Below are 51,828 nucleotides of genomic sequence, written 5' to 3' on the forward strand. Positions count from 1 at the left end.
TATACCGCCAAAAACGGCAAATCTAGTTTAGGAAATGGAAATGATTTCAAAAAAACTGGTTCCAAGCAATTTTCAATCGCTTGGAACCAGTTTTTTATTACTTTCTGGCTAGTTTTGTCCCAGCCTCCTTATAAACAAAATTATATTAATTAATCGCGATCGAAATTAACTTCTTCTCCAAAAACTCATCCATACCATGATGTCCACCTTCCTTACCACCACTACCAGATTGTTTAATACCACCAAATGGTGCTTCTGGTACAGAAGGGAAAACATCATTCACCCCAACCATTCCATAGTCTAGCTTTTCTGCAACACGTAATGTGCGGGCAGTATTCTCCGTGAAGATATAAGCGGCTAAACCGTAATCAGTATTATTGGCTTTCTTAATAACTTCATCTTCATCTGTAAAGGTTTGAATAGGGAATAATGGTCCAAATGTTTCTTCATTCATAACAACCATATCATCTGTTGCATTTTTTACAATTGTAGGTGGGCAGAAGTAACCTTTTAAATCGCCATCCCACTCATTTCCACTAGCAACAACCTCCGCACCTTTTTCAAGCGCATCAGCTAAATGAGCTTCTACTTTTTCTACTGCTTTTTCGCTAATAAGTGGTCCAAGTTCAACGCCTTCCTCAAGTCCGGAACCTATTTTCATCGCTTCTAATTTTTCTTTAAGTAGTGCAGTTAATTCATCTGCAATTGATTCATGTACATATAAACGGTTGGCACAAATACAAGTTTGACCATTATTACGGAATTTACTTGCAATTGCCAGACTGGCTGTTTTTTCTAAGTTAGCATCTTCAAATGCGATGATTGGAGCATGACCACCAAGCTCTAATGATACTTTCTTTACTTGGTCGGCAGCTTCACGCATTAAGTATTTACCGACAGCAGTTGAACCAGTAAACGTAATAAGCTTCACATCTTTATTCGTGAGCATTTCCTCACCAATTGCTTGTGCGTCACCAGTAATTAAATTAACAACACCTGGAGGCATACCGGCTTCTTCAAAAATCTTTACAATTTCAATTGCAGATAAAGGCGTCTCAGGTGAAGGCTTTAACACCACTGTACAACCCGCAGCTAGAGCTGGCCCTAATTTACGTGTAATCATGGAAGAAGGGAAGTTCCAAGGTGTAATTGCGCCAACTACTCCAATTGGTTTAGGTACGACTAACATACGCTTTGTTTTCACGGAAGAAGGAATCCACTCGCCATACCCACGAGATGCTTCTTCTGCATACCACAATAAAAATCCAGCTGCCCCTTTTACTTCACCAACAGCCTCTGGTAGTGGTTTCCCTTGTTCTTTCGTTAAAATTTCGCCAAGTCGCTTGGCATCTTTACGCATTAATTCTGCGGCTTTATAAAGAATTCGTGAACGCTGTCTTCCAGTCATTTCACTCCAAGCTGGAAAAGCGTTGGAAGCAGCATTGATTGCTTCTCTAGTTTCTTCTTTCCCACCGTAAGCGACATCTGTAATCGGCTCAAGTGTTGCTGGATTGTATATGGTTTGTGTTTTAGACTCATCTACTTCAAGCCACTCGCCATTAATATAAATACTTTTCGTTAATGTTGAGATCATATTCCATCCTCCCTTTATTTAAAACTACTATTCTATAAATAAGCATAGCGCACCTACAATATTCTATCAATTTGCAGGTGCGGTGCTCGATTATTAAACAAGTTCCTTATTTGGATTCCAAGCAGGAAGTGTCTTATTTAAAGGCTTATCTTTCCGGTAACCAAGTACATACTCTGCCTGCATAACGGTATGAATTTCACGAGTTCCTTCATAAATAACTGGTGCTTTAGAATTACGTAGGTAGCGCTCAACTGGATATTCATCTGAATAGCCATATGCCCCGTGGATTTGCATAGCATCATCCGCTGCTTGGTTGGCAAAATCACATGCTTGCCATTTCGCTAATGAAGTTTCGCGAGTATTTCTTTTCCCTTCATTTTTTAATTCACCAGCACGATAAACGAGAAGGCGGCTCATCTCAAGTCCTGCTTCCATTTTTGCAATCATTTGTTGAACTAATTGATGACGTCCAATTGGCTTTCCAAATGTTTCGCGCTCATGGCAGTATTTCACACTAGCTTCTAAACACGCCATAATTAGACCTACTGCACCAGCGGCAACGGTGAAACGACCATTATCTAGTGCTGACATTGCAATCTTAAATCCTTCTCCTTCTTCACCAAGTAAGTTCTCAGCAGGAACCTTTACATTATCAAAGAAAAGTTCACCAGTATTACCAGAACGAATTCCATGTTTACCTTTTATTGCTTTAGAGGAAAATCCGTCCCATGTTCTTTCCACAATAAATGCAGATATTCCGTGGTGTTTTTTTGATTTATCGGTATAAGCAAAAACTAAGAAATGATCGGCTACATCACATAAAGAGATCCATGTTTTCGAACCATTTAAAATATAATAATCGCCATCTTTAACCGCTGTAGATCGTAAAGCAGCGACATCGGATCCAGCTCCAGGTTCAGTTAAACCGAATGCGCCAATTTTTTCTCCTTTTGCTTGTGGTGTTAAATATTTCTGCTTTTGCTCTTCATTTCCCCATTGTAATAGAGTCATAGAATTAAGACCGGTATGAACAGATACTGCTGTACGAAATGCTGTATCTCCTCTTTCAAGTTCTTCACATACGATGGCTAAAGCATTGTAATCCATGCCACTTCCACCATACTCTTCAGGAATACAAACTCCCATTAATCCAAGGTCAGCAAGCCTTTTATATAAATTTTGATCAAATTGACCTTCTCGATCCCACTCTGCAATGTAAGGCATAATCTCCTTATCTACAAAACTTCTAACTGTTTCACGTAACATATTTTGTTCTTCCGTAAAATTAAAATCCATTTTTTCATCTCTCCTATTATTTCATTTTTGATTGTAAAATATCTTCATTATGTTCTCCTGCAATCGGAGGGTGGTGTCTTAAAGTGACTGGTGTTCGTGATAGTTTTAATGGACTTCCAATCATTTTAATTAGACCTGCTGTTGGATGGTCCATCTCAAGGAACATATCTCTTGCATGTAATTGGGGGTCCTCGGTAACTTGTTGGATATTTTGAATAGGCCCACAAGGAATATTATTTTCATGACACTTGTCTAACCAATAACTTGTCGGTTTTGTCAGTAGTACTTCTTGAATTAATGGAACAAGAATATTCCTATGTTCCACGCGAGCAGGATTTGATTGGAAACGAGAATCTTCACTAAACTCTTCTTTTCCAATTATTTTACAAAGAGCACGAAATTGCTTATCGTTTCCAACGGCAATAACCATTTCACCGTCCATCGTTTGGAACGTTTGGTACGGCACGATATTGGCATGATGATTTCCTAATCGTTCTGGGATTTTTCCTGACATTAAATAATTACTGCCAATATTAATTAGAGAGCTAACAGCAGCATCATATAAAGATAAATCTAATTTTTGTCCTCGGCCTGAATTCTGCCTTTCTAACAGAGCAGCTTGAATACCAATTGCTGCATATAACCCAGTCAAAATATCAGTAATAGCTACCCCTAGTTTCTGGGGACCAGATTTTTCATCTCCAGTAATGCTCATTAGCCCACTCATTCCTTGGATAATGAAATCATAACCAGGTAAATCTTTATATGGACCAGTTTCTCCAAAGCCGGTAATAGAACAATAAACAATACCAGGATTAATCTTTTCTAGCTCCTCATAGTTAATTCCAAAACGCTCCATTGTCCCAGTTTTGAAATTATGGATAATGACATCCGATTCCTTGACTAGATTTTTTATCGTATCAATACCATCCTCAGACTTCAGATCAATGGTGATACTCTTTTTATTTCGGTTAGCACAAAGATAATAAGCGCTAACTTCATTTTGAAAAGGTGGGCCCCATTTCCTTGTATCATCACTACCCCCAGGTGCTTCCACTTTAATTACCTCTGCACCGAGGTCTCCGAGAATCATTGTGCAATATGGACCAGCAAGTACTCTGGTCAGATCAAGAACTCTTATGTTCGCTAATGCTCCTGACACAACTACACTCCTTTCTATATAAAATTTCTAAATAAAAAAAGCCAGTTCAAATGAACACAGCAGTAGTGCTGAGTCATTATGAACTGGCTTTTGGCTTGTTGATACAGAACAGGATTTGAACTGTGAACAAGCTAGGCAGTAAGATGGAATATTTAAAAATTGTAAGGAAGGTTATGTGAATTATCACTTGTAAGCGCTTTAACATAACTCTTATTAATAGTTTAGTGGATAGGGTGAAATTTGTAAATAGGGAGTTGGTCTATCAAATGTAGATTTTAGTAAATTCTGGTTAGAGCAGCGTCTCATTTATTATTTCTAATGGAAACTAGGTTCAAAATGAAGAATGAACCCCCGCCAAACATCATTTCAAGATAAAACTAAACCCCAAATGATAAAAGCCCCTCCACTCAATCAACAAAAAAACGAGGGCTTATACCCTCGTTCTCACTATTTTGCTGCTTTTTCAAGCTTTGAAATCATTTTGATAGCTTTTCCAGTACCAATAGCTACAGACTCTAATGGATTTGGTGCAATATGAACTGGTACTTGTAATTCTTCTGCTAACCACTCTTGCATCCCTTTTAGTAGCGATCCACCACCAGTAATAACAATTCCATGGTCAACAATATCTCCACTCAATTCTGGTGGACAGTTTTCAAGTGTTACACGAATAGCTTGTAAAATCTGTTCAAGAGATTCCCTAATTGCTTTATAAACCTCTTTTGAAGAAATGGAAACCGTCTTCGGTAGACCAGTTACCATATCACGGCCTCGTACATCCATGAATTCTTCTTCATGGTTTTCATGTGCATAGCCAATTTCTATTTTTACATTTTCAGCAGTACGCTCACCAATTAATACGTTATATTTTTTACGGATAAATTGAATGATTTCATCGTCAAATTTGTCTCCACCAACTCGTACAGAGCTAGAAGATACAACTCCACCAAGGGAGATGATACCAATTTCAGCGGTACCTCCACCAATATCAACAATTACATTGGCGATTGGCTCATCAACGGGTAGATCAGCACCAATTGCAGCGGCAACTGGTTCTTCAATAAGATGAACATTTTTCGCTCCGTAGCTAGTTACAGCATTGTGAATTGCTCTTCTTTCAACTGTTGTGCTTCCAGTTGGTGTACAAACAACGACATTTGGTTTACGCATGGACATACCAAGTTGTTTGGCAACCTTTTTTAAGAATGCTTTTAACATTTGCGCTGTAATATCATAATCCGCAATTACACCATCACGTAATGGACGTATTGGTACAATATTTCGTGGTGTTTTACCAATCATCTCTTTCGCTTCTTGTCCAACAGCTACAACTTGTTTTGTATTAATGTCAATAGCAACAACAGATGGCTCATTTAAAATAATTCCTTTATTTTTTGAATATATAAGTATATTTGCAGTTCCTAAATCAATTCCTATTTCTGCATTTGAAAACATAGTTAGTTCCTCCAGTGGTGACAAATAGTTACAATATATGGTTCTAGTCTTGTTCAATATTTATGGGTGTCTAAGAGACAATATATTGGTTAGTATTTACAAATTAGTTAGCTTTATTAGTATGAATATCCTTAGCATCTTACTATTCTCTAGCTAAAAAAACTGTACTATATAAAAATAAGACACTTTTCATGGAAACTCAAGTTTCATTTGCTTTACAATTTTTGTCGAATGTAATATTTATGGAAAATATTATAAAATTTGTATTCTAAATATATAAGTAGTTTTAATTGAACAACTTTCATTTAGCAGTATAATATTAATGAAGGAATTAGGGGGAAACATAATGTTATTTTCAATTCGAATTTATGCTTATGCTGTTATTTTAGTAATTGGAAGTTTATTTACATTACAAAGAGCTAAACGGTTGTATGAAAAGCCAAGTACTGAAGAGACAAGAGAGAGTATATTTGCTACACCTCAAAATGTGTCAATGAAGGTTATTAAGGCAACAGGTACAGAAGTACATGTTACAGGAAGAGAGAAAATTCCTGATGGGGCTGTACTATATGTTGCAAATCATCAAGGATTGTTTGATATTCTAGCTTTTCTAGGGCATTTAGGTAAACCAGTTGGTTTCATTGCTAAACAAGAAATAAAAAAACTCCCAATCATTCGTACGTGGATGGGGTTATTAAATTGTGTATTTATAGACCGTTCCGATCGTAGACAATCAATGAAAGCAATTAATCAAGGAATAGAAAATTTAAAACAGGGTTCATCATTAGTAATTTTCCCTGAGGGGACAAGAGGAAAAGGAACAGAATTGAGTGAGTTTAAGCCTGGTAGTCTTCGCCTTGCTACTAAAGCGAATGTTCCAATTGTACCAGTAACATTAAATGGGACGTATCAAATGTTGGAAGCGGGAAATGGACGTGTTAAAGGTTCTACGATAACAATGACAATACATGACCCAATTTTTCCAAGTAAATATCAAGAGCTAAAAAGTGCAGAATTAGCGAAAGAGTTACAAGAGATCGTTCAAAGTGCACTGCCACATATTGCTACTACAAATGAAATTGATAAGGAACTAGTTACAAATACACAATAAAACAACATTGTCATATACAAACAGTGGGTAGAGAAACTAATCCTCACTGTTTTTTAACAGAAATTGTTAACTCTAGCTAACAGGGAAAATTAGTTATTTAAAGAGCATTCCATTTCCAATATCGATACATACTATTGTTAGTTAGTAATGACCATTTCAGAGAGGTGATCAAGTTGGTTCAGGGTACCGTTAATTGGAATACACAAGTTGATAGAGAGTGGCTGCAAGAATATGTTGATGATTGGGTTGCATTTTATCGAAAAGTAACAGTAGAAGGAAATGTCGCCTCTTATATTCCAGAGTTGGCTAAAGCAGACCCAAACCATCTTGGTATATCCATTCTTGGAAAAAATGGGACAGCTGTTCGTTCCGGAGATGTTGATCAAGCGTTTACGATACAAAGCATTTCAAAAGTATTAAGCTTTATTATAGCCTGTGTGGAAAAGGGTGTAGGCTATGTACTTGATCGTGTAGATGTGGAACCAACTGGGGAAGCATTTAATTCCATTATGCATCTAGAAATGAAAAGTTTAAATAAACCTTTTAATCCATTTGTAAATGCAGGTGCACTTACGGTGACGTCTATGCTTAATGGTAATACTCCAGAAGAAAAATTGGCGCCTATTTTAGAACTATTGGAAAAGATAATAGGTTACCGTCCAGTCATAAATGAACAAGTATTTCGCTCAGAATTTGAAACTTCTGCTAGAAATAGGGCAATTGGTTATTATTTACTTGAAACAGGATTCTTGGAATCGGACCTCGAATTAACATTAGACACCTATTTTAGACAATGTTCAATTGAAATTACGGTAGATGATTTAGCTAAGATAGGTTTAATTCTTGCAAATGATGGTGAAGATCCTAATAATGAGGAAGAGATTATCCCTCGCCAAGTTGCACGAATTACTAAGGCGCTAATGCTCACTTGTGGGATGTATGATGCTTCAGGGAAATTTGCTACTTATGTTGGTATTCCTGCTAAAAGTGGGGTATCAGGTGGTATTTTGGCACTTGCTCCACCAAGGGTCAGAAACACACAGTTTCCCTTTATTGAGGGATGTGGAATTGGTGTGTTTGGACCAGCATTAGAAGAAAGAGGAAATAGTATTGCAGGAATTAAGTTGTTAAAACATATTGCTTCTCAATGGGATTTAAGTATTTTCTAAAAATGAATGTATCGTTGGGGGAGAGGAAACGATGTGTGGTAGATATACGATGCTTGCAGATGAACTTGAGATACTTGATGAATTCGGAATCGAACGTGACATTCAAGACTTTCATAAAAGCTATAATGTAGCTCCTGGTCAAAATGTCCTTGCCATTATCCATGATGGGAAAGAGAAACGTGCTGGATATTTACGTTGGGGTCTTGTACCATCTTGGGCCAGAGACGAGAAAATCGGTTATAAAATGATCAATGCTAGAAGTGAGTCTGCACATGAAAAACCAAGCTTCAAAAATCTTCTGTCTAGAAAAAGATGTCTTATTGTTGCGGATAGTTTTTATGAGTGGAAAAAGAATGAAGATGGTACGAAACAACCAAAACGAATACATGTAGCTAATCGTAAACTGTTTGCGTTTGCTGGATTATGGGATAAATGGCGTCATGATGAGGGAGATTTATTCACTTGTACGATTTTAACTCGCGATGCGAATGATTTCATGCAAGATATTCATCATAGAGAACCAATAATTTTACCGAAAGAGCATGAAAATACATGGATTGCGCCAGAACGAATGGAACCTATAGAGGCACATGAATTTTTATTAAATGTTCAAATGGACCCACTTTCTGCTTATAATGTTTCGAGCTATGTGAATGCAGCAAAAAATAATGATGAAGCATGTATAAGGGCTTTGGCGGATTAAGTTTTTATTAAGCAAGGGAGTTCAAAGTTTTCTCCTTAACTTTGAACTCCCTCTTTTTAAGCTACTATCATATCGTTTTTTTCCCACTTCGATGATCCTTCATTAAGTTAAAAAACTCATTTGCTTTCTCAACAGGTGGCTTCGTTGCCAAGCTTACGCCAACGAATAAGATAGTTGAAATGAGTAGCCCCCAAACTCCAGAACCTAATCCACCTGGTTTAAACCCTGTAGCTTCAAGGATTAGTACAATTAGTGCAGAAACTGTTACACTCACGATTACGCCTAAAGCTGTACCACGTTTCCAGAAAAACGTTCCAAATATAGCAGGAACAGCGACTATTAAACCTGAGGATGCAGCAACGGATAGTACCGCAATTAAGTTTAGCTCTAGTTCAGCAAAAGCATAAGCAAGAATGGCAATTACAGGAATAACAATTTTCCCAACTTTTAACTGCTGTTTATCACTAGCCTTTTTACTAATATTTCCATAAACATCTCGTGCAAACATAGAAGATAAAGTTAACATAATCGAGTCAATTGTAGAGACTGCTGCTGCTAAAATACCAACCATAACGATAACTCCTAACACCGGTGGCACGAGGTCTGAAGAAAGCAGGTTTGGTGAAGCTAAGTCTGCATTTTCTAAATTTGGAAATAGCTGAACAGCAGATAATCCCCACATCACTGATACAAACGTATAAATAAGTCCAAACACTAAAAATCCTAATAACATTTGACGCAGGCCTTTAAATGAATTTGGCATAAACAATCGTTGACTAACTTGTGGATTCGATATACTAAAGAAGAACCACGGAATGGTCATACTTATAAACGTAAAAATACTAAAAAATCCATTCCCGGGAACTGTTAGTATCTCTGCATGATTCGTTTCTAAATTATTGAAAAATTGCCCAAAGCCACCAAGAGAATGAACAATAAATAGAACCACTGCTGTAGAAGTAATAATCATAAAAATTGCCTGTAATGAGTCTGTCCACACGACGGATCTAATCCCTGCCGCATAGGAGAAGAACAATGCTAATGCAATTGCAATTAATACCCCTGTTGAATAAGGGATGGCATTATCTGTCATACCTTGAAGTAGATAACCAATACCAGCTAATTGAACTGCACTGTACGGTATTAAAAATAAACAGCTCATTATTGTGATGACGATTGCTGCGGTTTTACTTTGATATCGGTCTCCGAGCATTTCAGATGGAGTTACATATCCATTTTTCTTACCGGCTAACCAAAATCGCGGTCCAAAAATCAAGATAAGTGAAACCCCAGTAAAGTAAACAATCTCAAATCCTAGTGCACCAATACCGCCTTTATATGTAAGTCCTGCTAGACCAACCATCATAAAGGCACTAAATGTTGTTGCGCTGTAACTTAATGCAGATAAGACACCATTCATTTTTCTATTTCCAATAAAGTAGCCTGACATGCCAGGCAAGTTACCTTTTCTGGACAGGATGGCAATGAAAGATGCAACGAGTGTATATATAATGATTCCCCAGATGATATAACTTGTGCTCAAATTATTCACTCCAGTCCTTAGTAAGTATAATATTTGCAATAATAATAATGATTCCTGTTATTCCCCAATATAAAAAGCTACCATACCAAGCTTGAACATCTGATAATACTGTGTATGGGACGATATAAGCTAATAAAATAGTAAGGATTATTACAGTACCCCAAAACTTTTTCATGACATTTATCTCCTTAATAGATTGATAGTATTCCGGTTTACTTTACATGTGTCTTTACACATATATACTCACACAAAATAATAAAAAAATCAACTATTAATTTTTTGGATAATAAATAAGTTAACAGCTTGATTATGTAAGTTGTGAACACATTAGTATATAATATATGTAGTTTGATAGAACTTAAACGGAGCGGAGGGAATCATGTTGAAAGGGGAAACGAAAAAGATTCTAGGCGAAAAAAGAAGGAAGTTAATTCTAAAGTGGCTAAAAGAAGAAGTTGAACCAATTACTGGAAAAGAACTTTCGGAACGGACAAACGTTAGTCGACAAGTAATTGTACAAGATATTTCCTTGCTAAAAGCCACAGGCGAGCCTATTATTGCTACTGCAAGAGGCTATGTCTATGTAAATAATAAAAATGAAAATCAGTACCATACGAGAGTAATTGTTGTAAAGCATACTAAAGAACAGACAAAAGATGAACTAAACATTTTAGTTGACCATGGTGTTAGGATCATTAATGTTATGGTTGAACATCCTATATATGGAGACATCACTGGATCATTAATGCTTAAAAATAGACGAGAAGTAGAGACATTTATGAATGAGCTTTCTAAAACTGGTGCTTCTTTACTTTCGAATTTGACAGAAGGCGTTCATTTACATACCATTGAAGCGGATGATGAAAGCGAGTTGGACGAGGCTTGTGAGGCGCTTAGAAAAGCAGGATACTTACTTGAAGATTAAGAAAAGGACAATTCCCTTAAAAAAGGCGAATTGTCCTTTTATAGTTGTTTAATTAGGAGGCTCGTTTGGCAAGCCTTTCTTGCTCTTTTTCTTGTTTGGCTACTTCCAGGAATTTCTTCGTTTCATAAACTACTACTCCCGATAGTCCGAGAAGCCCAATTAAGTTAGGGATAGCCATTAGTGCGTTCATTACGTCAGAAATACCCCATACAAGGCTTAGAGTTTGAACCGCACCGATAAATATGGCAAGAACAAATAATGCCCGGTAAATTGGTACAACTTTATCATTAAATAAGTAAGCGAAACATTTTTCACCATAATATGACCATCCAACAAGAGTTGAGAAGGCAAAGAATACAATTCCAAAGGTAACGATATGGGATCCCCAGTCACCAAGGAAATGAGCAAAGGAAGCTTGTGTTAAAGGTCCACCGTCTAGACCACTGCTGCTAGCTAAATCTGCCATTACTATTGTAATTCCAGTGATGGAACAGACAATAATTGTATCGATGAATACTTGAGTCATGGAAACGAGAGCTTGACGACCTGGATAGTCTGTCTTAGCCGCTGCGGCAGCAATCGGAGCAGAACCAAGTCCAGCCTCGTTAGAGAATACCCCACGAGCAACCCCATAACGAATAGCCGTACCAAGTAATCCACCAGCAACAGCACTTCCAGTAAATGCATCTGTTAAAATCAAGCTAATTGCTGCTGGTACAATATCCATATTCATCACAATAATGATAAGTCCACCTAAAACATAAAATAAAGCCATTATCGGAACGAAGAAAGCAGTTACTTTCCCAATCCATTTAATACCACCGAGAATAACTAATCCAGCTAATACTGTTAAGGTTAATCCTGTTACCCATGTAGGGATACTAAAGGAGCTATGTAAAGCATCTGAAACGGAGTTGGACTGTACCATATTTCCAATACCGAATGCCGCAACTGCTCCAAAAATGGCAAAAGTAATACCAAGCCATTTTGCATTTAATCCTTTTTCTAAGTAATACATCGGTCCACCAGACATCTCACCTTTGCTGTTTTCTACGCGATATTTTACTGCAAGAATAGCTTCAGCATACTTTGTTGCCATCCCAAATAATGCAGTAATCCACATCCAGAAAACAGCACCCGGTCCACCAAGTACAACAGCTGTTGCTACCCCAACAATATTCCCTGTACCAATGGTGGCGGCCATGGCTGTTGTTAAAGCCTGGTAATGACTGATGTCCCCTTTTGATTTACTGTCCTGTCTTTTTGGACTAAATGCGAGTCTTAATGCGTAAGGAAGTGAACGGAATTGCAGAAATCCAAGTCTTAGTGTTAAGTAAATTCCTGTACCAACAATTAAAATTAATGTTGGTGGTCCCCAGACAAAACTACTAATCTTATCAATAATCTCTTGCATAAATCTCCCTCCTTTTTGTCCTATTATAAACATAATATTTAGAAGATTCAATAATAATTACAGTAATATTTTACCTATGAGTGAATATTTTGCTAATTACTTAATTCTATTAGTAAGATTGCTTATAATAAGAGGTGAAAGGTGGCGTGACATGATAAAAGTGTTATTTGTTTGCTTAGGAAATATATGTAGATCTCCAATGGCTGAAGCAGTATTTCGTAATTTATTAGTTAAAGAAAATTTAGTAGATAAAATTATCGTGGACTCGGGAGGAACAGGAGACTGGCATATTGGTGATGTACCACATAAAGGAACTAGAGAACTATTAGATAAGTATCGTATCTCTTATGAAGGAATGACAGCAAGACAAGTAGTAAAACAAGACTGGGACAATTTTAATTATATTATTGCGATGGATGACCAAAATATAAAAGACTTACAAAAAATTAATTATAACCAACATGTTGTCATGAAGAAACTAATGGATTTTGTAGATGATGCAAAGGAAAAAGAAGTTCCAGATCCATATTACACGGGTGATTTTGATTATACTTATGAATTAGTATCAGAAGGTTGTATGAATTTACTTTCGTATATAAGGGAAAAACATAACATATAACAGAAAAGGAGAGGTTTTTCATGGGTAAAAGAAGATTAATGTCTAGTATCGCAATTGGAGCAGCAATCGGTGGTATTGCAGCATTATTTGATTGGGAGACAAGAAACTATACGAAACATAAGCTATCAGTAGCAAAAAATAAGTCCACTGAAATTATTAAAAATCCTGTGCTTTCCGTTCATAATGCGAGAGTAGCGATGGAAGAGTTTAGTGAAAGTCTTACTTATCAAACTGAAAATGCAGCAAATGCACTGCAACAAGTTGAAAATTCATTAGCAAGAATAACCTCAAAACCAAAACGAATAGAAGGCTAAAGGTATTAGGAGGTTTAGGTTTGAATCTTATTGTCACTTTTTTGAAAAAGCTAGTTGGGCGAATTTTAGAAGAAGAAGTATTTGGCTTATCCGCTCAATTAGCTTATTTTTTTCTACTATCCCTATTTCCTTTACTTGTAGTGCTCATTACACTAGTAGGTTATTTACCAGTTGATTCACAAATATTAATTACCATTCTTTCTTCTGTTGCTCCTGCAGATTCAATGAAAATGATTGAAGAGAACATTGAACAACTTGTTTCCCAACAGAATGGACAATTATTATCCATTGGTATTATTGGTACATTGTGGGCTGCATCTAATGGGATTAACGCAATCATGCGCGTGTTAAATAATGCGTATGAAGTAGAAGAAGATCGTTTTTTTCTTGTATCTCGATTAATTGCAATTGTTCTAACGATAGCAATGGTCGGAGTAGTTGTGCTTGCTATTCTACTACCTGTATTAGGAAAGATGATTGGTGTTTATTTATTCTCCTTCTTTGGATTATCCGATGATTTCATTACCATTTGGGAGATGTTACGCTGGGTATTAACATCAATTGTATTTTTTATTGTATTTTTATTTCTTTATAAGTTGGCACCGAACGTTAGGGTCCGTTTTCGAGAAGCATTTTGGGGAGCGTTATTTGCAACATTTAGTTGGCAGTTAACATCGTTAGCCTTCTCCTACTACGTATCTAACCTTGGTAATTATTCGGCAACCTATGGAAGTTTAGGTGCTGTCATTACATTAATGATTTGGTTTTATATTTCTGCTTTTATAGTTATTGTAGGTGGCATATTAAATGCAACATTAATAAAAATGAGGTAGGGGAGGTTCCCTGCCTCATTTTTTTGTAAAGAATGTAATTACTAAACGTTTAATCTATATCTTATGCATTGGTTTTTTGGAAAATGGGGATGCTAATAAAACACCATTTACATTGAAATGAAATATGAGTAGTTTGACCATGAAAAATTCAAATAAAATCATACTTGTGCTTCCCTGTATGATGATAAATATGTATAAAATCATTATTGCTCGAAAAAACTAATGCAAAAAGAGAGGAATGGACATATGAAGAATAAATTCATCATCGCATTAATTACATTTCTACTTGTGCTTCAAGCTCCAATGATGATGTCTGCTGATGAAAAGAAGGCGGAAAAAGAGAATAAATTTGATGTCCCTAGTCATGTTGTAGACATATCAAAAGAAAATACATTTCCAAATTCTACAGAAGATGAGGAAGTTATTGAACCAAGTGAGTTAACGAAGGAATTATTAGAAAGTACAGATGTTTCTATTAGTAATCCAAATCTAATTAAAATGTTAAATGAATCAACAATAGATCCCTCTCCTATTGGATTTGGATATCGTGGGATGGTCTTTTTAGGTCGTTGGCCATTACATTATCAATCTGATGATACGAATATTAATTGGGAGTATCAGAAGATAAATTTGAATGAACTAAATAATATCGGTGGTAATGAAGCCCAAAAGTTAAGTTATAATCAACAAGCACAAAAAGAAGTGAAAGGTGCATTGACAAATAAAATTACGAATCCAGATGATGTGAAACAAATGATAATAATGCAAGCAAAACAGGAAACAAAACTGCCCCTCTCTTATTCAACAACTATCGGTGCAGCAACGAAAAAAGAGAATTCATATAATGTTCCACCTAAAAAATATGGTTACTTACATTCCTATGCTCCAGCTGTAAATGAAAAAGGGAAAGTAACATTTGGGGAAGTATATATTCAACTAAAAGGAACGAAGAAATCCCTAGTAATTAAAAATGTAACGAAACAGGGGATTGGCGCCTGGATTCCGATCCAAGATCATGTTTCTTTTTCTGTCGAAATTAAGTAATAAAAAGCTCTCTTCCTTTTGCTAGGGAGAGAGCTTTTTGGGTAAATTGACTTCTATTTACCTCTTTTATGCATAAGTTTTATGGTAAATTTATTTTTTAAAAAATATCTATTGCAAAAATCGCTTTAACGCTTTATCATATTAAAGTAATAAAGTATTTTTTCAGGGGGAAGAGAAAATGGAATGGGTTGTAGTTGTTTCAGTTTTATTAATGACAATTTTAAGTTTGCTGCGGGTAAACGTTATCGTAGCAATTATTGTTTCCGCATTAACAGCGGGTCTTATGTCTGGATTGGATCTAGTAGAATCCGTCAAGATGCTAGTTGATGGAATGGGGGGGCAAGCAAATACTGCTTTAAGCTACGTTCTCTTAGGTGCCTTTGCTGTTGCCATTAGCTATACAGGTATTACAACAATTTTGGTGAACTTTTTAATTCGTATTTTAACTGGTAAAAAAACAATGCTTCTACTGGCAATAGCTGGTGTGGCTTCGTTATCACAAAATGTTGTCCCAGTACATATTGCATTCATACCAATTTTAATACCACCACTATTAAAATTATTTGATCAAATGCGAATGGATCGTCGTGGTGTTGCAGTAGCATTAACATTCGGGTTAAAAGCACCGTATGTAATGATTCCAGCAGGATTTGGACTTATATTCCATGGAATTATTTATGATGGAATGGTACAAAATGGTGCTGAAATTGCTAAGAATGATATTTGGATGGCTATGCTTATACCGGGACTTGGAATGGTAGTTGGTTTACTAATTGCGATTTTTATAACATATCGTAAAGATAAGGAGCCATTACAGGACATAGAGGGTAAAGCAGATTTTATTAAGCAACCAGATACCAATGTAACTTTTAATATGAAACATACACTAACGATAATTGCTATACTTGGTGCTTTAATTGCTCAAATTATTACTGGTGAGTTAGTAGTAGGGGCATTGACTGGTCTTATTCTTATGGTTATTTTCTTTGTTGTACCTTTTTCTAAAAGCGATAAAATCATTGCTGATGGTGTTAGCATGATGAGTACAATAGCTTTTGTTATGTTAGTGGCATCTGGATTCGGTACAATCCTAAAAGATACTGGTGCTGTTGATGCATTGGTAGCTTCTTCATCAGAATTTTTAGGTGATAATAAAGCGGTAATTGCATTTATTTTACTATTAGTTGGGCTAGTTATTACAATGGGAATCGGCTCATCCTTTGGTACAATTCCAATCATCGCGGCATTGTTTGTACCAATTTGTGTAGCAGCAGGCTTTTCGCCGTTAGCTACAGCAGCACTTATTGGAACAGCGGGTGCTTTAGGTGATGCAGGTTCACCAGCATCTGATAGTACGCTTGGACCGACATCTGGTTTAAATGCAGATGGTAAACACAATCATATTTGGGATACTTGTGTACCAACATTCATTCACTTTAATATACCGTTATTTATTTTTGGTTGGGCAGCATCTTTATTCTTATAAATCTATCCATAACCATGATTGAATAAAAAACGTGAAATAAGCAAAAGGTAAGAAAAAAATAGGTGGGGTTATATGAAAAAAATCACGTTTATAGTGATAACAACCTCCATATTTTTTCTTGCCTTTTTTAATTTATCGACTGAGGCTGGAGCATATGGATGGGGATATAAAAAGAATGTGAATCATGAAGCACCAGATGTCGGTAAGTATAGCGAGATATTAAAAGAAAATGGTGCTTATTATATTGATCATTCTGGTGAGAAGACAGTTTACTTAACTTTTGATAATGGATATGAACAAGGATTTACAAGTGAAATATTAGACGTATTAAAGAAAGAAAAAGTCCCTGCAACATTCTTTGTAACAGGACATTATGTTAACTCAGCGCCAGAACTAATAAATAGAATGGTTGATGAAGGACATATTATTGGTAATCACTCATACCATCATCCTGATTTTACGACAGTTAATCAAGCAGTAATGAAACGAGAACTGGAAACGTTAGAAAGAGCAGTTGCAAAAGTATCGAATCAAAAAGACATTAAATATGTGAGACCACCAAAAGGAACGTTTAATCAACAAACCTTAGAATGGGCTAATGAATTAGGCTATATTCACGTGTTTTGGTCTTTGGCAATTATTGATTGGAATACAAAAGCACAAAAGGGTTGGCAATATGCACATGAGCAAGTGATGAAGCAAATTCATCCTGGTGCGATTATTTTATTACACGCTGTATCTGAGGATAACGCCAAAGCGTTAGAAAAAATTATTCAAGACTTGAAAAAAGAAGGGTATACGTTTAAAAGCCTTGATGACCTTGTATTAAAAGACAAACTACAACTACCACTTGGTTTCTAACCTATGAGGGGGACTGTCCCCTTGTAGGTTTTTTAGGTTTTAAATTGAATTATATACGTCAATTTATCAATATGGGAGGGAAATTTGGATGAAATAAAGTATGGTAGTGCGCCTTACATCATATTGTAGCAAGACAGTCGTCAAAATGACGTATGACAGTGCGGCATACATCATTTTGAAACAAACAATAGTCAAAATGTAAAATGGGCACTTTTCAAACCTCATTTCGCACGTACACTAGGTATTAAATGAATATTAGAACCACCACCACTACACCATTAAGAACCTCAACCTCAAAAAAAATTAAACAAAACACTTGAAAGTCAAAAAAGGTCAGAGTATAATAAGGTTACAAGGTCAAAGATAGTCAAAGTCAAATTTGATTTTATATAGCAATAAAACTAATTAGGAGGAATGGATATATGAAATGTCAAAAATGTGGTGTTAACGAAGCGAATATAAATATGGCAATGCAAATGAATAGTCAAAAGATGCAGATGCACCTTTGCAATTCATGTTTCCGTGAAATCCAAGAGGAAATGATGAATGCTAATGGAATGTTCTCTAATAATCCATTCTTTAATGAAGAAAATGCATCATCAAACTTTTTCCAAAATAATGGTCAAATGAATGCCAATACAACAACGAAAACGAAACAAAAGCGATCAAAACGTAAAGGTTTATTAGATAAATTAGGTAACAATTTAACAGATGCCGCTCGTAATGGTGACATTGATCCGGTAATTGGTCGTGACAATGAAGTGAAGCGTGTTATTGAAACATTAAATAGAAGGTCAAAAAATAATCCTGTCCTAATAGGTGAACCAGGTGTTGGTAAAACAGCTATTGCAGAAGGACTAGCTTTAAAAATCGTTGAAGGTCAAGTTCCTACTAAATTAATCAATAAAGAAGTTTACATTCTTGATGTAGCCTCATTAGTAGCAAATACAGGTGTACGTGGCCAGTTTGAAGAACGAATGAAGCAATTGATTAAAGAATTACAACAACGTCCAGATATAATTCTTTTCATAGACGAAGTTCATTTATTAGTTGGTGCAGGTACTGCTGAAGGATCACAAATGGATGCAGGTAACATCCTAAAACCAGCACTTGCACGTGGTGAATTGCAAATTATTGGTGCTACTACACTAAAAGAATACCGTCAAATTGAAAAGGATGCAGCGCTTGAACGACGTTTCCAACCAATTATCGTTAAAGAGCCAACTATCGAGGAAGCAATTTTAATCCTGAATGGCATTAAAGATAAATATGAACAGTTTCATGAAGTTCGTTACTCTGATGAAGCAATCCGTGCATTTGTAAATTTATCAGACCGTTACATTCAAGATCGCTTCTTACCGGATAAAGCAATTGATTTAATGGATGAAGTCGGTTCAAGGCTAAATCTTGCTAACTCACAGCATGATTCTAATGGGATTCAACAACGTATTGATGAAATTGTGAAGGAAAAAGAAGCAGCTGCAGAGGAAGAAGATTATGAACGTGCAGCAAATTTACGTTATCAAGAAATTCAACTACAAAAACAATTAGAAAAAGCAAAAGGTGAAGAACAAGTAATTGATGTGGATATATCTGATATTCAACTTATTGTTGAAGAGAAAACAGGTATACCAGTAACCAAATTACAATCTGACGAACAAGAAAAGATGAAGAATCTTGGAGTAAATATACGTAAAAAAGTAATTGGCCAGGATGAGGCAGTAGACAAAGTTGCTAAAGCAATCCGTCGTAGCCGTGCCGGTTTAAAATCCAAATATCGTCCAATCGGTTCCTTCTTATTTGTAGGTCCAACAGGTGTTGGTAAAACAGAACTAACGAAAGCCCTTGCGGAAGAATTATTTGGAACCCGTGATGCAATGATTCGTTTAGATATGAGTGAGTACATGGAGAAACATTCTGTGTCTAAGTTAATTGGAGCACCTCCTGGATATATTGGTCATGATGAGGCAGGTCAATTAACTGAACGAGTTCGTAGAAACCCTTATTCCATTATCCTACTAGATGAAATTGAGAAAGCACATCCAGATGTGCAAAATATATTCCTTCAAATTATGGAAGATGGACATTTAACAGATTCACAAGGTAGAAAAGTAAGCTTTAAGGATACTGTTATTATTATGACAAGTAATGCTGGTACTGGATCCAAACAAATTACAGTTGGATTCAACAAAGACAAACATGAATCTGTATCTGTATTAGAAAATCTTAGTGCCTACTTTAAGCCAGAGTTCTTGAACCGATTTGATGCTATTATTAACTTTAATGAATTAACGGAAGAGCATCTTATGAGTATCATTGACCTTATGTTAGATGAAGTTACAAATACGGTGGAAGAAAATAATATCGTAATCACTGTTACAGAAGAGGCGAAAAGAACACTTGTTAAGCTTGGATACGATCCTAAATTTGGTGCCCGTCCATTACGCCGTGTCATCCAAGATAAAATTGAAGATCCATTAACTGATTTACTACTGGAAGAAGAACAGGTAAATAAAGTACTTGTTTCCGTGCATGAAGATCAAGTTATAGTGGAAAAACAGTAATTATAAAAGGTATAATGCTTCTCATAAGGAGAGCATTATACCTTCTTTTTTTAAGACTTAGAATAAGAATTTATCATAAATGATAGATGAACGTTTTCTAATTCACACATTTGAAAAGCAACGTCATATCTACTCTCAACTGCTTCTGCAAATTCATTATACTTCTCTTCCGAAAGCGATTTCTGCCAAGCGAATTGAAAATGAAATAAATCATCTTTTCCTCTATCGACTGGATTCATGGCCATACCTTTTTGAGTTGTCTGTGCATTTGCTTGAGCTGCTAAGTTTAACAGAAGTACTTCTAGAATCTTTTGTTCACGCTCGTTAAAATCATTTCCTTCTGAATTGACTAATACATTAACCATTGCTACGTTAATAAAAATCTCCACCTTTATCTGTTATTTATATCTGTAATCCCTCTAAAGAATGAAGTTTTGTACTCATAACGCATTCCCCCTTTTCCAATAATATATATATTCGCAATCAAATCATTAAATCCTTTATTAAAACAAAGTAGATTAAAAGTTGGAAAAAACTTTAGTAAATAAATGCCTGCCTGTAGGTACAAAATAATAAAGAACTTCTCTAAAAAGGATGTAACGTATATGTTGCAATGCAGAAGAATAATTACCCTTATGTTTTTCTTACTTGTCTTTGTAACATTTGACTGTACACCTATCCATAGTCTTGCTAAAAAGATGGATGTACATTTTATTAATGTAGGACAAGGGGACAGCATATTTATCCAGACCCCAAATGATAAAAATATATTAATTGATGGGGGACCACCAAAAGCAGGAAAAAAAGTGGTGAATTACTTGAAAGGTCTTGGTATAAAAGAAATTGATCTCATTATAGCTACTCATCCAGACCGGGACCATATTGGTGGATTACCTACAGTAATGAAAGAGTTTAAAGTTAAAGAGATATTAGATTCAGGTAAACTGCATGTGACACGTGCCTATGCAAATTATATGAATGAAATTCGTAAACAGAAGATACCGTTAACAGTTGCAAAAGCTGATAAAGAAATTCGTATTGATACATTACTCGATTTTCGAATTCTAAATGCTTATGGTAAATATAAAAATAATAACCAATCATCCATTGCACTTAAATTAAGTTATAACGATGTTGATTTTTTATTTTTGGGTGACATTGAAGATGAACAAGAAACAAAGATTGGGAAAAAATACGATGTACGAGCAGAAATAATTAAAATAGCTCATCACGGTTCAAAAACAAGTAGTTCTAAAAACTTTCTAGAACAAGTAAAGCCCAAAGTAGCGATTATTACTTATAGTCAATATAATGACTATGGCCACCCGGTCAATCGAGTCATTCAACGGTTGATGGAACTTGATACGAATATTTTTTCAACTGCAGTACATGGTGATTTAGTGGTCCATACAGAGGGAGAAAACTATCTCGTCTATCCTCAAAAATCGCCATTACAGTTTTTACTAGAAAGCTGATAATAGAAGGGGACAGTCGCTGGACTATCCCCCTTAAATTACTTGCATCACAAGGTAAATAATAAAAAATGAGATCCACAGAGTATCTATTATTGCTAAATACAATCCGATTTTCGACTTTTTTACTTTTGGCAAGCTATTATTGAATAACGTATCATATAAGCCTACAACAAATAATACAAATAGCATTATTGTTAGAATTAAATTATCAATAAAAGTAATTGCAATAAGATACATCAGCCAACGACGGATAAAATTAAAAAGTAATCCAATCACCATAACTGAAAAGCTATTAGGGTTAAAAAATATTTCTTCTTCTGGTGAAAGTTCTTCAAGTCCTTTTTGGATTTTTTTGTGTTCTCTTAAATAATCAATATTAATCCATAAAATTACTAATCCATAAATTATGATATAGATTTCTACATTATTACTTACAATTTCGAACATCGTAATCCCCTTTGTATATGGTTACACTCTTTGTATGTATTACGAAGTATAGTAGATAAGGTTTCAGAAGAATAAATATATTCATCCAAAAAAGGGGCAGTCACTCTATATGCTAGAGTGACTGCCCTTTTTAAAAATAATTTTTCTGAAAAGTATTGACTTTCAGATGTTAATGTTCTATGGTTAGTTACATAAGTAATTAACCATAGAACGAAGGAGCTTAAAGATGAAAAATAGTTTGGATGATAACAAGCCAATATTCCTTCAAATAAAAGAACAATTAGAAGACTCCATTATAAATGGCGAAATAAAAGCAGGTGAGCGGGTACCGTCAACTAATGAATTTGCAGCCTTTTACAAAATAAATCCTGCAACAGCTGCAAAAGGGATAAACGAGCTTGTAGTAGAAGATATTTTGTTCAAACGAAGGGGTGTCGGTATGTTTGTGACAGATCACGCGAAAGAAATTCTAATAGCTAAGCGGAAACAAACCTTCTTTGAAAGGTACATCTTGCCTTTGAAAGAAGAAGCTAGAAAGTTAAACATTACTGAAACAGAGTTGCTAAGTATGATGAAAGGGGATGATAATAATGAAAATTGAAGTAAAAAATCTAACAAAGAAATATGGTGCAAAAACTGCTTTAAATTCTATTTCTTTTACGTTAGAAGAACCAGGAATATATGGTTTATTAGGTCGAAATGGGGCAGGAAAGACTACTTTCATGGAAATTTTAGCAGGACAGATTATTGCTTCTGACGGAGAGATACTCATTGAAGGAAAAAATCCATTTGATAACCAAGAGCTTACAGAGTCGATTTGTTTAATAAAAGAAGGACAAAATTTTAAAAAGGATTTAACGATCAAAAATGTGTTAAAAATTAGTTCGTTCTTTTATCCGAATTGGGATGAGGCTTTAGCATTAGAATTAGTGAAGGAATATAACTTAGATGTAAAAGCAAAAGTAAAATCATTGTCTAAAGGAATGGAATCTGCACTTGGAATTATTGTAGGGCTTGCAAGTAAGGCACCTATCACTATTTTTGATGAACCTTATATCGGTTTAGATGCTGCAGCTCGTAAAAAGTTCTACCAAATATTGTTAGAGGAATATGAAGAAAATCCAAGAACGATTATTTTCTCTACTCATTTAATCGATGAAGTAAGTCTAATGTTTGAAGAAGTACTAATTATTCAAGATGGAGAATTAGCACTTCAGGAAAATGCAGATGTTTTAAGAAATAGTGCCTACGCAGTGTCAGGAAAGAGCGAACAAGTAGAAAAATTTATTAAGAATAAGAGAGTGTTAGATACAAAGAAATTAGCTGGAATGATGACTGCTTATGTATATGGGCATATTGAAGAAGCAAAGTTAACAGGTTTGTCTGTTGAAGGTGTACCGATTCAAGAATTAATGATCTATCTTACTGAGAGAGGTGCTTCATAATGAATAACCAAATAAAAGGGTTACTTTATTTTTATGTTAATGACTTTAGACATTCTTTTCTCATATTCTGGTCTATTCTTTTGTTGGTATTAGTAGTTTCCATTTCCTTTTCCATATTCTTACTTGGATATGAAGATGGGATGATGGCCTTTGGGTTCCCATTTGGAATTTACTTTTACTGCGCATTTTTAGGATTTTTAGCAGTAAAAGAAAGTATCCCGTTTGCAATTAAGATAGGAGCGACACGTAAGAATATTTTTATTAGTATTGGTTTGTTCTTCATATTATTAGCTATTTTCAAAGCATTGGTTGCTAATATTATTCAAGAATTAGTCTTATTAATTGTTGATAATGCAAATATCACCTCATTTTTGTTCATACATCCAGCAATGATGTTTGACGATACATGGTTTAATCGAGTTATCATCGATATTTGTATGATGTTCTTCTTACTAGCTGCCATGTTTGTATTTGGTCTACTGTTTTACAAATTTGGAATCGCTGGTGGAGGTGCTGTAACTGGAGTATTAGGTGTGGCGTTATTATTAGGGATGGCAAAAGGATGGATCTTCGATTTTATTTCTAATCTAGTAAAACAAATTGATATCGTATTTTTCTATCAAGTATTAGGAATAGGATTTCTCTTCTTCCTTATCTCCTTCATTTTCTTAAGAAGAATTACGATAGAGAAAAAGAGATAATAAAATAAGGAACAAGTAATAGAAATATTACTTGTTCCTTTTTAGGGGGACAGTCCCCCTAATTAAGATATAACCATTTCTTTTCGTTTGAATATTTGAACCGAGGAAACTAATAATAACAACGAAATGCCAAATGTTATACCTGCTGTTATCCATAAGTCACTTACTACTTCACCATTTACTAAAGACTCAAAAATATAATCAGATAAATTGTTCGGGCTCCAATCCAACACATATTGGAATATCTCTGTGACAAGACTCATTGCCATGATCGTTAATATTGTAAAAAAGGCAACTAGACCAGTAGATTTAACTACCGAACTATAAAAAATAGTTAAAGATACAACAAATGTAAGCCATACACCAAAGAAGAAAAAGATTGTTAAGAATTCTGTAAAGCTTAAGTTTCCAAAGAGAATGTTAATATAGTACCAATGAACTAAGATACCAAAGAACAGCGATGCCCAAACTAAGAGTAAAAATGATACCCACTTTGCACTAATATAATTCCAAAAGGAAACAGGCTTAACTAGCACAAGTTCAGAAACACCACTTTTTCTTTCTCCAGTAATTGTTCCCATCGTAATTAATACAACTATTAATACTCCTAAACTACTTAGTTGACCGAGCGTAATAAGAACAACTTCAGCTGGTGCAAATTCAGGCATCTCGATAACAGTACCTTCTGGCATTCCACCAACAGAATCAAGAATTTGTGGCATAAAATAAGTAGTTAATGGATCCATTATTGATAATAAGATGATTACCAAAGGAACCCAAATCCATTTTTTATTACGCCAGTTTTCTAATAGTTCTTTTTTTAATAGCGTCATCCACTGCATTAGGAATTCACCACCTTCATAAACATATCTTCTAGAGAAGCCTTATTAATAGAGAAGGTTGTAACTGGCCAGTTTTCTGTCAGGACTAAATTGAGGATCTCTTTTCTAGCATTATTTAAATGGTCTGAAGTAATGTATAGAATATCTCGTTCTATCTTTGTATTTAAGACGGCTTGAAGATTATTAATTCTGTCTACATACTTTGTAATATCATCATCGACTTGTAATTCAATTACAGTTGTTTGATATTTCTTCCGTAATTCTGTTAATTTTCCAGATTCGATTACTTTTCCATCATTCAGTAAAATTAATTCATCGCTAATTTCTTCTGCATCATTTAGAATATGGGTTGAAAAAAGAATCGTCATTTCTTCTTTTAATTTTTCCATTAAGATGAGTACTTCTCTTCTTCCGATTGGATCAAGAGATGCTACCGGTTCATCTAAAATCAATAGTTTTGGTTTATGGATAATTGCTTGAGCAATACCGAGGCGCTGTTTCATTCCTCCAGAATAACGAGATATTCGTTCATCTTGAGCTTCTCTCGAAATACCAACTTCCTTGAGTAATTCATCTGCTCTTTTGTTAGCTTCTTCTTTTGAAAGATTTGCTAATTTTCCACTAAAAGTGAGAAATTCTCTTCCAGTCATCCATGTATGAAAGGCTGGATATTGTGGTAAATAGCCAATAAACTCTCGGATATCCGGTGTTTTGTTTTGTGATTCAAAATAAATGGAACCAGATGTTGGTTTTAACAATCCTGCAAGCATTCGTAATGTAGTCGTTTTTCCTGCACCATTTGGTCCAATTAAAGCAACACATTTATGATGACCAAATTCTATATCAATTCCATTTACTACTGTTTTCTTACCATACGTCTTCGTTAGTTTCTGGACCTTTACTAAAGTCATTAATCCCTCCTCCTTCCAAAGATGAAGTAGATAATTGGACCAAGTATGCTTAAGAAAGCTACTATGACCCAAATCCATTTAGGGCCATTTGTTTCCTTAATTCTTATTATGTCGATGATTGCAACAATGAATAATACTACTTGAATAATAATAAGAGGTAAGAAAAGTTGAATATTCTCTGTAAGTACTTCCATACATTGTACACTCCTTCTAATAAATTTTAGTTATAGTTACATTCCTAAAAGGTAAGGAATTCCAACTGCTATAGCAATGATTCCAATAAAGAAAACCCATGCCATTGGTCTACCAAGGTTGATTGTCCATCCAACCCCGAATCGCTTCTCAAGAAATAGAGCAGGATCTTTTGGATTAAAATAGAATACACCTAACTTCCAATACTTATCTTCATCTCGATTAATCACTTCACCATTAGCACCCATAGATATTTTTACTCGGCTTCCACCTTGACCAGTTGTAACCGATAAAATGATAGCCCAAACCGTTATAATTAGAGCAAAAATCATTGGTACAATCGTCATTAATTGTTGGTTAACAGGATAGATCAGAGAGAGCTGCATAAATGATAATAATATCGTTGTCCCTAATCCAGTTCCAATTAGAAATGCGCTCCACCTTCTTCTGAAGATAATATTTTGCTGTAATGATTCTTCTGGTCTTTCTGCACTTATTTGCTGTTTAGCTTTAGCAATCATTGTATTTAAAAACATAAATAATAATGTTAAATAAAGACTCATTATAGGCATCATTAAAACAGAACGCTCTGATTTTGTTGCCCAATTTGTGATCTCTCCATCAAAGTTATATTGCATAGGGATTTTCTCTGGAATTTTGTCGTAATTTATAAAAGTAAGTGCAATCATTGCAAAGGTAATAATAAAAGAAATAGTAAACCATAAATTAGAATGATTTAACTTTTTACTACGAAAATCAGTTTTTACAAAAGTTGCTTGAGATTTCTCTTTACTCCAGTTTTCTTGTTGTTTTAGCTGTTTCATGATGCGGTGGAAATAGAGGTAGATTAAAAAAGTGGCAAATAAATAGATAAAAACAAGACCAGAAAAATAAAGACTAAGTGTGGTATCGTCCATGTTTGTAGAACCTAGTAGTAGAAATACAATAGTTAGGATTAAGCTGGCTATTCCAGAGTAGATGACATATTTTTTTCGTAGCTGTTTAATGTTATCTGCATGATAAACATCTTCAGGAATAGAAACACCAAAACTTTCGGTACGCCTCGTCCAATATGGTATAAACATAGTAGAAATAAATGCGGGTATTAAAATAACAAGTAAGTAGATCACATTCATTTACGTATTACCTCCTTTAAAAGTTTCAAATAATTGCTTACATTGTTTAATGAACTCCTCTTCACTAACATCTCGACAGATTGATTCAGCAATTAGAGGGCGTAGACTTTTTTCTATTCGCTGCCTAAAATCTTCATCCGCCTTAGGAACACCATCTGGATTAATAACTACCCCTTTTTGTCTATGGATAAGAATATAGCCTTCTTGTTTTAACTGTTTATATGCTTTGTTAACTGTATGAAGATTGATACCAATATCTGCAGCTAATGAACGAACAGAAGGAAGACCTTCACCTGGCTGTAATTCCTTACGTGCAATTCCTTCTATAATCTGATCGACTAATTGTTGGTATATAGGATCATTGGATTCAAAATCTAATTGTATAAGCACATATAGCACACTCCTTCGCTTAGTATAGTTGTAATAACTGTTATACTTATAATATAACAGTTGCTTTTTGATGTCAATAGGTAAAAATAATCACAGTTTTTTCCACAGGGGTCTTGCTAATATAAAACGATTTTTAGGGTTTATCCACATTATCCACAAGGGGTTGTGAATAGTTATTAACAAATAACTGTGTACAAAGGGGTGGGGGATATGGTCTTTTGAGGGAATGTATTAGCAGGAGTTAAAGAGGAAAAATAAAAAACAGACCGAGATTAACTTCGGTCTGTTCGTTGTCTTGCACGGTCTGCTTTTTTAAATTCTTTTTGGTATAAAACTTCCTGTGTTTTATTTAAAAACTTATCTCTTACCTCGCGTTTTTCTTTAGCCATGGTTATCCCTCACTCATACATTATTACTGTTTAGAATAACCAAAAAATGTAATTAATATACAGTGTTATACGACCTCTTCATCGACGTTTGCGTCAACATGAGCGAATTGTTTGTATGAAAGATAATGCTCTTTAGAAATCGCAAAAATATCATAAATCTCTTCAGCTTGATTAATTTTTTGGTAGACTTCAGGGTAAATGGTGTTGCCTAGAGCAACATAAGGAAGTTTTAGAACGGCCTTGGTGGAACGGATGTTGGATTTTCGAACTTTCATGAAGATTGTTTCAATATCATATTCGAAAAATAGCTCATCGAAAAACTGTTCTTTCGCTAAGCGATTATAACCCTTTCCAAAATAAGGCTGGCCAATCCATGTTGCTAAAAAACCGTGATTTTGTTCAATATCAAATAAGTTAATTGTGCCAATTGGCTGTTGATATTCATCCAAAATCGTCCTTGAGATCAGCTCACCGTGTTCTTCAGCTTCGATTGTTTTCTTTGTTAAGAAATAGAATTCATCTGTTGTCGTTGCTTTATGTCTAACATATGGAAATACTTCTGGGTGGGACATCAGTTCAAATAAAACTGGCACCTCATGTAAATCACGCTTTTTTAGCATAAAAAAACCCTCCTTATTTATGCAGGAGGGTATCCAAAAAAAGAGAGATTCTAGTTGGAAGCCCACCCGCGAATTTTTATTAAGATCAACAAAAATTCGGGGTGGGAATCGAACCCACTAGAACCTGTTAAACAGGTGGCGCACCATTTGCCTTCCCTATTATATTTTGACAAACGTCTCTTGTAACAATACATATAATACTATGAAATACTGCAAAAGGGAACTACTTTTTTAACAAAAAAATCGACAAAAATATTAATTTTTCTTTACACGTTGAAAACATTGATGGAGAGCTAGTTCTAGTGTCGGATACGTAAATTGAAAACCTTCATTTAACGCTTTTTTTGGTAACACATATTGTCCTTTTAATACAAGTTGACTCATCTCACCAGTTGCGATTCGGATGATAGCACCCGGAGTAGGAAACCAATAAGGCCTTTTAAGACTTTTAGATAAAATTTGATTGAACTCTTGATTCCTTAGAGGATTTGGTGCAGTCACATTAAGTGCACCTTGTATTGATTTTTTATTGATGACATAAATGATTAGGTCTACGGCATCTTGAATATGAACCCAAGAGGTCCATTGATTGCCATTACCAATCCGTCCACCAAAGTATAGTTTTGTTGGTAGTGCCATTAATGGTAAAGCCCCACCATCCATACCTAAAATTACTCCAAATCTCGCAAAAACAGTTCGAATGTCTAGCTTTTCTGCCTCTTTTGCGGTGTTCTCCCACTCAACGACTACGTCAGCTAGAAAATCATTTCCTGGTTCTACAGTATTTTCAGTAAAAATCTTTTCATCCGATGTACCGTAGTAACCTACTGCAGAACCACTAATAAATACTTCAGGCTTTTTCTTCATTTTTGACATTAATTCAACAAGAAATTTAGTTGATTCAATTCTACTAGACTTAATCTTTTCCTTTTTAGTTTTAGTCCAATATCCGTATAAACTTTCACCAGCAAGGTTAATCACTACGTCGATTGGCGGAAGGTCCATCGTGTTTGAATAACTTATGTAAAAGGTTCTTTTTGTGTTAGAGAATGTGTTAGGTGTACGAGTTAATATGTAGGAATGGTGGCCTAATGATGATAATTGTTCAACTAGTTTACTTCCTACAAAACCTGTACCACCTGAAATTAGTATATTCATAATGTTTCTCCTCACTTCCATTAATCTATTGTTTATTCCATGTTATGATAGTCAAAAGAGGTGATGAACGTGCCCAAAACAATAAGTAGAATTACGACACAGAAAAATAGTAAACAACGATATAATATATATTTTGTTGAAGGAAATCATGATAAGTACGCCTTCAGTGTGGACGAAGCAGTATTAATTGAATACGGATTACGTAAAGGACTTGAATTAGATGAAGCAACAATTGACCTTATTAAGAAACAAGATTCCATTCAAAAGTCTTATTTACTTGCAATTAACTATTTAAGTTATCGGATGAGGTCTAAAAAAGAATTGTATGATTACTTAGCAAAGAAAGAGGTTGAACCACCACATATTGATGAAATCATGAAGCGCTTAATGAAAGAAGGGCTTATTAATGATCAGCAATTTGCTGAAGCATTTACGATAACCCGAATGAATACAACGTCCAAAGGTCCAATGTTAGTAAAACGAGAGTTAATGGAAAAAGGAATTGAGGCTGCAATTGCTGATAAAGTCATTAACCTCTACACATATGATACACAATTTGAGAAGGCTTTAAAATGGGTGAATAAAAAACTCGGGAATAGTAAGAAAGATTCTTTTAATAAAAAATTAGAACAGCTCCGAATGACGTTAATACAGAAAGGTTTTACCTCTGATGTTGTCCAAGCTGTAATCTCTTCTGTTGTGGATAATCGTGATGACACTGAAGAATGGGAGTCATTGGTGTATCATGGGGAAAAGTTAATTAGGAAACATACTGGAAAAAAATCCGGATATGAACTTAAAATGAAAGTGAAAGAAGGACTATATCGAAAAGGATTTCCAATTGATCTCATTAATCAGTTTATTGATGAGGAGATAGAGTAAATAGAGAGTGGAAAAATCCACTCCTCTATCGATCAATCACAATTTCTTTACGCCCATCATCTTCCGCAAAGATTTGTTGAGCTACTACTTCTGGCCCTTTTAATCTTGTTGGATCTTTAACATGTTCCGATTTATCCCAGAATGGAGTATTCATCCCGCCCATGTATACGGCAGTAATCGAAAAGTCTTCTTTCTCCCATTCTTGTTGAAGTGCTTCCGTAAAGCCTCTTACGGCAAACTTACTTGCACAATAAACAGATTCATTTACTTTACCGTGCAATCCAGCCGTCGAAATAATAGTGAGAATCCGTCCTTTACTTTCGCGAATTAATGGTAGTGCATGCTGAACAGTAAGAATTGTTCCTTTTACATTGGTGTTAAGTGTTTTTTCAATATCATCCACTCTGTAATCGTCAAGTGGTCCAAATGTTCCGATTCCCGCATTGCTAATAAAGACATCTAATTTACCAATTCTTTGAAAAGCGATTTGGATTGAAGCTATTTCCCTAACATCACAAAGAACAACTTCTGCATCGCCGCCATTTTCTAGTATTTGGTATTGGACAACCTGTAATGGGTCATTTCTTCTCCCAAGTAAAAAAACTTTATAGCCATTGTTAGCATATTCAAATGCTAATGCTCTTCCTAGTCCTGTTCCCGCTCCCGTGATAGCAACTGTAGGCATTACTGTAACCACCTTTTTGTTTTTTTATAATGTATTTCCATTTTAATTGTCCTAAATTGTTGCTAAAATGTAAAGAGAGTGGAAGGGAGACTATCATATGAATTATAGATATAGTGATTTATCTATTGAACAACTATATGCTTTAGTAGGGGAATTTAAGGAAAAAGCTCAGAAGGCAGAGCAATTAGGAAATATTAGTGAAGTTCAAATATATGAAAGAAAAATGCAAGTAGCGTTATCTTATACATTGAATCCAGAAGATTTTACACCTGGTCGCACATATGAATTTCGAAATGATCCAGGTCATCGATTTAAAATAAACTATTTAGAAGGAATTTTTGCTTGGGGTCACCGCGTTAACTTATTAGACGAAGTGTATGAAAAGGAAGAAGCATTTCCAATTTCCTTGTTAGGGAAGCGGCTGAATGACTAATTAGGAATGAGTCGAGTTATGTTCCTCTAATAAAAGAGATATATTTGGATGGGTCACATAGCATTGGTCTATGTGACCTTTTTAGAGTGTTTAAGAAAATTTGGTCAGATTGATGGATTCTATAAGCCCTTTTAGTGATAATTACCACAGTTAGGTCAAATAGAAGTATTCTATAGGACCTAACGACCGGATATTAGCTGAAAAGGTCATATTGGAGAGGTCTATGTACCCTTTTACCTTGATACAAACTGAACTGGTCACATAGAAACATCCTATGTGACTTTTTAATCTAATTTGAGCTATTAAAGTCATATAGAAGCGTTCTATGTGCCCTTTCACAACATTACTATTAAATATGGGAACATACAGTTCTTTATAAACTATTGGTACATGCCGCCAACGGTTGCAAATTAGAACCAATTCAATAAAAAACAAGAGAGGCTTAAATTAAGCACTTCTCTCGTTTAGTTTATAAGACTGGGTTATCCCCAACATATAGTTTGTTTTGTAATTTATGCTCTGAGAATATCCATCCTGTGTAGGAGCTAATGATTTCATTTTCCCTATTAATTTGTACAACTGCTACGAATGGATAATAGGTTTTTGAGCGATATCGTAAATCGATAAAACGAACTTCAGTATAATCATCATACTCATTAATCTCCCAACGATATACAGGTGAAAAGGATAAAAATGCGGATATATTACTATCTTTTCTGGCGATATCGATAAGGGGAGAGTTTGGTAATGGAACCTTTTCAAATTCATCTACAATTTCTATATGTCCATTTTCTACGGTACCTACATAGAAATGTGTCTCCGTTGTAATAGCAACTCGCCAATAATTTTGCTTGACCGTTGGTGATGTTGCGACTTCTGTCATACCTGGAAAATATTCCTTAATGGTGTTTACAATTTCTTTCTTATCCATATATCGTTTAATGTAATATAATAGAATCACTGCATAAATGATAATCCATGTAATGCCAGGATGTGCACCCAGTATCCATGCAACGATTCCTGCTAAGTGTAAAGTAAATATATACGGATCAAATGTATTAATAAAACCATGCGCTATCCAGCGATTTGTAAAAGGGCGATATGCCTGGGTACCATAAGCATTAAATATATCGACAAAAACATGGACAATCACAGCAAATGCCGTCCATCCATAGAGGTGCCAAAAGTTAACTTGTGGTACAAAAAGATGAATTAAGCTTGCGATTAATACGCCCCAAAAGATGACAGCTGGAACTGAATGGGTTAAACCTCGATGGTGTCTTATATAAGTTGCATTATTACGTAATTTTAAAACTGTATCAAAATCCGGTGCATGAGAGCCGACAATAGTCCCGACTAGTACAGCATTAAATAATGTGGGGTCACTATTTACGACCGGGTCTAGTGTAGATAGACCTGCCAGGGCTACTCCCATGACAATGTGAGTTCCTGTATCCATTAAATTAGATTTCCTCCTATATAAAGTATAGTGGAATAAAAGTTCAATTGTGTATATCTAGTGTACCATAAAGGAAGTGTTTATATGACGGATCCAAAGACTTCGTTACAAAATTTTAATATTAAGGAATTTCAGAATGACCTTCTAACATGGTACTACGCAAATAAGCGTGACTTACCCTGGAGAAGAACAAACGACCCTTACAAAGTCTGGGTCTCTGAAATTATGCTTCAACAAACTAAAGTTGATACGGTTATTCCGTACTTTTATAACTTTATTGAACAATTCCCAACAGTCTATGATTTAGCTAATGCTGAGGAACAAGAGGTGTTAAAAGCTTGGGAAGGGCTTGGTTATTACTCGCGTGCACGCAATTTGCAACATGCCGTACGGGAAGTAGTGGAAAGATATGATGGAAAAGTTCCAAGTAAACCTAAAGAGTTAGAAGGGCTGAAGGGGATTGGTTCATATACAAAAGGTGCAATTCTTTCCATTGCATTCAATCAACCGGAACCTGCAGTTGATGGTAATGTTATGCGTGTTTTTTCTCGTGTACTTAATATTGATGATGACATTGCCCAAGCAAAAACAAAGAAATTATTCGAAACTTTAACGAGAGAAGTAATATCGCATGAAGACCCTTCTTCGTTTAATCAGGCAATCATGGACTTAGGAGCAACAATCTGTACGCCCAAATCACCTACTTGTCTACTTTGCCCTGTACAAGAACATTGCCGAGCATTTGATTTAGGGGTGGAACAGCAATTGCCTATCAAATCAAAGGCAAAGAAAAACAAAACACAGTCATATGCTGTATTGTTAATTGAAAATGAACAGGGAGAAATAGGTATTGAACAGCGTCCTGAAGAAGGACTATTAGCCAACTTATGGCAATATCCTATGGTTCCATTAGAAGAGAATTCGATAGAAAAAATCGAGGAATGGATATACTCGAATCATGGATTCACCATTAAATTAGGTAAAAAACAAGGAGAATTAAAACATGTCTTCTCCCACCTAACATGGAATTTAGATATATATACTGCCTTGTTAATAGAAGATAATATAAAGAATAAAAATATTAAATTTGTACCTAAACAAGAACTTATTAACTATCCATTTCCTGTTTCACATTTAAGGATGAAGCAATATATATAATTACTTTGACTCCCAGTTTTTGTTAATATCTCAATTTAATTTACATGGATAACCAAAAAGTAAATGGAGATATTATAACTGTCGGAGGTGATAAATATGGCAAACCCAAAGAAAACAGCTTCAGGCACTAACGTGCAGCATGTAAAACAACAAAATGCTCAAGCTCAACAAGGCCAAGGGAAGTATGGTACAGAATTTGCTTCTGAAACTGATGCACAACAAGTAAGAAAGCAAAACCAACAATCTCAAGCTAACAAAAAATAATTATACCTACCCTCGAATTAAAAGAAGAGCTTTCTCTCTCCCGAAAGCTCTTCTTTTTTATTGTGAAATTCAAGAAAAAAACTACCAGGCATAAGAGATTACCCTTCCATTATTACCATTAGATTCCTAAATACTTTAAATTTTAATTCGTACCCCTTATAATAGATAGAAAAATAGGTGGACATCCATACATGAAGTATCTTCCAAGAATAAGGACCATCTAAATTGTTTAAGTTTTTAGAATGGGAAGGGATCAGATGACTGCTCCGAGTGCTGGATCAGATATACAAATAAAAAGTTACAAACACGATGGCCATTTACATCGGGTGTGGGAGAGCACAATTGTTTTGAAAGGGACAGAACAGGTTATCATCGGGGCAAATGATAAAACATTAGTCGTTGAAAGTGATGGTCGTACCTGGATTACAAGAGAACCTGCAATTTGTTACTTTCATGCCAAGCATTGGTTTAATGTCATTGGAATGCTTCGTAATGATGGTATTCATTATTATTGTAATATTAGCTCGCCATTTGTTTTTGAGGAGAATTCCATTAAGTATATTGACTATGACTTAGATTTAAAAGTGTATCCTGATATGACTTATGATTTATTAGATGAGGATGAATATCAGATTCATCGAGATAAAATGAACTACCCTGGAGTTCTTGACCGGATTCTTTATAATAATATTGCTGATTTACAACGATGGGTGCAACAACGAAAAGGACCGTTTTCTCCAGGTTTTGTTGATCAGTGGTATGAGCGATTTCTTACATATCGATTTTAGCAATAATATAGGAACCTTGTTACTTTTGTAGCAAGGGTTTTACTTTTTTGAGGCATATTAGGTAATACCTAAAATACATAAAGAAAGTTGATGGACATGAGTAGTATTAAACAGTACATGGAGTATGTAAAACCATATAAATGGAAAATATTATGGACAATTTTGATAGGTATTGTCAAATTTGGAATTCCATTATTAATTCCATTGATATTGAAGTATGTAATTGATGACATTATTGAACAAGATGCGTGGTCTATTGACGAAAAAACATCACATTTATTTTGGATGATGGGTGGTGCATTTATCATTTTCCTCGTACTTCGTCCACCTGTCGAATATTACCGTCAATACTTGGCACAGTGGGTAGGCAATAAAATCCTTTATGACATAAGGGATAGACTGTTTGACCATATGCAAAAGTTAAGTCTTAGATACTATTCTACGACAAAAACTGGCGAAATAATTTCCCGGGTAATAAATGATGTCGAACAAACGAAGAATTTTGTGATTACTGGATTAATGAATGTTTGGCTTGATTTAATTACAATATTAATTGCGATTAGTATTATGTTAACACATGATGTTCCACTTACATTTGTCGCTATCGCATTATTTCCGTTGTTTGGGTTTGCAATTAAGTATTTTTATGGTCGCTTAAGAAATCTTACTCGCGAAAGGTCACAAGCATTAGCTGAAGTGCAAGGGCATTTACATGAACGAGTACAAGGTGTACAAGTCACGAGAAGTTTTGCGCTGGAAGATTATGAACAAAAGCAATTTGATAATGAAAATAATAAGTTCCTTCATAAAGCATTAGAACATACAAATTGGAATGCAAAAACATTTGCTGTGACAAATACGATTACGGATTTAGCACCACTACTAGTTATTACCTATTCAGGTTACCAAGTTATTATTGGCAACATGTCACTTGGTACAATGATCTTATTCTTTGGTTATTTAGAAAGGGTATATAGCCCGTTAAGAAGATTAATAAATTCTTCGACAGTTCTTGTTCAGTCAATCGCTTCAATTGACCGTGTTTTTGAGTTTATGAATGAACCATATGATATTGTCGATAAGCCAAATGCAATTAAAGCAGAACGGATCCATGGTGATATCTCATTTGAAAATGTATCATTTCGCTATGAGGAAAATGAAGTGTTAAAAAATATTAATTTAGAAGTCAAACAAGGTGAAACCATTGCATTAGTCGGAATGAGTGGCGGAGGAAAATCAACCTTGATAAGTTTAATTCCTCGTTTTTATGATGTATCTGGTGGGTCATTAAAAATTGATGGGGTAGATATCTGTGACTATGAAGCACGAACACTCCGAGATAAAATTGGAATGGTACTTCAAGACAATATTTTATTTGGAGATACAGTAGCAATGAATATACGAATGGGAAATCCACATGCAACAGACGAAGAAGTGATTGAGGCTGCTAAAGCAGCAAATGCTCATGATTTTATAATGGAATTACCTGAAGGTTATAACACATTAGTTGGGGAAAGAGGTGTAAAACTTTCAGGAGGACAAAAGCAGCGTGTAGCTATTGCAAGAGTGTTCTTGAAGAATCCTCCAATTCTCATTTTTGATGAAGCAACTTCTGCTTTAGACTTAGAGAGTGAACATATGATACAAGAAGCAATGGAAAAGCTTGCATCAGACCGAACTACATTTATCGTTGCTCATCGACTGGCTACTATAACACATGCAGATAGAATTGTAGTCATTGAAAATGGGGAAATAACAGAAGTAGGTTCTCATTCCGAACTAATGGAATCAAAAGGTAGTTATTATGACTTGTACCAAGTCCAACATTTAGATGATTGAATTTAACAGTAGAAAATGAAACTTTACTGGAGTTTGATACGTATATAAGCTATGTGAAGAGGAGGTGAATACAGTTGTTGCTGGATTTAATATTTGAATTACTAAGTGATTTTTCACCGATGTATATTTATTTAAGTACGATACTATCCGTTTTCTATGTCATTCGATTGTTACCAAATCAATATACAATCTACTCAAGAAACCAATTGGCCTTATCTGATTTACAAGTTCAAAATTATTCTGAACCAAATGCTGATCAGGTCATTGAAATGATTGAAAAGAGAAATTGGTTAGCAATTATTACGAAGCGAATTGAAGTTCCGGATGATGATGATGATGAACATGTTTCATTCTTGACTTTATTTAAACTAATAAAGAATCAAGGAGGAACAACATGTTCAAACAATCTGTATTCACTTTCTTACGGAAAACAAGTTTATTAGGAATCATAAGTATTTTAATATTACTAACTGGATGTTCTAGCGCTGATTCTGGTTCTTCATCCGGTTGGTTTCAGACTATTTTCGTAGAGAGCTTTTCTTCATTAATAAAAACAATTGCTGTCTTCTTTAATGATAATTATGGGCTTTCTATCATTATAATTACGATAATTATTCGTATTGTAATTATGCCATTCATGATTAAACAAACGAAAAATAACTTGTTAGTCCAAGATAAAATGAAAGAATTAAAGCCAGAAATGGATGCCATTCAGGATAAGTATAAAGGGAAGAATAATCCCGAAGCTCAACAGAAATTGCAACAAGAATTACTAAGTCTTTATCAGAAGCATAATTTCAATCCATTAGCTTCTTTTAGTGGATGTTTACCGATGCTCATCCAGTTTCCATTCTTAATAGGTTTCTTTTATGCAATTAGACAAACACCGGAAATAGCTACCCATTCTTTCTTATGGTTTAATCTTGGGGAAACTGATTTGTTGCTTGTTGCGATTGCTGTAGCCGTATACTTTATCCAGTATAAGGTTTCTCAAATTGGACTAGATCCTAAGATGAAAAAGCAAATGGCTTTAATTGGTTTATTATCACCAATTATGATTGGTGTCATTTCCATTAATACGCTAGCTGCGTTGCCGCTATATTGGACAGTTGGCGGATTGATCATGATTATACAGACATTAATTTCTAAAAAAATATATTTAAGTCATAAAAAGAAAACTGATAAGTAATTTATGTTGTAGCCATGTTGGAGGAAATTTCCGGCATGGCTTTTTTGTATCAATATTCAAGTGGTCATACATCAATTTATCAGTGGTACGAGTTCGAAATGATAAATGGGGGGCAGCCAAACATCATTTCACTAGTGTTACGAGTTTGAAATGATAAAAGGGAGTCCGTCAAACATTATTTCACCAATGACTCGAGTCCGAAATGACTAATAAGTGCGTGCCATACATCATTTCCGCACTGGTTCGCCCCCAAATGACATATGGTCCCGACGAGTAATCTCCAAAATACACCCGAACTTCCTAATTACTTTCCAAATTACCATGCTATATTATCAAATAACTATTATAATGAAATGTATATTTATAGAGTTAGACATATAGACAAAGACAGGAGAAACAAAGATGAAACAGTATCTAGGTGATGGTTTATTGCTAATTACTGCGATTGTATGGGGGAGTGGATTTGTTGTTACTGCAATCGCATTGGAATATTTAACTGCTTATCAAGTGATGGCAGGGAGATTTGTTTTAGCTACAATTATATTAATTCTTCTATTTGGAAGGAAATTTAGAAAGTTTACGAAGTCAGTAGTTTGGAAAGGTGCTATATTGGGTGCAATCTTGTATACTGGATTTGCTTTGCAAACGGTTGGATTAGAATATACAACGCCATCTAAAAATGCCTTTCTTACAGCAGTTAATGTTGTTATTGTACCGGTAATTGCTTATTTTATTTATAAGAGAAAGATAGATCGATTTGAAGTGTGGGGGTCTATTATTGCCATAATGGGGATTGGCTTTCTTTCATTAGAAGGAACGATGACAATTAATATAGGTGACTTGCTTTCTCTAGCCTGTGCAGTGGCTTTTGCATTCGATATTTTTTATACGAATCACTTTGTAAAGAAGGAGGATGCAATCGCCCTTACGATTATGCAATTTATTACAGCATCATTTCTCGGTTTGGTTATGATTAGTATACGTGGGGAAATACCAACAACAATGGAGACGGAAGCGATTTACTCCATCATCTATTTAGCTGTCTTCTCTACAGCCATTGCATATCTATGTCAAAATATTGCTTTCCGATATACAACTGCAACGAAAGGGGCAATTATCCTTTCGTTAGAATCCTTCTTTGGAATGGTCTTATCGGTACTTATTCTCCATGAGATATTAACAGGTAGAATGATAGTAGGAGCTATATTAATTATGGCAGCAATTCTCATTGCAGAACTAAAGCCGTCTTTTCAAAAGAAACAATTGAGGAATTCATGAGAGGGGGATAAGGCATGACAGCTTTTAAAGAACTTACAGCTTATACAGAAAAAGTAAAAAATGAAATTCATGCATCAGGTTCCGCTTTAGTCATTATGAAGAATAATCAGATTGTACATGAATGGTATTCAGGTAGACATCATTTCGAAAGTGGTGCAAAAGCAATAAATGAATTTTCTCGGTTTAATGTTTATTCAGTACGAGTTACATATGTAAGTCTTGCGATAGCCATTGCTATATACGAAGGGGATATTGGTTTAGAAGATAAACTAAGTACATATCTAACCGAATATGATAGTGAAATTCTTGGCAATACAACTATAAGACATTTATTAACACGTAGTACAGGGTTAAAGTTTAGTAAGACAGAAGTTAAACAAGTTTTTGATGTTGGTACAAATCTGGAAGGGAAAAGACCGGAGATTCTAGCAAAGATTTTATTCCAAGCAACTGGTAAAACATTAAATGAAATCTTGTCAAAGCATGTGTTTCAACCTTTAGAATGGAAGAGTACTGGCTGGGTTACGGAAGGAAATGCAAATTTAGTAGGGAATATTAATTCCAAAGAAGGTTATCCAACATTACGATTAGGTTCGAATATAGGCGATGATCGTAACTTATATGTAAGTGCTAGAGAGTTAGCATATTGGGGTAACTTACATCTTCAAAAAGGGTTCATTGATGGAAAACAAATCCTACCAATGGAAGTTTTTGATTTTGCTACAACGATTCAAAGTCCGAACTCATTTCCTAAACATCTTCCGAAATTCGGTTTTTTATGGTGGATAAAAGATGGTGATGTTTCAGTCGATTATAATGAATTAGGAGCAGATTTACCAGAGGGTTCCTATCAAATACTTGGTGCATCAGGATGTTCTTGTACGGTTATTCCGAAATATAATACGGTAGCAGTAAGAATGTATAATCGAGTAAATGCCTCGGAATCGGGTTTTGATTACGTAAGAGATATTCAAACATTTGATAATTTAATAGTTTCAAGCATAAAAAAGCTCTAACGAAATGATAGAGCTTTTTTTACTTTTTTAACGCATAATCCAGTATTTCATCGTAAAGCTCATTCCAATGTGTATAATATTCCTCTACTTTATTAGGATTGATAAAGATTCTTTCACTAGATTCATAATTAGCTTTAAAATGATGGATTTGATCAATGTCCATACGATAGAATAATTGATACCCAACTTTAGGATAGGGACTACTTGGATCCCAGTTTACATTTTCGGAATGATCTACAATTATTTTTCCTAACAGAGTAATAGTTCCAGTTACATAACCTTCCTCATATGCTTCACGATGGATACATTGTTCCGGACTTTCGCCCTCTTCAATATGTCCACCTGGAAAATCCCAACCTCTATTGTCTAATTTAACTAATAGTAATTTATTATCTTGAAAACAAAATCCATGAACACTCGTAATTAGATCTCTTGGTGGAAGGTCATTGCCAGCACTCCAAGTTAATTTGACCAACGAATCTTCCCATTTTACATATTTAATCATCGATTCTTCTCCTACTTCATATATCTTGTTACTATTAACTCTATACTAACATTATTAATTATATTTTTAAAATTGTGTTAGTATTAAGAAAGAAAAGAACATGAATTTAACGAGGGGGAGAAACATGATACCACCAAAACATATAATTTCTGCAGCAACCATAGTAATAAATGAACAGAATGAAATTTTACTAATAAAAGGTCCACGTCGAGGATGGGAGATGCCAGGTGGTCAAGTCGAAGAAGGAGAATCACTGAAAGAAGCTGCGATAAGAGAAACGAAAGAAGAATCCGGAATTGATGTTGAAATTATAAAGTTCTGTGGAATCTTTCAAAATGTTAGCCGTTCTATCAGTAATACTCTATTTCTAGCTAAACCAATTGGAGGCGAACCAACGACAAGTGCTGAAAGTTTAGAAGTAGGCTTTTTTCCAATTAAAGAAGCATTAGATATGATAGAACTTGATAATTTCAGGCAACGAATTGAATATTGTTTAGATGAGAGTAAGCATCCTTTCTTAGTAGAGTTTAATTTATAAATTTCATTAGGAGGAAAATATGGAGTTTTATAGATTTGATAAAGATAATGGGAAGAAGATTACTCATTTTAATTCTGACTTTATTATGTCACGTATTATTCAAACAAACTCAAAAGCAAACATTGGCTGTATGCACTTAGGTGAATCTGGAATCGTTGGATATCATCAGGCAGTAGTACCTCAATTATTATTAGTTGTTGATGGGGAAGGGTATGTGCGTAATGAGGAAGATACATACCATTATGTGAAATCTGGAGATGCTGTCTTTTGGCAAAAGGATGAGTGGCATGAAACAAAAACAGTTGAAGGTATGTTAGTGATTGTCATTGAAAGTGAAGAACTAGATCCAAGTTTGTTTATGAAGTTAGCTAATATATAAAAAGTTCATTTTGGGGAAGGGAGAAGCAATTGAAGCAAAATCTTGAAAATAATATTATTGAAGCTTATAACAAGAAAGCGAAAGAAAGAGATTCAATTATAGTTCAAGATTGGAAGGTTAAAGAGCGAGACACTTTTTTAACATACTTAAAAAGCATTAATGCACAGAACATATTAGAAATTGGCGCAGGACCAGGTAAGGACAGTCTTTATTTTAAAGAACAAGGCTTAAGTCCTGTAAGTACGGACATATCACCGGAAATGGTAGAACTATGTAAGAAAAAGGGGTTAGATGCAAAGGTAATGGACTTTAAGCATCTTACCTTTCCTGATCACCATTTTGATGCTGTTTGGGCAATGAATTGTCTATTACATGTTCCTAAGAATGAGATAGGGTTAGTACTAACAGAAATAAAACGTGTATTAAAGCCGACTGGATTATTTTACATGGGAGTATATGGTGGAGAAGATTTTGAAGGGATATGGGAAGATGATTTTTACACACCGAAGCGGTTCTTTTCCTTTTATGAAGATGAAGCGATAAAGGATTTAGTATCAAAGTATTTTACAATCAAATCTTTTAATATAGTCCCTAAGGAAATAGTTAAGGGAAATTATCATTTCCAGTCGATTATATTGCAAAATGATTGAGTTGTGAGCATATAAAAAGTAAATGGTCGCAAAGGGATCTCCCTTATGCGACCAGGCAACTTATATTTTTATTTAGAGCTCATTTCCATAAAAGCATTTCCAACTGCTTCAATTGTTTGATCAATATCAGTCTCTGTATGCTCAGTTGTTATAAACCAAGCTTCATATTTAGACGGTGCTAGATTAATTCCTTGCTTTAACATTAATTTAAAGAATTTAGCAAATGCCTCGCCGTCAGAGTCTTCTGCACCTGCATAGTCAAATACTTCTTCCGTAGTTCCAAAGTAGATCGTTAATGCTCCGCGCAAGCGGTTAATAGATAATGGAATTCCATGTTCCTTAGCCTTGTCTTCAATGCCTTTTTCTAGTCTTGCCCCAAGTTCATCTAGCTTTTCATAAACGCCATCTTGTTTTAATACTTCTAAGCATGCAATTCCTGAAGCCATAGAAGCGGGATTTCCTGCCATTGTTCCTGCTTGGTAGGCTGGACCTAATGGAGCGACTTGTTCCATAATATCTTTTCTTCCACCATAAGCTCCTATCGGCAGGCCTCCACCAATAATTTTACCCATTGCAGTCATATCTGGTTCAATTCCATATACTTGTTGTGCACTACCATAGGTGAAGCGGAAGGCGGTAATCACTTCATCATAAATGACAAGTGCTCCTACTTCATGTGTTAAGTCGTTAACAGCTTGAAGGAAGCCTTCTTTCGGTTCAACGATTCCAAAATTACCGACGATTGGTTCCACTAATACACATGCTAGTTGATCGCCCCATTTATCTAGTGCATGCTTGTATGCATCAATATCATTAAATGGAACAGTAATCACATCTTGTGCTACAGACTTGGGAATCCCAGCTGAATCTGGAGTTCCAAGTGTAGAAGGACCTGATCCTGCTTGTACAAGAACTGCATCGAAATGTCCATGATAACTTCCTGCAAATTTAATAACTTTTGTTCGTCCAGTATACGCTCTAGCAACACGGATTGTTGTCATCACAGCTTCTGTACCAGAGTTTGTGAAGCGTACTTTTTCTAAAGATGGGATTGCTTCTTTTAGCATTTTTGCAAATCTATTTTCTAATGGTGTAGGAGTACCATATAACACCCCATTATCGGCAGCTTTTTTAATGGCTTCTGCAATATGTGGATGAGCATGCCCAGTAATAATTGGACCGTATGCTGCTAAATAATCAATATATTTATTTCCGTCGACATCCCAAAAATATGCTCCTTTTGCTCGCTCCATATAAACTGGGGCACCACCGCCAACTGCTTTATAGGCACGTGATGGTGAGTTAACACCACCAACAATATGCTGCTGAGCTTCTTCATGAAGTGCTTCAGATGTTTTGAAATTCATTATAATACCTCCATTATAAAATCCATATAGATACCGTTACCTATTTTAGCGTAGAGAACATGGAAAAGAAAATGACAAGCCTTCCGGTAATATTGCATAAGCTATAATAATGACCATTGAAAAGGGAGATAGTATGAGCATAATACCATGGCTATTAGTTATTGTAGTAAGTTATGTTATCGCAAAAAGTATATATGGATTCGTATTAGGAGAGAAGACAATACTAGGAATAAAAATGCAAGAAAGAAGATTTTCAGTGGAGATGTTTTATTCATTAATTATTACGTATACGATTGTTATTCTTGGATTTGGAATCATTTATTTTATTCTTTCCTTTGAAGGTATTTATTTAGTGGAGGGTGGAGAATTACGGCAAGTCAATGTTGTTGGGTCGATGATACATTCATTCTATTTTAGTGGTGTAACGATGTTAACTATCGGTTATGGAGACATCACTCCTATAGGGATAGGCAGATTAATAGCACTTATTGAAGCTCTAATCGGGTATGTACTTCCAACTGCATTTGTCATTCATCTTGTACACCAAGAACGAACACAAGGAAGTCAGGATAAGTCACATGATTAGAAACGAATGATTAGGAGTGTTATAGTAATTGTATAAGAAATGTTTGGAGGTATTATGATGACATTAGAAATTGGAAATGCTGCACCAACTTTTACTCTACCTAATCAAGATGGGGAAAATGTAAGTTTAGAAGATTTTAGAGGGAAACATGTTGTACTATATTTTTATCCAAAAGATATGACACCAGGCTGCACAACAGAGGCTTGTGATTTTCGTGACAATCATGAAAGCTTTGCAGAATTAAATGCAGTTATTATTGGGGTGAGTCCAGACCCAGTCGAAAGTCATCAGAAGTTTATTAATAAGCATGAACTTCCATTCTTATTATTAGCAGACGAATCTCATGAAGTAGCGGAAGCATATGATGTTTGGAAATTGAAAAAGAACTTTGGTAAAGAATATATGGGCATTGAACGCTCAACATTTATTATCGACAAAGAAGGAAACCTACAAAAAGAATACCGTAAAGTAAAAGTGGACGGACATGTAGAAGACGCATTAACCTTCATTCGAGAAAACTTAGAATAATAATTTACTTTAATAAGAGTACAAGAACTTAAGGAGTTCTTGTACTTTTTTGATTGGACTTATTTACCAGGTTCTATCCTCAAAAAGAACTATCTAGTATTACTATTATATTAATTAGTTATAAACATTCTCGGCCTCGAATAATATGAAGTAGTCAAGTATGAATATGTTAAGAGGGGTTTGAGAATAGGATGCTAGAGTCAGTTAAAGGAAAAACGAATTATTTTCATATTAATCTTTTTTTCTTATTTAAGAGAACAATAGATATAGTAGTAAGTACGATTTTATTAATCATGCTCTTTCCACTTTTCCTCTTTATATGTATAAAAATTGCAAAAAAAGAAGGCAGACCTATCTTTAAGAAAGAGCTTCAGGTTGGTAAGAACAATAAACCTTTTATCATGTGGTCATTTCGAACAATGACACTTGGTTCAAGAGTTATTCGCCAGTTACCTCCTTATCCTTTCCCGAAGTCATGGGAAAAAGGGGTACCTGATTATTTTAAGATTTCAAGAGATCATACTGTCACGCTAACTGATACTGGAGTATGGCTGAGTAAATACCGTCTAGATAAAATACCTCGCTTAATTAATGTAATACGTGGAGATATGAGTTTAGTAGGTCCCAGTCCGGAACGACCAGAGATTGCCAATTACTATAATAGGCAGCAAGAGAAACGTTTGAAAGTGAGACCCGGTTTAACCGGATATGCACAAATAAAAGGGGCTACTAATGAGAAGCACGGGCAGAAGATTGCTTATGATTTATACTATATAGAGAATTGCACATTTAAGTTGGATTGGAAAATCTTAGCCAAGGCAGTAAAGAATGTGTTCAAAAAGAAATAATAATTGATTGCCAGACTCGTAAGTAGAGTACTGGCAATTTGTTTTTTATACGATTTAGTTTTTATATTTGTTCAATCTATATTGAGTGTATATGATGGAAGTAGGCAAGAATTTTTTGAAGGGGGATGTATGAATATTGGTTATATTATTCACAGCTAAGCTAAGTGAAAAGCATAAGGAGAAATTAGTAGCGTTGTATTCTGAGGTGGAGTTTATTTTTGCAAATGATATACAGGAAGCGGAAAAACACTTGGATAAAGCAGAAGTGGTTGTTACTTATGGGGCAGATTTAGATGAAGAAAAATTAAGTAGAGCAACAAATCTCAAGTGGATCATGGTATTATCTGCAGGGGTGGATCAATTACCACTGAAACAAATTGAAGAACGAGGAATAGTTGTAACTAATTCAAGTGGTATTCATAAAGTGCAGATGGCAGAGTATACTATTTCTATGTTATTACAGGTGTATCGACAAGAGCAAACATTTTTTGAAAGTCAAAAAAACCATCACTGGAATAACTCAGTCAAAATTAAAGAAATTAGTGAGCAGACAATGCTTGTACTTGGTACTGGTGCAATTGGTGAGGAGATTGCTAGACTTGGAAAAGCTTTTCGTATGAAAACAATTGGGATCTCCCGCAGTGGTAACAAGGTAGATTATTTTGATGAAGTACATAAATTAGACAAGCTAATGGAAGTATTACCACAAGCTGATTTTGTCGTCTCTGTTTTACCTGGAACAAAGGAGACACAGTATCTATTAAATAAAGAACATTTTAAACAAATGAGAAATAGTGCAGTGTTTGTAAATATAGGAAGAGGAAATCTTGTAAAAAGCGAAGATATCCTTTATGCAATTCAGCAGGAAGAAATTGCCCATGTTATTCTAGATGTATTTGAACAAGAACCACTTCCAGAAGATCATCCTTTCTGGAATGAACCTAACATTACGATGACACCGCATATTTCTGGAAATTCACCAAAATATATGACACGTGCATTGGCAATCTTTGAAGAAAACCTGAATAAGTATATGAACGGCGATACTAATTATATTAATACAATTGATCCTTCAAGGGGGTATTAACTTGAGAATCTATACTAGATCTGGAGATAAAGGATTAACTTCTCTCGTCTATGGGAAAAGAGTACCGAAGAATGATTTACGGGTAGAGGCGTACGGAACTTGTGATGAAGCAAACTCAATGATCGGTCTAGCCACTAGTTTTCTTGAAAAGGAAACATGGGATAAAAAGGAAAAATTACTTGAACAACTGCATCGTATTCAGACGATTCTTTTCCATGTGGGTGCTGAGCTTGCAACCCCACCAGAAAAAGAAGTAATGTGGAAACTAAAGAAAGAACATATTGACGAACTGGAAAGTCAAATAGATGAGTGGGATAAAGAACTAACTCCACTGAAGCAATTCATTCTTCCCTCTGGTCATCAAGCATCCAGTGCACTCCATGTAGCGCGAACAGTCACTCGACGTGCAGAACGGATTGCTGTCGGATTAGTTGAAGAATTACAAAATCCACTCGTAGTTTCATACTTAAATCGATTATCCGATTATCTCTTTGTGACAGCAAGGTATGTGAATCAAGCTTTGGGTGGAACAGAATTACCATTGAAGGCGGATGTTTAATTCGTGAGACTTCCTTGAAATTTAAGAAGAAGTGATATTCTTTTTATTACCGATATATACTTATATTGACAAGAATCCGCAGATAAGCGTACACTATTTATAAAGATTATAAAATAATAATAGTGTAAGAAAGAATTTTTATGAAAGCGAGGTGCATGACGTGGCTGAAAGAAGACTACAAAAAGCGATTGATACATTAAAAGAATCAGGTGTACGAATTACACCACAGCGTCATGCGGTGCTTGACTATTTAATGAACTCACCTATACATCCAACAGCAGACGATATATATAAAGCACTAGAAGGAAAGTTTCCTAATATGAGTGTAGCAACTGTATATAATAATTTACGGGTACTACGGGAAAATGGGTTAGTCCGTGAATTAACCTATGGTGATGCATCCAGCCGTTTCGAGTGTAGTTTTACGGAACATTATCATATCATCTGTGAGGATTGCGGGAAAATTGTAGACTTCCACTATCCTTCCTTAGATGAAGTAGAATCACTCGCTGAAAAGATTACTGGATTTGACGTAAGTCACCATCGAATGGAAGTATATGGTACGTGTAGTGACTGTAAGCAAAAATAGTCAGAACGATATTAACTAGAAAGCCCTGTTACAAATTGTAACAGGGCTTATTTTATACCATTTGAACTTCTATCCATTCTTTAACACTGTTAATAAACCAAATTTTATCCAACTCAAAAAGATCATTTACATGTATTATTCTTTCCGATACTTTGCCTTCATCAATAAGAGATTCTCTAAAGGTACCTGGTAATAGACCACAAGAGATTGGAGGAGTATAAAGACTTCCATCCTTTTCAATAATGATATTTCCACGTGTGAATTCTGTCACTTCTTTTTGTTCATTCCAAAGTAAAACATCAAATACTTCAGGAAAATCACTTTTAGCATTTTCATAGACCGTTCGATTAGTTGTTTTATGATATAAGAAGATATCTTCTTTATTTATCGGTTGTTTTGCTAAGGAAACTAGCTGTTTGTGAAGAACTGGTGTTTCTCGAGTAATCTCAATGGAAGTCTCACCTTTATCATTGAGTAAGATACGAACTTTCCACCTACCTGTTGGATGTTGGTTTGCTAGTTTTGTTAACTCCAATACAATATCTTCATGAAATGCAAAGTGAAAATAGGCAGCAGAATTCTTTAGTCTATTTAGATGATAATCTAGTACAATATATTGTCCGTCAACTAAACCAATCGTTTCTAATAGTTGGAACTCACTTTTGTTCCTGGAAAGCACTTTTGTTTTCGTGAGAACTTCCTCATATTCTTCACTAGAATCGGAATCCCAAGTAATACCTCCACCAACACCATAAGTTGCATTACCATCACGATCAATAATAGCCGTCCGAATAGGGACATTAAATATTGCTTCTTTTTGTGGCGTGATATAACCTATTGCACCGCAATAAACATCGCGGGGTGTTGATTCTAAATCATTAATAATATTCATCGTACTAATTTTAGGTGCGCCAGTAATCGAACCGCATGGAAATAATGCCTTGAATATATTAACGATCGTTATGTTACTTTCTAATTCAGCTGTAATGGTCGAAGTCATTTGGTGAACAGTTGGATACTTTTCTATAGAGAATAATGCGGGCACATTAACTGTACCTGGTCTGGCGATTCTACCAAGGTCATTTCGTAATAAGTCAACAATCATCACATTCTCTGCACGATTCTTTTCCGAATGGTACAACCAGTCTGCAAGTTGGTCATCTTTTTCTTCCGTTTCCCCGCGACCAACTGTCCCTTTCATTGGTTTCACTGTAATATGATTATCTTTTAAATGAAAAAACAGTTCAGGGGAAGCGGATAATATCTTGTAGTCTCCTATATCTAGATAGGCACTATAATTGGCAACTTGTGAGTTTGCTAAATGTTGATAATATCCCAAGGGATCTCCGTGAAATTTAGCTTCCATTCGAATTGTATAATTTACTTGATATGTTTCTCCTTGCTGAATATGATTTCTTATTTCTTGTATAGCATCTTTGTATTCCTTGATCGTTGTATTTGGATCCCATGGTGAAGTATAGAAACTGTTAGTTCTTTCAGGGAAATTATTTGTTCGTTCCGAAAAAATACCAAACCAGAGTAGCGGCATCTTATAATTGGAGTGAATTTTCATTGTCTCTTCAAAAGCTGGTGCAGCCTCATACGAAAGAAAACCAGCAGCATAATATCCGTTATCAATTGCTTCCTCAACCCGTAACATAGCTGGTATTACTTCATCAACCGTATGAGCAACAATTATTTCAACTGGATTTTCGAATGTAGTTGGATTTTTTAAAAAGTCAAAATGGAGATAGACCAAAGCTCATTCTCCTTTCGAGAAAAAGTTATGTAATAATTCATGTCCACACTTTGATAGTATTGATTCAGGATGCCCTTGAATACCTTCTATTGGGTAAGTTTTATGTCTTAGTGCGGCAATATCACCATTATTAATAACGGCACTAACTTCCAAGCAATCTGGAAAATCATTTTTATCAACCATGAGAGAATGGTATCTAGTAATTTGCAATGGATTGGGCAAGCCGACAAACATACCTTTACTGTCATGGGTAATCAATGAGACTTTTCCATGGGTTGGCTGTTCTGCCTTTATTATTTTACCTCCGAATGCTTGAGCGATTATTTGGTGACCGAGACAAACACCTAGTATGGGATACTCTTTATGTAATTGTTTAACAACATCCAAACAAATTCCTGCAGAATCTGGATTCCCAGGTCCAGGGGATAGAAGTATGTGTGTTGGATTTAAGGATTGGATTTCTTCTATCGTTATTTCATTATTCCTTTTAACGACTACTGTTCTATTTAATTCGTATATGTATTGAACGAGGTTGTATGTAAATGAATCATAATTATCGATCAGGAGAATCATATAATTCCTCATTTCAGGTTAATTTAAAATCAATCATCTTCTATATATATGAAATAAAAATAGAATGCTAGACCTAGAAAAAACATCTACCAATAGGTAGATGTTAATTCATGAGGCTGCTCTGTTATTTTTTCTTTTCTTCACGCTTATATTTTCTAGAATTGTATTTTTCATCGAATTCCTTACCTTCTAAGTCCTTATCCATCGTAAGTGGTTGCTTACAGTGCATACATGCATCAACTCGTCCCAACATCTTAGTCGGTTTCTCGCATGATGGACAAATAATTGGTATAGCCTTTGTCGAAAGCATCCCAATCCAAAAATAAACGACCGTACTAAAAACAATAGCAAGAATACCTAAGATAAAGAAAATAACCATTGCCCATTCTGTCTTCTTAAATAATAACCCTATGTACATTAATCCGATTCCAAGAAAGACAAGAATTAAAGCAAATGAACGGATTTTATTTATTTTACTTGAGTACATTAATTGTGGTTCAGACATATACTGTTCCTCCTTATATAATACATGAACAGTATAGCATAATATAAGATGACAATAGAATTGTTTTCTGTCTTAATGGACAAAGTATAATATATAGTTGTACTTGGAATTTCAATAGTTAATAGGAATGTTTAATCCTTATCATACTTACTTTATTAACGACATATAAAAAAATGAACATATTCTATTGACATTGTTATATAGCCATGGTAAAGTAATATCTGTTGCTTAAATGAGTTGATTCATTTAACGACACTTAATAAAAAATATATCAAAAAAGTTGTTGACATAACATCTGATAACATGGTATATTAATCAAGTCGCTAATTTAACCGACCGATAACAAATGAAAAACAAACGAAAAAAGTTTTTTAAAAAAGTTATTGACATCGTATAGCCGACATGATATTATATAAAAGCTGTCACAAAAACAGCATTTAAGATTTTGCTCCTTGAAAACTGAACAAAACAACCAGTATGTAAGAAAAAACATACCCTGTTTTTTCTATTAAATAAATCTAAAGCTAGCGTGCTTTAGTAGCTAAGAATGTAATTGACTCGTTCA

Annotated in this window: 58 protein-coding genes; 34 read left to right on the forward strand and 24 right to left on the reverse strand. The window is 34.9% G+C overall.

What is annotated here, in order from left to right; genetic code table 11:
• Positions 1-145 precede the first annotated feature (145 nt).
• The 4 genes from IEV35_RS17400 to mreBH all read right to left on the reverse strand — a co-directional run bounded on the left by IEV35_RS17400 (position 146) and on the right by mreBH (position 5,507).
• Positions 146-1,594, reverse strand: a complete 1,449-nt coding sequence (locus tag IEV35_RS17400) for an NAD-dependent succinate-semialdehyde dehydrogenase (protein WP_188385927.1) — start codon at positions 1,592-1,594, stop codon at positions 146-148.
• A 93-nt stretch (positions 1,595-1,687) separates the two neighbouring features.
• A complete protein-coding gene (locus tag IEV35_RS17405) occupies positions 1,688-2,890 on the reverse strand; it encodes an acyl-CoA dehydrogenase family protein (RefSeq protein ID WP_188385928.1) in 1,203 nt (400 codons plus the stop codon).
• A gap of 16 nt (positions 2,891-2,906) precedes the next feature.
• Positions 2,907-4,052 carry a CaiB/BaiF CoA transferase family protein gene (locus IEV35_RS17410; protein ID WP_188385929.1) on the reverse strand — a complete coding sequence of 382 codons (1,146 nt, stop codon included), beginning with the start codon at positions 4,050-4,052 and terminating at the stop codon, positions 2,907-2,909.
• 447 nt (positions 4,053-4,499) lie between these two features.
• Positions 4,500-5,507 (reverse strand): rod-share determining protein MreBH, encoded by a 1,008-nt coding sequence (gene mreBH, locus IEV35_RS17415; protein WP_188385930.1) that lies wholly within the window; start codon positions 5,505-5,507, stop codon positions 4,500-4,502.
• Positions 5,508-5,853: 346 nt separating this feature from the next.
• Here mreBH and IEV35_RS17420 point away from each other — a divergent pair, with 346 nt between their 5' ends.
• The 3 genes from IEV35_RS17420 to IEV35_RS17430 all read left to right on the forward strand — a co-directional run bounded on the left by IEV35_RS17420 (position 5,854) and on the right by IEV35_RS17430 (position 8,490).
• On the forward strand, positions 5,854-6,618 hold the full coding sequence (locus IEV35_RS17420; RefSeq protein ID WP_188385931.1) for a lysophospholipid acyltransferase family protein: 765 nt from the start codon (positions 5,854-5,856) through the stop codon (positions 6,616-6,618).
• A gap of 173 nt (positions 6,619-6,791) precedes the next feature.
• On the forward strand, positions 6,792-7,787 hold the full coding sequence (locus IEV35_RS17425) for a glutaminase (RefSeq protein WP_188385932.1): 996 nt from the start codon (positions 6,792-6,794) through the stop codon (positions 7,785-7,787).
• Between the two features lie 31 nt (positions 7,788-7,818).
• Positions 7,819-8,490, forward strand: coding sequence for an SOS response-associated peptidase (locus IEV35_RS17430; RefSeq protein WP_188385933.1), 672 nt, complete (start codon positions 7,819-7,821; stop codon positions 8,488-8,490).
• Positions 8,491-8,557: 67 nt separating this feature from the next.
• Here IEV35_RS17430 and IEV35_RS17435 read toward each other — a convergent pair whose 3' ends face one another.
• Positions 8,558-10,033 (reverse strand): sodium:solute symporter family protein, encoded by a 1,476-nt coding sequence (locus tag IEV35_RS17435; protein ID WP_188385934.1) that lies wholly within the window; start codon positions 10,031-10,033, stop codon positions 8,558-8,560.
• 1 nt (position 10,034) lies between these two features.
• Positions 10,035-10,208 carry a hypothetical protein gene (locus IEV35_RS17440; protein WP_188385935.1) on the reverse strand — a complete coding sequence of 58 codons (174 nt, stop codon included), beginning with the start codon at positions 10,206-10,208 and terminating at the stop codon, positions 10,035-10,037.
• 204 nt (positions 10,209-10,412) lie between these two features.
• Between IEV35_RS17440 and IEV35_RS17445 the strand changes: the two genes are divergently transcribed.
• The gene (locus tag IEV35_RS17445) at positions 10,413-10,958 is read left to right on the forward strand and encodes a transcription repressor NadR (protein WP_188385936.1); all 546 of its coding nucleotides are present in this window, start codon (positions 10,413-10,415) and stop codon (positions 10,956-10,958) included.
• A 52-nt stretch (positions 10,959-11,010) separates the two neighbouring features.
• Here IEV35_RS17445 and IEV35_RS17450 read toward each other — a convergent pair whose 3' ends face one another.
• Positions 11,011-12,372 carry an alanine/glycine:cation symporter family protein gene (locus tag IEV35_RS17450; RefSeq protein ID WP_188385937.1) on the reverse strand — a complete coding sequence of 454 codons (1,362 nt, stop codon included), beginning with the start codon at positions 12,370-12,372 and terminating at the stop codon, positions 11,011-11,013.
• Positions 12,373-12,523: 151 nt separating this feature from the next.
• Here IEV35_RS17450 and IEV35_RS17455 point away from each other — a divergent pair, with 151 nt between their 5' ends.
• The 7 genes from IEV35_RS17455 (at position 12,524) to IEV35_RS17485 (ending at position 20,093) form a co-directional block, all read left to right on the forward strand.
• A complete protein-coding gene (locus tag IEV35_RS17455) occupies positions 12,524-12,991 on the forward strand; it encodes a low molecular weight protein-tyrosine-phosphatase (protein ID WP_188385938.1) in 468 nt (155 codons plus the stop codon).
• Between the two features lie 20 nt (positions 12,992-13,011).
• Positions 13,012-13,305, forward strand: coding sequence for a YtxH domain-containing protein (locus tag IEV35_RS17460; RefSeq protein WP_188385939.1), 294 nt, complete (start codon positions 13,012-13,014; stop codon positions 13,303-13,305).
• A 20-nt stretch (positions 13,306-13,325) separates the two neighbouring features.
• A complete protein-coding gene (locus tag IEV35_RS17465; protein WP_188385940.1) occupies positions 13,326-14,138 on the forward strand; it encodes a YihY/virulence factor BrkB family protein in 813 nt (270 codons plus the stop codon).
• A 246-nt stretch (positions 14,139-14,384) separates the two neighbouring features.
• Positions 14,385-15,182: a YfkD famly protein gene (locus tag IEV35_RS17470; protein WP_188385941.1), complete on the forward strand. Its 798-nt coding sequence runs from the start codon at positions 14,385-14,387 to the stop codon at positions 15,180-15,182.
• Positions 15,183-15,360: 178 nt separating this feature from the next.
• Complete coding sequence (locus IEV35_RS17475; protein WP_188385942.1) at positions 15,361-16,668, forward strand: Na+/H+ antiporter family protein; 1,308 nt, start codon at positions 15,361-15,363, stop codon at positions 16,666-16,668.
• A 72-nt stretch (positions 16,669-16,740) separates the two neighbouring features.
• Positions 16,741-17,529: a delta-lactam-biosynthetic de-N-acetylase gene (gene pdaA, locus IEV35_RS17480; protein ID WP_188385943.1), complete on the forward strand. Its 789-nt coding sequence runs from the start codon at positions 16,741-16,743 to the stop codon at positions 17,527-17,529.
• A gap of 422 nt (positions 17,530-17,951) precedes the next feature.
• The gene (locus IEV35_RS17485) at positions 17,952-20,093 is read left to right on the forward strand and encodes an ATP-dependent Clp protease ATP-binding subunit (protein WP_188385944.1); all 2,142 of its coding nucleotides are present in this window, start codon (positions 17,952-17,954) and stop codon (positions 20,091-20,093) included.
• A 50-nt stretch (positions 20,094-20,143) separates the two neighbouring features.
• On the opposite strand, the gene IEV35_RS17490 is transcribed toward IEV35_RS17485, so the two are convergent.
• Complete coding sequence (locus IEV35_RS17490; protein WP_188385945.1) at positions 20,144-20,482, reverse strand: hypothetical protein; 339 nt, start codon at positions 20,480-20,482, stop codon at positions 20,144-20,146.
• Between the two features lie 216 nt (positions 20,483-20,698).
• On the opposite strand from IEV35_RS17490, the gene IEV35_RS17495 reads away from it, so the two are divergent.
• Positions 20,699-21,568 carry a ComEC/Rec2 family competence protein gene (locus IEV35_RS17495; protein ID WP_188385946.1) on the forward strand — a complete coding sequence of 290 codons (870 nt, stop codon included), beginning with the start codon at positions 20,699-20,701 and terminating at the stop codon, positions 21,566-21,568.
• A gap of 33 nt (positions 21,569-21,601) precedes the next feature.
• Here IEV35_RS17495 and IEV35_RS17500 read toward each other — a convergent pair whose 3' ends face one another.
• Complete coding sequence (locus IEV35_RS17500; RefSeq protein WP_188385947.1) at positions 21,602-22,015, reverse strand: hypothetical protein; 414 nt, start codon at positions 22,013-22,015, stop codon at positions 21,602-21,604.
• A 226-nt stretch (positions 22,016-22,241) separates the two neighbouring features.
• Here IEV35_RS17500 and IEV35_RS17505 point away from each other — a divergent pair, with 226 nt between their 5' ends.
• Genes IEV35_RS17505 through IEV35_RS17515 form a run of 3 tightly spaced genes read left to right on the forward strand, consistent with a single transcriptional unit; the run spans position 22,242 to position 24,161 of the window.
• Complete coding sequence (locus tag IEV35_RS17505; protein ID WP_188385948.1) at positions 22,242-22,616, forward strand: GntR family transcriptional regulator; 375 nt, start codon at positions 22,242-22,244, stop codon at positions 22,614-22,616.
• On the forward strand, positions 22,606-23,460 hold the full coding sequence (locus IEV35_RS17510; RefSeq protein WP_188385949.1) for an ABC transporter ATP-binding protein: 855 nt from the start codon (positions 22,606-22,608) through the stop codon (positions 23,458-23,460). Before IEV35_RS17505 ends, IEV35_RS17510 begins: the two co-directional genes overlap by 11 nt.
• A complete protein-coding gene (locus IEV35_RS17515; protein ID WP_188385950.1) occupies positions 23,460-24,161 on the forward strand; it encodes a hypothetical protein in 702 nt (233 codons plus the stop codon). The genes IEV35_RS17510 and IEV35_RS17515 overlap by 1 nt, the downstream gene beginning before the upstream one ends.
• Before the next feature lie 62 nt (positions 24,162-24,223).
• Here IEV35_RS17515 and IEV35_RS17520 read toward each other — a convergent pair whose 3' ends face one another.
• The 8 genes from IEV35_RS17520 to IEV35_RS17555 all read right to left on the reverse strand — a co-directional run bounded on the left by IEV35_RS17520 (position 24,224) and on the right by IEV35_RS17555 (position 29,799).
• The gene (locus tag IEV35_RS17520; RefSeq protein ID WP_188385951.1) at positions 24,224-25,003 is read right to left on the reverse strand and encodes an ABC transporter permease; all 780 of its coding nucleotides are present in this window, start codon (positions 25,001-25,003) and stop codon (positions 24,224-24,226) included.
• Positions 25,003-25,914: an ABC transporter ATP-binding protein gene (locus IEV35_RS17525; RefSeq protein WP_188385952.1), complete on the reverse strand. Its 912-nt coding sequence runs from the start codon at positions 25,912-25,914 to the stop codon at positions 25,003-25,005. The genes IEV35_RS17520 and IEV35_RS17525 overlap by 1 nt, the downstream gene beginning before the upstream one ends.
• Positions 25,914-26,108 (reverse strand): PLDc N-terminal domain-containing protein, encoded by a 195-nt coding sequence (locus tag IEV35_RS17530; protein ID WP_188385953.1) that lies wholly within the window; start codon positions 26,106-26,108, stop codon positions 25,914-25,916. Before IEV35_RS17530 ends, IEV35_RS17525 begins: the two co-directional genes overlap by 1 nt.
• A gap of 36 nt (positions 26,109-26,144) precedes the next feature.
• Positions 26,145-27,242 carry a DUF1648 domain-containing protein gene (locus IEV35_RS17535; RefSeq protein ID WP_188385954.1) on the reverse strand — a complete coding sequence of 366 codons (1,098 nt, stop codon included), beginning with the start codon at positions 27,240-27,242 and terminating at the stop codon, positions 26,145-26,147.
• On the reverse strand, positions 27,243-27,632 hold the full coding sequence (locus IEV35_RS17540) for a GntR family transcriptional regulator (RefSeq protein ID WP_188385955.1): 390 nt from the start codon (positions 27,630-27,632) through the stop codon (positions 27,243-27,245).
• 272 nt (positions 27,633-27,904) lie between these two features.
• Complete coding sequence (locus IEV35_RS17545) at positions 27,905-28,021, reverse strand: YfhE family protein (RefSeq protein ID WP_188385956.1); 117 nt, start codon at positions 28,019-28,021, stop codon at positions 27,905-27,907.
• Positions 28,022-28,086: 65 nt separating this feature from the next.
• Entirely contained in the window at positions 28,087-28,641 is a 555-nt protein-coding gene (locus IEV35_RS17550; protein WP_188385957.1) for a GNAT family N-acetyltransferase, read from the reverse strand.
• 255 nt (positions 28,642-28,896) lie between these two features.
• Complete coding sequence (locus tag IEV35_RS17555; RefSeq protein ID WP_188385958.1) at positions 28,897-29,799, reverse strand: TIGR01777 family oxidoreductase; 903 nt, start codon at positions 29,797-29,799, stop codon at positions 28,897-28,899.
• 69 nt (positions 29,800-29,868) lie between these two features.
• On the opposite strand from IEV35_RS17555, the gene recX reads away from it, so the two are divergent.
• Positions 29,869-30,681, forward strand: coding sequence for a recombination regulator RecX (gene recX / locus IEV35_RS17560; protein ID WP_229740794.1), 813 nt, complete (start codon positions 29,869-29,871; stop codon positions 30,679-30,681).
• Between the two features lie 25 nt (positions 30,682-30,706).
• Here recX and IEV35_RS17565 read toward each other — a convergent pair whose 3' ends face one another.
• Positions 30,707-31,366 (reverse strand): SDR family NAD(P)-dependent oxidoreductase, encoded by a 660-nt coding sequence (locus IEV35_RS17565; protein WP_188385960.1) that lies wholly within the window; start codon positions 31,364-31,366, stop codon positions 30,707-30,709.
• Between the two features lie 97 nt (positions 31,367-31,463).
• Between IEV35_RS17565 and IEV35_RS17570 the strand changes: the two genes are divergently transcribed.
• A complete protein-coding gene (locus IEV35_RS17570; protein ID WP_188385961.1) occupies positions 31,464-31,799 on the forward strand; it encodes a YfhH family protein in 336 nt (111 codons plus the stop codon).
• 469 nt (positions 31,800-32,268) lie between these two features.
• Here the strand turns inward: IEV35_RS17570 and IEV35_RS17575 are convergent, their stop codons facing one another.
• Positions 32,269-33,258, reverse strand: coding sequence for a metal-dependent hydrolase (locus IEV35_RS17575; RefSeq protein WP_188385962.1), 990 nt, complete (start codon positions 33,256-33,258; stop codon positions 32,269-32,271).
• An 84-nt stretch (positions 33,259-33,342) separates the two neighbouring features.
• Between IEV35_RS17575 and mutY the strand changes: the two genes are divergently transcribed.
• The 8 genes from mutY (at position 33,343) to IEV35_RS17615 (ending at position 40,790) form a co-directional block, all read left to right on the forward strand.
• A complete protein-coding gene (gene mutY / locus IEV35_RS17580; protein ID WP_188385963.1) occupies positions 33,343-34,416 on the forward strand; it encodes an A/G-specific adenine glycosylase in 1,074 nt (357 codons plus the stop codon).
• A 96-nt stretch (positions 34,417-34,512) separates the two neighbouring features.
• Positions 34,513-34,680 (forward strand): gamma-type small acid-soluble spore protein, encoded by a 168-nt coding sequence (locus tag IEV35_RS17585; protein WP_188385964.1) that lies wholly within the window; start codon positions 34,513-34,515, stop codon positions 34,678-34,680.
• A 257-nt stretch (positions 34,681-34,937) separates the two neighbouring features.
• Positions 34,938-35,468, forward strand: a complete 531-nt coding sequence (gene ntdP / locus IEV35_RS17590) for a nucleoside tri-diphosphate phosphatase (RefSeq protein ID WP_188385965.1) — start codon at positions 34,938-34,940, stop codon at positions 35,466-35,468.
• A 96-nt stretch (positions 35,469-35,564) separates the two neighbouring features.
• The gene (locus IEV35_RS17595; protein ID WP_188385966.1) at positions 35,565-37,307 is read left to right on the forward strand and encodes an ABC transporter ATP-binding protein; all 1,743 of its coding nucleotides are present in this window, start codon (positions 35,565-35,567) and stop codon (positions 37,305-37,307) included.
• A gap of 74 nt (positions 37,308-37,381) precedes the next feature.
• The gene (locus tag IEV35_RS17600) at positions 37,382-37,750 is read left to right on the forward strand and encodes a hypothetical protein (protein WP_188385967.1); all 369 of its coding nucleotides are present in this window, start codon (positions 37,382-37,384) and stop codon (positions 37,748-37,750) included.
• Complete coding sequence (gene yidC, locus IEV35_RS17605) at positions 37,702-38,496, forward strand: membrane protein insertase YidC (RefSeq protein WP_188385968.1); 795 nt, start codon at positions 37,702-37,704, stop codon at positions 38,494-38,496. Before IEV35_RS17600 ends, yidC begins: the two co-directional genes overlap by 49 nt.
• 402 nt (positions 38,497-38,898) lie before the next feature.
• On the forward strand, positions 38,899-39,774 hold the full coding sequence (locus IEV35_RS17610; RefSeq protein WP_188385969.1) for a DMT family transporter: 876 nt from the start codon (positions 38,899-38,901) through the stop codon (positions 39,772-39,774).
• Between the two features lie 14 nt (positions 39,775-39,788).
• A complete protein-coding gene (locus IEV35_RS17615; protein ID WP_188385970.1) occupies positions 39,789-40,790 on the forward strand; it encodes a serine hydrolase domain-containing protein in 1,002 nt (333 codons plus the stop codon).
• Positions 40,791-40,809: 19 nt separating this feature from the next.
• Here IEV35_RS17615 and IEV35_RS17620 read toward each other — a convergent pair whose 3' ends face one another.
• Positions 40,810-41,295, reverse strand: coding sequence for an NUDIX hydrolase (locus IEV35_RS17620; RefSeq protein WP_188385971.1), 486 nt, complete (start codon positions 41,293-41,295; stop codon positions 40,810-40,812).
• 124 nt (positions 41,296-41,419) lie between these two features.
• Between IEV35_RS17620 and IEV35_RS17625 the strand changes: the two genes are divergently transcribed.
• The 3 genes from IEV35_RS17625 to IEV35_RS17635 are packed head-to-tail and all read left to right on the forward strand — an operon-like array spanning position 41,420 to position 42,862.
• Positions 41,420-41,833, forward strand: a complete 414-nt coding sequence (locus IEV35_RS17625; protein WP_188385972.1) for an NUDIX hydrolase — start codon at positions 41,420-41,422, stop codon at positions 41,831-41,833.
• A gap of 19 nt (positions 41,834-41,852) precedes the next feature.
• Positions 41,853-42,212 (forward strand): cupin domain-containing protein, encoded by a 360-nt coding sequence (locus IEV35_RS17630; RefSeq protein ID WP_188385973.1) that lies wholly within the window; start codon positions 41,853-41,855, stop codon positions 42,210-42,212.
• 29 nt (positions 42,213-42,241) lie between these two features.
• The gene (locus tag IEV35_RS17635; RefSeq protein WP_188385974.1) at positions 42,242-42,862 is read left to right on the forward strand and encodes a class I SAM-dependent methyltransferase; all 621 of its coding nucleotides are present in this window, start codon (positions 42,242-42,244) and stop codon (positions 42,860-42,862) included.
• 68 nt (positions 42,863-42,930) lie between these two features.
• Here the strand turns inward: IEV35_RS17635 and IEV35_RS17640 are convergent, their stop codons facing one another.
• Positions 42,931-44,229 carry a glutamate-1-semialdehyde 2,1-aminomutase gene (locus tag IEV35_RS17640; protein ID WP_188385975.1) on the reverse strand — a complete coding sequence of 433 codons (1,299 nt, stop codon included), beginning with the start codon at positions 44,227-44,229 and terminating at the stop codon, positions 42,931-42,933.
• 133 nt (positions 44,230-44,362) lie between these two features.
• On the opposite strand from IEV35_RS17640, the gene IEV35_RS17645 reads away from it, so the two are divergent.
• The 6 genes from IEV35_RS17645 to perR all read left to right on the forward strand — a co-directional run bounded on the left by IEV35_RS17645 (position 44,363) and on the right by perR (position 48,426).
• A complete protein-coding gene (locus IEV35_RS17645; protein ID WP_188385976.1) occupies positions 44,363-44,815 on the forward strand; it encodes a potassium channel family protein in 453 nt (150 codons plus the stop codon).
• A gap of 57 nt (positions 44,816-44,872) precedes the next feature.
• Positions 44,873-45,343, forward strand: coding sequence for a thioredoxin-dependent thiol peroxidase (gene bcp / locus IEV35_RS17650; RefSeq protein ID WP_188385977.1), 471 nt, complete (start codon positions 44,873-44,875; stop codon positions 45,341-45,343).
• A 191-nt stretch (positions 45,344-45,534) separates the two neighbouring features.
• Complete coding sequence (locus IEV35_RS17655) at positions 45,535-46,191, forward strand: sugar transferase (protein WP_188385978.1); 657 nt, start codon at positions 45,535-45,537, stop codon at positions 46,189-46,191.
• A 136-nt stretch (positions 46,192-46,327) separates the two neighbouring features.
• Positions 46,328-47,278 (forward strand): D-2-hydroxyacid dehydrogenase, encoded by a 951-nt coding sequence (locus tag IEV35_RS17660; RefSeq protein WP_188385979.1) that lies wholly within the window; start codon positions 46,328-46,330, stop codon positions 47,276-47,278.
• A 1-nt stretch (position 47,279) separates the two neighbouring features.
• Complete coding sequence (locus IEV35_RS17665) at positions 47,280-47,837, forward strand: cob(I)yrinic acid a,c-diamide adenosyltransferase (protein ID WP_188385980.1); 558 nt, start codon at positions 47,280-47,282, stop codon at positions 47,835-47,837.
• A 160-nt stretch (positions 47,838-47,997) separates the two neighbouring features.
• Positions 47,998-48,426, forward strand: a complete 429-nt coding sequence (perR, locus tag IEV35_RS17670; RefSeq protein ID WP_188385981.1) for a peroxide-responsive transcriptional repressor PerR — start codon at positions 47,998-48,000, stop codon at positions 48,424-48,426.
• 52 nt (positions 48,427-48,478) lie between these two features.
• On the opposite strand, the gene pabB is transcribed toward perR, so the two are convergent.
• From pabB to IEV35_RS17685, 3 genes are all read right to left on the reverse strand, one after another.
• Positions 48,479-50,185, reverse strand: coding sequence for an aminodeoxychorismate synthase component I (gene pabB, locus IEV35_RS17675; RefSeq protein WP_188385982.1), 1,707 nt, complete (start codon positions 50,183-50,185; stop codon positions 48,479-48,481).
• A 3-nt stretch (positions 50,186-50,188) separates the two neighbouring features.
• Complete coding sequence (locus IEV35_RS17680) at positions 50,189-50,758, reverse strand: anthranilate synthase component II (protein WP_188385983.1); 570 nt, start codon at positions 50,756-50,758, stop codon at positions 50,189-50,191.
• Between the two features lie 124 nt (positions 50,759-50,882).
• A complete protein-coding gene (locus tag IEV35_RS17685) occupies positions 50,883-51,263 on the reverse strand; it encodes a YgzB family protein (protein ID WP_188385984.1) in 381 nt (126 codons plus the stop codon).
• Positions 51,264-51,828: the final 565 nt, after the last annotated feature.

The sequence above is a fragment of the Ornithinibacillus halotolerans genome (genome assembly GCF_014637405.1).
Classification (GTDB): Bacteria; Bacillota; Bacilli; order Bacillales; family Amphibacillaceae; genus Ornithinibacillus; species Ornithinibacillus halotolerans.

Excerpts from the sequence above, each read along its gene's own strand:
- IEV35_RS17400 (WP_188385927.1), bottom strand. The coding sequence starts at position 1,594 with ATGATCTCAACATTAACGAAAAGTATTTATATTAATGGCGAGTGGCTT.
- IEV35_RS17405 (WP_188385928.1), bottom strand. The coding sequence starts at position 2,890 with ATGGATTTTAATTTTACGGAAGAACAAAATATGTTACGTGAAACAGTT.
- mreBH (WP_188385930.1), bottom strand. The coding sequence starts at position 5,507 with ATGTTTTCAAATGCAGAAATAGGAATTGATTTAGGAACTGCAAATATA.
- IEV35_RS17420 (WP_188385931.1), top strand. The coding sequence starts at position 5,854 with ATGTTATTTTCAATTCGAATTTATGCTTATGCTGTTATTTTAGTAATT.
- IEV35_RS17430 (WP_188385933.1), top strand. The coding sequence starts at position 7,819 with ATGTGTGGTAGATATACGATGCTTGCAGATGAACTTGAGATACTTGAT.
- IEV35_RS17440 (WP_188385935.1), bottom strand. The coding sequence starts at position 10,208 with ATGAAAAAGTTTTGGGGTACTGTAATAATCCTTACTATTTTATTAGCT.
- IEV35_RS17445 (WP_188385936.1), top strand. The coding sequence starts at position 10,413 with ATGTTGAAAGGGGAAACGAAAAAGATTCTAGGCGAAAAAAGAAGGAAG.
- IEV35_RS17450 (WP_188385937.1), bottom strand. The coding sequence starts at position 12,372 with ATGCAAGAGATTATTGATAAGATTAGTAGTTTTGTCTGGGGACCACCA.
- IEV35_RS17455 (WP_188385938.1), top strand. The coding sequence starts at position 12,524 with ATGATAAAAGTGTTATTTGTTTGCTTAGGAAATATATGTAGATCTCCA.
- IEV35_RS17460 (WP_188385939.1), top strand. The coding sequence starts at position 13,012 with ATGGGTAAAAGAAGATTAATGTCTAGTATCGCAATTGGAGCAGCAATC.
- IEV35_RS17470 (WP_188385941.1), top strand. The coding sequence starts at position 14,385 with ATGAAGAATAAATTCATCATCGCATTAATTACATTTCTACTTGTGCTT.
- IEV35_RS17475 (WP_188385942.1), top strand. The coding sequence starts at position 15,361 with ATGGAATGGGTTGTAGTTGTTTCAGTTTTATTAATGACAATTTTAAGT.
- pdaA (WP_188385943.1), top strand. The coding sequence starts at position 16,741 with ATGAAAAAAATCACGTTTATAGTGATAACAACCTCCATATTTTTTCTT.
- IEV35_RS17485 (WP_188385944.1), top strand. The coding sequence starts at position 17,952 with ATGAAATGTCAAAAATGTGGTGTTAACGAAGCGAATATAAATATGGCA.
- IEV35_RS17495 (WP_188385946.1), top strand. The coding sequence starts at position 20,699 with ATGTTGCAATGCAGAAGAATAATTACCCTTATGTTTTTCTTACTTGTC.
- IEV35_RS17500 (WP_188385947.1), bottom strand. The coding sequence starts at position 22,015 with ATGTTCGAAATTGTAAGTAATAATGTAGAAATCTATATCATAATTTAT.
- IEV35_RS17505 (WP_188385948.1), top strand. The coding sequence starts at position 22,242 with ATGAAAAATAGTTTGGATGATAACAAGCCAATATTCCTTCAAATAAAA.
- IEV35_RS17510 (WP_188385949.1), top strand. The coding sequence starts at position 22,606 with ATGAAAATTGAAGTAAAAAATCTAACAAAGAAATATGGTGCAAAAACT.
- IEV35_RS17515 (WP_188385950.1), top strand. The coding sequence starts at position 23,460 with ATGAATAACCAAATAAAAGGGTTACTTTATTTTTATGTTAATGACTTT.
- IEV35_RS17520 (WP_188385951.1), bottom strand. The coding sequence starts at position 25,003 with ATGCAGTGGATGACGCTATTAAAAAAAGAACTATTAGAAAACTGGCGT.
- IEV35_RS17525 (WP_188385952.1), bottom strand. The coding sequence starts at position 25,914 with ATGACTTTAGTAAAGGTCCAGAAACTAACGAAGACGTATGGTAAGAAA.
- IEV35_RS17530 (WP_188385953.1), bottom strand. The coding sequence starts at position 26,108 with ATGGAAGTACTTACAGAGAATATTCAACTTTTCTTACCTCTTATTATT.
- IEV35_RS17535 (WP_188385954.1), bottom strand. The coding sequence starts at position 27,242 with ATGAATGTGATCTACTTACTTGTTATTTTAATACCCGCATTTATTTCT.
- IEV35_RS17545 (WP_188385956.1), bottom strand. The coding sequence starts at position 28,021 with ATGGCTAAAGAAAAACGCGAGGTAAGAGATAAGTTTTTAAATAAAACA.
- IEV35_RS17550 (WP_188385957.1), bottom strand. The coding sequence starts at position 28,641 with ATGCTAAAAAAGCGTGATTTACATGAGGTGCCAGTTTTATTTGAACTG.
- IEV35_RS17555 (WP_188385958.1), bottom strand. The coding sequence starts at position 29,799 with ATGAATATACTAATTTCAGGTGGTACAGGTTTTGTAGGAAGTAAACTA.
- IEV35_RS17565 (WP_188385960.1), bottom strand. The coding sequence starts at position 31,366 with ATGCCTACAGTTGCTATCACGGGAGCGGGAACAGGACTAGGAAGAGCA.
- IEV35_RS17570 (WP_188385961.1), top strand. The coding sequence starts at position 31,464 with ATGAATTATAGATATAGTGATTTATCTATTGAACAACTATATGCTTTA.
- IEV35_RS17575 (WP_188385962.1), bottom strand. The coding sequence starts at position 33,258 with ATGGATACAGGAACTCACATTGTCATGGGAGTAGCCCTGGCAGGTCTA.
- mutY (WP_188385963.1), top strand. The coding sequence starts at position 33,343 with ATGACGGATCCAAAGACTTCGTTACAAAATTTTAATATTAAGGAATTT.
- IEV35_RS17585 (WP_188385964.1), top strand. The coding sequence starts at position 34,513 with ATGGCAAACCCAAAGAAAACAGCTTCAGGCACTAACGTGCAGCATGTA.
- ntdP (WP_188385965.1), top strand. The coding sequence starts at position 34,938 with ATGACTGCTCCGAGTGCTGGATCAGATATACAAATAAAAAGTTACAAA.
- IEV35_RS17595 (WP_188385966.1), top strand. The coding sequence starts at position 35,565 with ATGAGTAGTATTAAACAGTACATGGAGTATGTAAAACCATATAAATGG.
- yidC (WP_188385968.1), top strand. The coding sequence starts at position 37,702 with ATGTTCAAACAATCTGTATTCACTTTCTTACGGAAAACAAGTTTATTA.
- IEV35_RS17610 (WP_188385969.1), top strand. The coding sequence starts at position 38,899 with ATGAAACAGTATCTAGGTGATGGTTTATTGCTAATTACTGCGATTGTA.
- IEV35_RS17615 (WP_188385970.1), top strand. The coding sequence starts at position 39,789 with ATGACAGCTTTTAAAGAACTTACAGCTTATACAGAAAAAGTAAAAAAT.
- IEV35_RS17620 (WP_188385971.1), bottom strand. The coding sequence starts at position 41,295 with ATGATTAAATATGTAAAATGGGAAGATTCGTTGGTCAAATTAACTTGG.
- IEV35_RS17625 (WP_188385972.1), top strand. The coding sequence starts at position 41,420 with ATGATACCACCAAAACATATAATTTCTGCAGCAACCATAGTAATAAAT.
- IEV35_RS17630 (WP_188385973.1), top strand. The coding sequence starts at position 41,853 with ATGGAGTTTTATAGATTTGATAAAGATAATGGGAAGAAGATTACTCAT.
- IEV35_RS17640 (WP_188385975.1), bottom strand. The coding sequence starts at position 44,229 with ATGAATTTCAAAACATCTGAAGCACTTCATGAAGAAGCTCAGCAGCAT.
- IEV35_RS17645 (WP_188385976.1), top strand. The coding sequence starts at position 44,363 with ATGAGCATAATACCATGGCTATTAGTTATTGTAGTAAGTTATGTTATC.
- bcp (WP_188385977.1), top strand. The coding sequence starts at position 44,873 with ATGACATTAGAAATTGGAAATGCTGCACCAACTTTTACTCTACCTAAT.
- IEV35_RS17655 (WP_188385978.1), top strand. The coding sequence starts at position 45,535 with ATGCTAGAGTCAGTTAAAGGAAAAACGAATTATTTTCATATTAATCTT.
- IEV35_RS17680 (WP_188385983.1), bottom strand. The coding sequence starts at position 50,758 with ATGATTCTCCTGATCGATAATTATGATTCATTTACATACAACCTCGTT.
- IEV35_RS17685 (WP_188385984.1), bottom strand. The coding sequence starts at position 51,263 with ATGTCTGAACCACAATTAATGTACTCAAGTAAAATAAATAAAATCCGT.